Annotated in this window: 59 protein-coding genes and 1 pseudogene (1 of these 60 cut by a window edge); 31 read left to right on the forward strand and 29 right to left on the reverse strand. The window is 70.9% G+C overall.

Features of this window, described 5'->3' with window-relative positions; all coding sequences use genetic code 11:
* The 3 genes in view from CG723_RS18400 to CG723_RS18410 are tightly spaced (at most 40 nt apart) and all read left to right on the forward strand, a layout consistent with a single transcriptional unit that may run on beyond the window.
* On the forward strand, positions 1-302 hold the 3' portion of the coding sequence (locus tag CG723_RS18400; RefSeq protein ID WP_100594679.1) for an FAD-dependent oxidoreductase. The gene continues 1,240 nt to the left of window position 1, outside the view; 302 of the gene's 1,542 nt are visible here — the last part of the coding sequence; the start codon falls outside the window, past its left edge; its stop codon occupies positions 300-302.
* Between the two features lie 40 nt (positions 303-342).
* Positions 343-738, forward strand: coding sequence for a hypothetical protein (locus CG723_RS18405; RefSeq protein ID WP_159032479.1), 396 nt, complete (start codon positions 343-345; stop codon positions 736-738).
* A gap of 36 nt (positions 739-774) precedes the next feature.
* Complete coding sequence (locus CG723_RS18410; RefSeq protein ID WP_100594519.1) at positions 775-1,098, forward strand: plasmid stabilization protein; 324 nt, start codon at positions 775-777, stop codon at positions 1,096-1,098.
* Positions 1,099-1,116: 18 nt separating this feature from the next.
* Here CG723_RS18410 and CG723_RS46245 read toward each other — a convergent pair whose 3' ends face one another.
* A complete protein-coding gene (locus CG723_RS46245) occupies positions 1,117-1,272 on the reverse strand; it encodes a hypothetical protein (RefSeq protein WP_159032480.1) in 156 nt (51 codons plus the stop codon).
* Here CG723_RS46245 and CG723_RS18415 point away from each other — a divergent pair.
* Entirely contained in the window at positions 1,262-1,621 is a 360-nt protein-coding gene (locus tag CG723_RS18415; RefSeq protein WP_159032481.1) for a hypothetical protein, read from the forward strand. The two genes, CG723_RS46245 and CG723_RS18415, sit on opposite strands and share 11 nt — an antisense overlap.
* A gap of 50 nt (positions 1,622-1,671) precedes the next feature.
* Here CG723_RS18415 and CG723_RS18420 read toward each other — a convergent pair whose 3' ends face one another.
* A complete protein-coding gene (locus CG723_RS18420; RefSeq protein WP_442802566.1) occupies positions 1,672-2,316 on the reverse strand; it encodes a TetR family transcriptional regulator C-terminal domain-containing protein in 645 nt (214 codons plus the stop codon).
* Positions 2,317-2,386: 70 nt separating this feature from the next.
* Here CG723_RS18420 and CG723_RS18425 point away from each other — a divergent pair, with 70 nt between their 5' ends.
* Positions 2,387-3,835, forward strand: coding sequence for a purine-cytosine permease family protein (locus CG723_RS18425; RefSeq protein ID WP_100594522.1), 1,449 nt, complete (start codon positions 2,387-2,389; stop codon positions 3,833-3,835).
* Between the two features lie 48 nt (positions 3,836-3,883).
* Here the strand turns inward: CG723_RS18425 and CG723_RS18430 are convergent, their stop codons facing one another.
* From CG723_RS18430 to cynR, 3 genes are all read right to left on the reverse strand, one after another.
* Complete coding sequence (locus CG723_RS18430) at positions 3,884-5,545, reverse strand: FAD-dependent oxidoreductase (RefSeq protein ID WP_100594523.1); 1,662 nt, start codon at positions 5,543-5,545, stop codon at positions 3,884-3,886.
* A gap of 19 nt (positions 5,546-5,564) precedes the next feature.
* Positions 5,565-6,479, reverse strand: a complete 915-nt coding sequence (locus CG723_RS18435; RefSeq protein WP_100594524.1) for an AurF N-oxygenase family protein — start codon at positions 6,477-6,479, stop codon at positions 5,565-5,567.
* A 382-nt stretch (positions 6,480-6,861) separates the two neighbouring features.
* Positions 6,862-7,770: a transcriptional regulator CynR gene (gene cynR, locus CG723_RS18440; protein ID WP_100594525.1), complete on the reverse strand. Its 909-nt coding sequence runs from the start codon at positions 7,768-7,770 to the stop codon at positions 6,862-6,864.
* Between the two features lie 135 nt (positions 7,771-7,905).
* Here cynR and CG723_RS18445 point away from each other — a divergent pair, with 135 nt between their 5' ends.
* The 3 genes from CG723_RS18445 to CG723_RS18455 all read left to right on the forward strand — a co-directional run bounded on the left by CG723_RS18445 (position 7,906) and on the right by CG723_RS18455 (position 9,627).
* The gene (locus tag CG723_RS18445) at positions 7,906-8,505 is read left to right on the forward strand and encodes a carbonic anhydrase (protein ID WP_100594526.1); all 600 of its coding nucleotides are present in this window, start codon (positions 7,906-7,908) and stop codon (positions 8,503-8,505) included.
* Positions 8,506-8,604: 99 nt separating this feature from the next.
* Positions 8,605-9,075: a cyanase gene (cynS, locus tag CG723_RS18450; protein ID WP_100594527.1), complete on the forward strand. Its 471-nt coding sequence runs from the start codon at positions 8,605-8,607 to the stop codon at positions 9,073-9,075.
* A 54-nt stretch (positions 9,076-9,129) separates the two neighbouring features.
* Entirely contained in the window at positions 9,130-9,627 is a 498-nt protein-coding gene (locus CG723_RS18455) for a nucleoside deaminase (protein WP_100594528.1), read from the forward strand.
* Between the two features lie 18 nt (positions 9,628-9,645).
* Here CG723_RS18455 and CG723_RS18460 read toward each other — a convergent pair whose 3' ends face one another.
* Entirely contained in the window at positions 9,646-11,748 is a 2,103-nt protein-coding gene (locus CG723_RS18460) for an ATP-binding protein (RefSeq protein ID WP_100594529.1), read from the reverse strand.
* A 343-nt stretch (positions 11,749-12,091) separates the two neighbouring features.
* Between CG723_RS18460 and CG723_RS18465 the strand changes: the two genes are divergently transcribed.
* The 5 genes from CG723_RS18465 (at position 12,092) to CG723_RS18475 (ending at position 16,319) form a co-directional block, all read left to right on the forward strand.
* Positions 12,092-12,442 carry a VOC family protein gene (locus CG723_RS18465; protein WP_100594530.1) on the forward strand — a complete coding sequence of 117 codons (351 nt, stop codon included), beginning with the start codon at positions 12,092-12,094 and terminating at the stop codon, positions 12,440-12,442.
* Between the two features lie 162 nt (positions 12,443-12,604).
* Positions 12,605-14,995 (forward strand): ATP-binding cassette domain-containing protein, encoded by a 2,391-nt coding sequence (locus CG723_RS18470; RefSeq protein WP_100594531.1) that lies wholly within the window; start codon positions 12,605-12,607, stop codon positions 14,993-14,995.
* A gap of 71 nt (positions 14,996-15,066) precedes the next feature.
* Positions 15,067-15,198 carry a hypothetical protein gene (locus CG723_RS48675; RefSeq protein WP_267893704.1) on the forward strand — a complete coding sequence of 44 codons (132 nt, stop codon included), beginning with the start codon at positions 15,067-15,069 and terminating at the stop codon, positions 15,196-15,198.
* A 121-nt stretch (positions 15,199-15,319) separates the two neighbouring features.
* The gene (locus tag CG723_RS49250; protein ID WP_442802572.1) at positions 15,320-15,919 is read left to right on the forward strand and encodes a hypothetical protein; all 600 of its coding nucleotides are present in this window, start codon (positions 15,320-15,322) and stop codon (positions 15,917-15,919) included.
* Between the two features lie 208 nt (positions 15,920-16,127).
* On the forward strand, positions 16,128-16,319 hold the full coding sequence (locus tag CG723_RS18475; protein WP_100594532.1) for a CsbD family protein: 192 nt from the start codon (positions 16,128-16,130) through the stop codon (positions 16,317-16,319).
* A gap of 54 nt (positions 16,320-16,373) precedes the next feature.
* Here the strand turns inward: CG723_RS18475 and CG723_RS18480 are convergent, their stop codons facing one another.
* Both CG723_RS18480 and CG723_RS18485 read right to left on the reverse strand, forming a co-directional pair.
* On the reverse strand, positions 16,374-17,018 hold the full coding sequence (locus CG723_RS18480) for a formylglycine-generating enzyme family protein (RefSeq protein WP_100594680.1): 645 nt from the start codon (positions 17,016-17,018) through the stop codon (positions 16,374-16,376).
* A 68-nt stretch (positions 17,019-17,086) separates the two neighbouring features.
* Entirely contained in the window at positions 17,087-18,052 is a 966-nt protein-coding gene (locus CG723_RS18485) for an aldo/keto reductase (protein WP_100594533.1), read from the reverse strand.
* 206 nt (positions 18,053-18,258) lie between these two features.
* Here CG723_RS18485 and CG723_RS18490 point away from each other — a divergent pair, with 206 nt between their 5' ends.
* On the forward strand, positions 18,259-18,453 hold the full coding sequence (locus tag CG723_RS18490; protein WP_100594534.1) for a hypothetical protein: 195 nt from the start codon (positions 18,259-18,261) through the stop codon (positions 18,451-18,453).
* A gap of 91 nt (positions 18,454-18,544) precedes the next feature.
* On the opposite strand, the gene CG723_RS49255 is transcribed toward CG723_RS18490, so the two are convergent.
* Both CG723_RS49255 and CG723_RS47600 read right to left on the reverse strand, forming a co-directional pair.
* Positions 18,545-18,670, reverse strand: coding sequence for a potassium-transporting ATPase subunit C (locus CG723_RS49255; protein ID WP_442802567.1), 126 nt, complete (start codon positions 18,668-18,670; stop codon positions 18,545-18,547).
* A 62-nt stretch (positions 18,671-18,732) separates the two neighbouring features.
* Positions 18,733-19,146 (reverse strand): annotated as a pseudogene (locus CG723_RS47600) (potassium-transporting ATPase subunit B); the annotation flags it as partial.
* 370 nt (positions 19,147-19,516) lie between these two features.
* Between CG723_RS47600 and CG723_RS18505 the strand changes: the two are divergent.
* Positions 19,517-20,407, forward strand: a complete 891-nt coding sequence (locus CG723_RS18505; protein WP_100594535.1) for a glycoside hydrolase family 19 protein — start codon at positions 19,517-19,519, stop codon at positions 20,405-20,407.
* A gap of 463 nt (positions 20,408-20,870) precedes the next feature.
* A complete protein-coding gene (locus CG723_RS18510) occupies positions 20,871-21,644 on the forward strand; it encodes a hypothetical protein (RefSeq protein WP_234374375.1) in 774 nt (257 codons plus the stop codon).
* 49 nt (positions 21,645-21,693) lie between these two features.
* Here CG723_RS18510 and CG723_RS18515 read toward each other — a convergent pair whose 3' ends face one another.
* Complete coding sequence (locus CG723_RS18515) at positions 21,694-22,620, reverse strand: aminoglycoside phosphotransferase family protein (protein WP_100594536.1); 927 nt, start codon at positions 22,618-22,620, stop codon at positions 21,694-21,696.
* A 68-nt stretch (positions 22,621-22,688) separates the two neighbouring features.
* Complete coding sequence (locus CG723_RS18520) at positions 22,689-23,486, reverse strand: LysR family substrate-binding domain-containing protein (RefSeq protein WP_100594537.1); 798 nt, start codon at positions 23,484-23,486, stop codon at positions 22,689-22,691.
* 58 nt (positions 23,487-23,544) lie between these two features.
* Between CG723_RS18520 and CG723_RS18525 the strand changes: the two genes are divergently transcribed.
* Positions 23,545-23,949 carry a DUF5997 family protein gene (locus CG723_RS18525; RefSeq protein ID WP_100594538.1) on the forward strand — a complete coding sequence of 135 codons (405 nt, stop codon included), beginning with the start codon at positions 23,545-23,547 and terminating at the stop codon, positions 23,947-23,949.
* Between the two features lie 42 nt (positions 23,950-23,991).
* On the opposite strand, the gene CG723_RS18530 is transcribed toward CG723_RS18525, so the two are convergent.
* Positions 23,992-25,287 carry an alpha/beta hydrolase family protein gene (locus CG723_RS18530; protein ID WP_442802568.1) on the reverse strand — a complete coding sequence of 432 codons (1,296 nt, stop codon included), beginning with the start codon at positions 25,285-25,287 and terminating at the stop codon, positions 23,992-23,994.
* Between the two features lie 242 nt (positions 25,288-25,529).
* Between CG723_RS18530 and CG723_RS18535 the strand changes: the two genes are divergently transcribed.
* Together CG723_RS18535 and CG723_RS18540 are read left to right on the forward strand one after the other, a co-directional pair.
* Entirely contained in the window at positions 25,530-26,141 is a 612-nt protein-coding gene (locus tag CG723_RS18535) for an RNA polymerase sigma factor (RefSeq protein WP_100594539.1), read from the forward strand.
* The gene (locus CG723_RS18540; protein WP_100594540.1) at positions 26,138-27,211 is read left to right on the forward strand and encodes a CU044_5270 family protein; all 1,074 of its coding nucleotides are present in this window, start codon (positions 26,138-26,140) and stop codon (positions 27,209-27,211) included. Before CG723_RS18535 ends, CG723_RS18540 begins: the two co-directional genes overlap by 4 nt.
* Before the next feature lie 70 nt (positions 27,212-27,281).
* Here CG723_RS18540 and glsA read toward each other — a convergent pair whose 3' ends face one another.
* The 5 genes from glsA to CG723_RS18565 all read right to left on the reverse strand — a co-directional run bounded on the left by glsA (position 27,282) and on the right by CG723_RS18565 (position 33,284).
* Positions 27,282-29,066, reverse strand: coding sequence for a glutaminase A (gene glsA / locus CG723_RS18545; protein ID WP_159032482.1), 1,785 nt, complete (start codon positions 29,064-29,066; stop codon positions 27,282-27,284).
* Positions 29,067-29,136: 70 nt separating this feature from the next.
* Complete coding sequence (locus CG723_RS18550; RefSeq protein WP_100594542.1) at positions 29,137-29,952, reverse strand: ABC transporter permease; 816 nt, start codon at positions 29,950-29,952, stop codon at positions 29,137-29,139.
* Positions 29,953-30,043: 91 nt separating this feature from the next.
* The gene (locus tag CG723_RS18555) at positions 30,044-30,928 is read right to left on the reverse strand and encodes an ABC transporter permease (protein ID WP_100594543.1); all 885 of its coding nucleotides are present in this window, start codon (positions 30,926-30,928) and stop codon (positions 30,044-30,046) included.
* Between the two features lie 12 nt (positions 30,929-30,940).
* Positions 30,941-32,143 (reverse strand): ABC transporter substrate-binding protein, encoded by a 1,203-nt coding sequence (locus CG723_RS18560; RefSeq protein ID WP_100594544.1) that lies wholly within the window; start codon positions 32,141-32,143, stop codon positions 30,941-30,943.
* A gap of 106 nt (positions 32,144-32,249) precedes the next feature.
* The gene (locus CG723_RS18565) at positions 32,250-33,284 is read right to left on the reverse strand and encodes an ABC transporter ATP-binding protein (protein ID WP_100594545.1); all 1,035 of its coding nucleotides are present in this window, start codon (positions 33,282-33,284) and stop codon (positions 32,250-32,252) included.
* Between the two features lie 107 nt (positions 33,285-33,391).
* On the opposite strand from CG723_RS18565, the gene CG723_RS18570 reads away from it, so the two are divergent.
* Both CG723_RS18570 and CG723_RS18575 read left to right on the forward strand, forming a co-directional pair.
* A complete protein-coding gene (locus CG723_RS18570) occupies positions 33,392-34,216 on the forward strand; it encodes a FadR/GntR family transcriptional regulator (RefSeq protein WP_100594546.1) in 825 nt (274 codons plus the stop codon).
* A complete protein-coding gene (locus CG723_RS18575) occupies positions 34,170-34,976 on the forward strand; it encodes a cache domain-containing protein (protein ID WP_234374377.1) in 807 nt (268 codons plus the stop codon). Before CG723_RS18570 ends, CG723_RS18575 begins: the two co-directional genes overlap by 47 nt.
* Before the next feature lie 16 nt (positions 34,977-34,992).
* Here CG723_RS18575 and CG723_RS18580 read toward each other — a convergent pair whose 3' ends face one another.
* The 7 genes from CG723_RS18580 to CG723_RS18610 form a co-directional block, all read right to left on the reverse strand.
* Positions 34,993-35,562 (reverse strand): GNAT family N-acetyltransferase, encoded by a 570-nt coding sequence (locus CG723_RS18580; RefSeq protein ID WP_100594547.1) that lies wholly within the window; start codon positions 35,560-35,562, stop codon positions 34,993-34,995.
* Between the two features lie 52 nt (positions 35,563-35,614).
* Positions 35,615-36,454 carry an alpha/beta fold hydrolase gene (locus CG723_RS18585; protein WP_100594548.1) on the reverse strand — a complete coding sequence of 280 codons (840 nt, stop codon included), beginning with the start codon at positions 36,452-36,454 and terminating at the stop codon, positions 35,615-35,617.
* 70 nt (positions 36,455-36,524) lie between these two features.
* Positions 36,525-37,400, reverse strand: a complete 876-nt coding sequence (locus CG723_RS18590; RefSeq protein ID WP_100594549.1) for an alpha/beta fold hydrolase — start codon at positions 37,398-37,400, stop codon at positions 36,525-36,527.
* The gene (locus CG723_RS18595) at positions 37,397-38,359 is read right to left on the reverse strand and encodes an alpha/beta hydrolase (RefSeq protein WP_100594550.1); all 963 of its coding nucleotides are present in this window, start codon (positions 38,357-38,359) and stop codon (positions 37,397-37,399) included. The genes CG723_RS18590 and CG723_RS18595 overlap by 4 nt, the downstream gene beginning before the upstream one ends.
* Positions 38,360-38,497: 138 nt before the next feature.
* A complete protein-coding gene (locus CG723_RS18600; RefSeq protein ID WP_100594551.1) occupies positions 38,498-39,142 on the reverse strand; it encodes a TetR family transcriptional regulator in 645 nt (214 codons plus the stop codon).
* A gap of 87 nt (positions 39,143-39,229) precedes the next feature.
* A complete protein-coding gene (locus CG723_RS18605) occupies positions 39,230-39,877 on the reverse strand; it encodes a DUF1707 SHOCT-like domain-containing protein (RefSeq protein ID WP_234374378.1) in 648 nt (215 codons plus the stop codon).
* Between the two features lie 72 nt (positions 39,878-39,949).
* Positions 39,950-40,360 (reverse strand): RidA family protein, encoded by a 411-nt coding sequence (locus CG723_RS18610; protein WP_100594553.1) that lies wholly within the window; start codon positions 40,358-40,360, stop codon positions 39,950-39,952.
* Positions 40,361-40,536: 176 nt separating this feature from the next.
* Here CG723_RS18610 and CG723_RS18615 point away from each other — a divergent pair, with 176 nt between their 5' ends.
* The 3 genes from CG723_RS18615 (at position 40,537) to CG723_RS18625 (ending at position 44,018) form a co-directional block, all read left to right on the forward strand.
* Positions 40,537-43,035: a SpoIIE family protein phosphatase gene (locus tag CG723_RS18615; RefSeq protein ID WP_234374379.1), complete on the forward strand. Its 2,499-nt coding sequence runs from the start codon at positions 40,537-40,539 to the stop codon at positions 43,033-43,035.
* 112 nt (positions 43,036-43,147) lie between these two features.
* A complete protein-coding gene (locus CG723_RS18620; protein ID WP_100594554.1) occupies positions 43,148-43,603 on the forward strand; it encodes a GNAT family N-acetyltransferase in 456 nt (151 codons plus the stop codon).
* Between the two features lie 22 nt (positions 43,604-43,625).
* Positions 43,626-44,018: a TOBE domain-containing protein gene (locus tag CG723_RS18625; protein ID WP_100594555.1), complete on the forward strand. Its 393-nt coding sequence runs from the start codon at positions 43,626-43,628 to the stop codon at positions 44,016-44,018.
* A 185-nt stretch (positions 44,019-44,203) separates the two neighbouring features.
* On the opposite strand, the gene CG723_RS18630 is transcribed toward CG723_RS18625, so the two are convergent.
* Positions 44,204-44,674, reverse strand: coding sequence for a molybdopterin-dependent oxidoreductase (locus tag CG723_RS18630; RefSeq protein WP_100594556.1), 471 nt, complete (start codon positions 44,672-44,674; stop codon positions 44,204-44,206).
* A 147-nt stretch (positions 44,675-44,821) separates the two neighbouring features.
* On the opposite strand from CG723_RS18630, the gene CG723_RS18635 reads away from it, so the two are divergent.
* The 5 genes from CG723_RS18635 to CG723_RS18655 all read left to right on the forward strand — a co-directional run bounded on the left by CG723_RS18635 (position 44,822) and on the right by CG723_RS18655 (position 48,744).
* Positions 44,822-45,208 (forward strand): TOBE domain-containing protein, encoded by a 387-nt coding sequence (locus CG723_RS18635; RefSeq protein WP_199841808.1) that lies wholly within the window; start codon positions 44,822-44,824, stop codon positions 45,206-45,208.
* 71 nt (positions 45,209-45,279) lie between these two features.
* Positions 45,280-46,119, forward strand: coding sequence for a molybdate ABC transporter substrate-binding protein (modA, locus tag CG723_RS18640; protein ID WP_100594557.1), 840 nt, complete (start codon positions 45,280-45,282; stop codon positions 46,117-46,119).
* Entirely contained in the window at positions 46,116-46,997 is an 882-nt protein-coding gene (gene modB / locus CG723_RS18645; RefSeq protein ID WP_100594558.1) for a molybdate ABC transporter permease subunit, read from the forward strand. The genes modA and modB overlap by 4 nt, the downstream gene beginning before the upstream one ends.
* A 61-nt stretch (positions 46,998-47,058) precedes the next feature.
* A complete protein-coding gene (locus CG723_RS18650) occupies positions 47,059-48,150 on the forward strand; it encodes an ABC transporter ATP-binding protein (protein WP_100594559.1) in 1,092 nt (363 codons plus the stop codon).
* Positions 48,151-48,324: 174 nt separating this feature from the next.
* Positions 48,325-48,744 (forward strand): TOBE domain-containing protein, encoded by a 420-nt coding sequence (locus tag CG723_RS18655; RefSeq protein WP_100594560.1) that lies wholly within the window; start codon positions 48,325-48,327, stop codon positions 48,742-48,744.
* Between the two features lie 74 nt (positions 48,745-48,818).
* Here the strand turns inward: CG723_RS18655 and lpdA are convergent, their stop codons facing one another.
* The 3 genes from lpdA to CG723_RS18670 form a co-directional block, all read right to left on the reverse strand.
* Entirely contained in the window at positions 48,819-50,228 is a 1,410-nt protein-coding gene (lpdA, locus tag CG723_RS18660) for a dihydrolipoyl dehydrogenase (protein ID WP_100594561.1), read from the reverse strand.
* 163 nt (positions 50,229-50,391) lie between these two features.
* A complete protein-coding gene (locus CG723_RS18665; RefSeq protein ID WP_199841815.1) occupies positions 50,392-52,452 on the reverse strand; it encodes a restriction endonuclease in 2,061 nt (686 codons plus the stop codon).
* Positions 52,453-52,792: 340 nt separating this feature from the next.
* Entirely contained in the window at positions 52,793-53,257 is a 465-nt protein-coding gene (locus tag CG723_RS18670) for a hypothetical protein (RefSeq protein WP_100594563.1), read from the reverse strand.
* Position 53,258: 1 nt separating this feature from the next.
* Here CG723_RS18670 and CG723_RS18675 point away from each other — a divergent pair, with 1 nt between their 5' ends.
* Positions 53,259-53,510, forward strand: a complete 252-nt coding sequence (locus CG723_RS18675) for a peptidoglycan-binding domain-containing protein (protein WP_100594564.1) — start codon at positions 53,259-53,261, stop codon at positions 53,508-53,510.
* A gap of 51 nt (positions 53,511-53,561) precedes the next feature.
* Complete coding sequence (locus CG723_RS18680; protein ID WP_100594565.1) at positions 53,562-54,209, forward strand: CatB-related O-acetyltransferase; 648 nt, start codon at positions 53,562-53,564, stop codon at positions 54,207-54,209.
* Positions 54,210-54,423: the final 214 nt, after the last annotated feature.

The raw sequence follows: 54,423 nt of genomic DNA on the forward strand, positions 1-54,423 counted from the left end.
ACTCCGTCACCGAGATCCCGCCGGGATCGGGCGCGGTGGTGCGCGTCGACGGACACCGGTGCGCCGTCTACCGCGCCGAGGACGGCACGGTCCGCGCGGTCTCGGCGCGCTGTACACATCTGGGCTGCATCGTGGCGTTCAACGCGGCGGAGACGACGTGGGAGTGCCCGTGCCATGGCTCGCGCTTCGCCACGGACGGTTCGGTGCTTCAGGGGCCGGCCATGTGGCCACTGGCACCGGTGGAGCTGCCGGTTACATCGCCTGCGCCGGACGACGGGGAAGGAGGCCCGAGTGGGCCGTGACAGGACCACCCGTTTCCACCGAGAGATTACGGAGAACGACGTGAACGGAACATCAGCTTCGACAGCCTTCCCCGCGGAGGCCCCCTCGTCCCGGGACCTGGTGGAGGTCGTGCTCGGCGACTGCTCCGCGCCGGACGCCGACGCGGTCTTCCACCTCCTGGGCGACCACTTCGACTCCGACCGCGGCGAGGCCGTCCCCCACGGCAACGAGGGGCCGCGCCCCGCCGCGTGGACGGGCAACTTCCTCGTGGAGCACGCCCCCGCCGAGGTCTCCGGCGTAGCCCTTGCCGGAACGGTCACGGCCGACCTCCAGGGCTGCCCCGTGGCGGTGGAACGCCTCTGCCGGACCCTGGACGCGGCCTTCGCCGTCGAGAAGGTCGGCACCGTCGCCGGCGACCAGGAGGTCGAGGTCCAGCTCCGCCTCACCAACCCGTGACCACGCACATCCCCGGTCACTCAGGAGGAGGCCGCCATGCCCCGAGGGTCGAACGCCAAGCGGGAGCGCCAGTACGAGCACATCAAGGAGAGCGCCGAGGAGCGGGGAGAGAGCAGGAAGCGGGCCGAGGAGATCGCCGCCCGCACCGTCAACAAGGAGCGCGCCCGGGCCGGTGAGTCCCGTACGGCAAGCAGGAGTTCGACGCAGGACATGTCGTCCGGCAAGCGTGGCGGGCAGCGCTCGCACTCCGGCGCCGGGGGCCTCACGTACGACCAGCTGTACGCGGAGGCGCAGCGGCGCAACATCCACGGGCGGTCGTCCATGGACAAGGCGGAGCTCAAGAAGGCCCTCGGCGACTGAGCTGCGCCCGGGCCGGGCTCACTCCGCGGTGGCGACGGCCGCCTCCGGGGCGAGCGCCCGCCCGGGCCGGCTCTGCGGGCGCCCCACGCGGCGGGCGACGACCACGTCGAGGAGCGCCGGCGCGCCGCAGGACTCCCAGACCGTGACGGATGCGGTCTCCGAGGTGCGCCACATCCAGCCCGACCACCTGCACGTGTGCCACGACCCGTCACTGATGGACGCCTACGCCCGCAACCTGCGGGCGACCGGCCGGGAGGTCCCGGAGCCGGGCCCGTCGCCGGTGGGTACGGGCGGTTCCACCGACAGGGGCAACCTCACGCACGCCCTGCCCGCCATTCACCCGGCGATCGGGGTGCTGGGCGCCCAAGACATGCCGCGCACCCCGCAGTTCGCCGAGGAGGTCTCCGGCTCGGCCGGGGACGAGGCGGTACTGGACGGCGCACTGGCGATGGTCCGGACCGGCCTCGACCTGGCCATCGCCCCCGAGCGGCGCACCCGCTGCGTGGCGTCACGCCAGGGCTGACCTGCCCGGCGCGCTGGGCAGGTCGGGGCGTCGGGGGTGGCCGGGTTCAACTAGCGCGGGGCCGCCATCAGTTCGGCGAGCGTCCCGGCAGGGACGGCGAGTTCGCGTTCCGCGGTGGTGATCGCCATGGCTGTCACCGCTGGAGGGCGGTTGGTGCGTTCCGTGTTGGCGTGGACGCCGAGGCCGTCCAGGACCACGAGGATCTGGATGGCGGTCACCTCGGGGTCCTCGGTACGGAAGACCCCGGCCGCTACGCCGTCGCGGATGAGCTGGGTCAGACGTTCGCGCCACTGGGCCTCCTGGTGGCCGACGCGGTCGCACAGCCTGTCCCGGTAGCGGCTCAGGTGTCTGGCGTTGAGCCACAGCCGGCTCATGCCGTCGAAACGGTCCCCCGTGGTCAGGAGGAAGAAGCGGGCCAGGTCCTCCAGCGCCGCGCCCTCGGGCCGGTCGGCGGGAATCAGTTCGTCCAGCTCGGTCGCCGCCGCCACGCCGAAGGCCTCGGCGACGAGGTCCTCCGCGACCGGGAAGTAGTGGCTGATCAGGCCGGGGCGCACCGCGAGCTCGTCCGCGACCCGGCGCATCGTGATGCATTCGAGGCCCTCCGCGAGGGCGATCGCCGCCGCGGCGGCCACGATCTCGGCGCGGCGGGCCTCGGGATTCTTCCGCACGCGTTTCGGCGGAGTGCTTGACGGCACCCCCTGCTCACTATTGGATTCCTGACCAATAGACAAGTCGGCTCCCGTGCTCGCCTGTTCGGAGGACTGCATGGCTCCCACGATCCCAGACCCCACGACGCAAGCCGCCGCACCCCCCGCCGACCGGGCCGGGCGTGTGGAGGCGCACGGCATCGACTTCATCCCGGACGCCGAGCGGCACGGACGCGCCCGCGAGCTGTTCGCCGTGTGGGCGGCGCCCAACGTCAGCTATCTCAGCCTCGTGGTCGGCGGCGCCCTCATCCTGATGGGCCTCGGCCTCTGGCAGGCGCTGGGCGTGATCGCGGCGGGCAACCTGTGCTGGGTGCTGGTCGGCCTTGTCGCCGTGAGCGGTCCCGCGGCCGGCACCCCGAGCCAGGTGATCACGCGGGCGATGTTCGGCGTCCGGGGCAACCGGGCGAACATCGCCCTGACCGGCTGGTTCGTGTCCGTCTGCTATCTGGCCCTCAGCTGGGCCGCGGCCTCGCTCTCCGCCTTCAGCCTCGTCGACAAGGCCGGCTTCGAGCTCACGACGGGCGTCAAGGTCGTCGTCATCGTGGTGCTGGCCGCGGCGACGCTCGCCATCAGCGTGTACGGCCACGCCACCATCGTGAAGCTCTACCTGCCGTTCAGCCTGGCCCTGACCGCGGTCTTCGTCGTCCTGGCCGGCTACGTGCTCGGCCACGTCGACTGGGGCTACGCGCCCCCACACCCGCTCCACGGCACGGAGTTGTGGTCCGTGGTGATAGGCGGCATCACGCTCGTCGCCTCCGCGCCGCTCTCGTACAGCAACAGCGCCGACTTCGCGCGCTACCTGCCCCGCACCACTTCGCCCACAGCGATCGCCGGCTGGACCACCCTCGGCGCCTACGTGCCCAGCGTCCTGTTCACCTCACTCGGCGCCCTGGCAGGCACCGCGCTCGACATGTCCGACCCGCAGACCGCTCTCGAGGGCATCCTGCCGAGCTGGTTCAAGCCGGCCTTCCTGCTGGCCGTCATCCTCGGCGCGATCTGCAACAACGCCATGACCGCCTACAGTTCCGGCCTCGCCCTGCAGTCGATAGGCGTCCGGATCCGCAGGTCCCGCAGCGTCGCCCTCGACGGGGCCCTCGGCGTGGCGCTGACGCTGTACGCGCTGCTCGTCTCCAACTTCCTCGACACCGTGAACAACGTGCTCGAACTCATGGTGGCGCTGATGGGCCCGAGCATCGCGATCTACGCCACCGACATCCTGTGGCGCCGCAACCGCTACGACGGGAGGGAACTGACCGACGAGTCCCGAGGCAGCGCGTTCTGGTACTCGGGCGGTGTCAACTGGGCCGGCGTGACCGCCCTGGTGGTCGCCACCGCCGTCGCGTCCCAGTGCGTCAACACGCCGATGTACACCGGGCCGATCGCCCGGGCGGCGGGCGGCACGGACCTCTCCCTTCCGGTCGGGATCCTGGTCTCCGCGGCCGTCTACGTCGCCATGATGCGCTCGCGCCGTCCCGCCGCGGGCGGCCCCACACCCACCTCCGGATAGATCCCGGCCCGGCGCCGCCAACTGCCGCTCCGGGCCGCCCGGTTCACCTCACCGGAGCACGCGCCGACGCCTCGCGCTCGCCACCAGCTCGTCGACCGTGGCCAGTTTGACCCGTGGCCGGCCGGCCTCGCGGCCCCGCGCGGCCTCGGCCCGTTCGATCGCCGCGAGGCCCTTCGCGTCGAGGACGCGCCGGTTGCGGCGCCTGACCAGCCGGTGGAAGGCCTTGGGCGCGTGCGGTGGCGTCGGCAGCGCGCCGGAGACGGCGTCGGCCAGCAGCGTGGCGACCGTCTCGGCGGCGCAGGTGCGGTTGGCCCCGATTCCGCCGCTGGGGCCGCGCTTGATCCAGCCCACGACGTACGTTCCGGGCATGCCGGTGACGCGTCCGCCCTCGTGCGGAACGGTGCCGGTGGCCTCGTCGAAGGGGAGGCCGGAGAGCGGGCCTCCGCGGTAGCCGATCGCGCGCAGCACCATCCCGGCCGCGATCACCCGCTCCCCCGACACCCCGTCGGTGCGCACGGCTTCGATCTGTTCCGATCCGAGCAGCTCGACGGGCGAGCTGTGGAAGCGGAGGACGATGCGCCGCCCGGGCGGCGGTGCCACGTCCCCGTCGAAGCCGCCGCGGGGAACGCCCTTCAGGACGGCGGCCCTGTCCTTCGGACCGGCCTCGTCGATGGCCGCGGCGATACGGGGATCATGGTCGTCGACGAGCAGTTGCAGGCCCGGCACGTGCTTGAGCGCCAGCAGCTCCGGCGTGGTGTACGCCGCATCCTCGGGGCCACGGCGCCCGAGCAGGACCACTTCGCGTACGGAGCTTGCGCGCAGCGCCTTCAGCGCGTGGTCGGCGATGTCGGTGCGGGCGAGGGTGTCCGGGTCGGCGAGGAGGATGCGGGCGACGTCGAGGGCGACGTTGCCGTTGCCGACGACCACGACGCGTTCGGCGGAGAGGTCGATCGCTTCGTGCGCCACGTCCGGATGGGCGTTGTACCAGGCGACGAAGGTGCGGGCCGAGATGCTGCCGGTGAGGTCCTCGCCGGGTACGGACAGACGGCGGTCGGCTGCGGCCCCGACGGCGTAGACGACCGCGTCGTGGTGCTCGGCCAGCTCCTGGGCGGTGACGTCGTCACCCACTTCGAGGCCCAGGTGCATCCGTACCCGGTGATGGGTGTGGAACCTGGCAAAGGTCTCGCCGACCTTCTTGGTGGCCGGGTGGTCCGGCGCCACGCCGTATCGCACGAGGCCGCCGGCCACCGGCAGCCGGTCGATGAGGGTCACCTCGGCGTTGGTGTGCAGCAGCAGGTCCTGCACCGCGTACATCCCGGCCGGTCCGGTGCCGACGACGGCGATCCTGAGCGGCGCGAGGTCGGACGGCAGGACGCGCGGGAACGAAGGGCTGCCCCAGGCATGGAAGGTGGGGCCGTCCTCGACCGCGTCCGTGCCCGAATCCGTATGCCTGTCCCTGTGTTCGAAGTACGCGGCGTTGATCGCGGCGTACTCCTTCTGCTCCGGGGCGAGACGGTCCACCGGGAAGATCGCGTCGACCGGGCAGGCGTCGGCGCACGCGCCGCAGTCGATGCAGGACACCGGGTCGATGTGCAGCATCTCGGTGCTGCCGAACGCCCGCTCCTCGGGGGTGGGGTGAATGCAGTTGACCGGGCACACGGCGACACAGGTCGCGTCACTGCAGCAGGTCTGGGTGATGGCGTACGTCATGTCGTCAACTCACGTCGGTTCAGATGAGGTTGGCACGCTTGTAGAACGCCAGCGCCGGCCTGGTGAGCAGCCGTGCGGAGGCCAGGAACTCCATGAGGCCCGAGCAGCTCGCACGCATCATGGACTTGTGGTGCTCGTTGGCCCCGGCCTCGGCCACGGCGCGCTTCACGTCGAGCCCTGCGCTCTCGTAGACCTGCCGGCGGACCATGCTCGTCACGATGAAGTAGGACGCGGTCGCGACCAGGAAGGCGTTGATGTGGCGGCGCAGCCGGCCCGCACCGGCGAGGCGCTTGCGCGTCTGGTCGCGGGCGAACTTCATGTGCCGAGACTCCTCGACGACATGGATGTTGTTGATCGTGCGGACGAACGGCACGACCCGCTCGTCGCGCATCCAGTCGCGCTGCATGACGTCGAGGACTTCCTCGGCGACCAGGATCGCGACGTACGCCGTCTCCCCGAAGGCGAGCGTCTTGAACACGCGGCCGAGTTCGATGACGAACCGGTGCGGCCGGTAGGCAGGCGCCCCCAGCTTCTGCGCGCCGCGGGCGAACATGATCGAGTGGCGGCACTCCTCGGCGACCTCGGTGAGGGCCCACTGGAAGTCGGCCTTCGTCGGGTCCTTGGCGTACATGTCCCGCAGCACCATCTGCTGAAGGATCATCTCGAACCAGATGCCGGTGCTCGCCACCGAAGCGGCTTCCTGCCGGGTCAGTTCCTTGCGCTGTTCCTCGGTCAGCTCCGCCCAGTAGGCGGTGCCGTAGAGGGTGCTCCACTCCGGGCTCGCGCCGTGGAAGTCCTTGTCCAGCGGCGTCTCCCAGTCCACTTCGGTCGCCGGGTCGTACGCCAGCACGGCCGCCGATTCCAGCAGTCGTTGCGAGACGCCGCGCTCGTCGTGGAGTTCATGCGATTCCGGCCGAACAGTGCTGCTTGCCATGCTGCGGCTCCTTGGATCAGACGTGTGCGTTGTCCGTCGGTGTGTGTTGTCCGTCGGTGCGCTCCCTGTCGGTGCGCTGCCGTGTCCGTCGCCGTCCGTGTGTACACCCGGGGGTACGCGGGGCTGATCACGGATGCCACCGTGCGGGCGCGCACGCACGGGGCCACGGACCGCCACTCCGTCGCGCTGCCGTGGCCCGTCGGCGGGGCGCCGCCTGCCGGCTCCGCGAAGACACCAGGTCAGCACAGGTGGACGGGGGCTCTGCAGAGGCCACCCGCCCGCTTGTTAGACGGACCGTATAACAAGGGAGGTGCGTTGGCCTACCCCCGGGTAAGTAGCGGGGCGGCAGCCCGCACGCGCCTCCGCCGGCGCCTCAGCGCGGTCAGGCCTGCCGGTAGCCGCGGTCCTTGACCAGGTCGCGCGCGAGACGGGCGAACGCGCGCGCGGCCGCGCTCTCGTAGGCGCTCCCCCTGCGCAGGAGCACGGCGGTGCGGGTGGGCAGGGGCGGGTCGAGAGGGACGGGCCGAAGGTGCGGGTGGTCCTCGGCGATGGCGTCGGGGAGCACCGTGGCGAGCAGGCGTGAGCGGCGCACGATCTCGGTAAGTGCCAGGATGCTGTTGGCCTCGACGGCGACCGTCGGGTCGACGCGATACGCCGCAAGATAGTCGTCGATGTGACCCCGGGTCGCGAAATCACCGCTGAGCAGGGCTAGTTGACGGTCAGCGAGTTCGCGTACGGGCAGCGGACGGCCGCCCCGGAGCTCATCGTCGTCGGCACTCACGACGAGGCTCAGGTGTTCGGTGAACAGCGCTGTGGCGGCGATACCCGCCTGATGTGCCCCCTCGAAGGCGATCCCGAGGTCGAGTTCGTCGGCGAGCAGGCTCGCCTCGATGTGATCCTGCGTCATCTCCCGTACGTCGACGGTGATTCCGGGATGACGGCTGCGGAGCGTGTCCACGAGCGGGCCGATGAGGTAGACGGTGAACGTGGGCGTCATGGCGAGACGGAGGTGGCCCCGCGAGAGGTCCGCGACGTCGACAACGGCGCGGTCGGCGGCCGCGAGGTCCCGCAGTACACGCTTCGCGTAGAACACGTAGGCCTCGCCGGCGTCGGTGGGGCGCACCGTGCGGCCGCTGCGGTCCAGCAGCTGGGCGCCGACGACCCGCTCCATCTGTTTGATCTGCTGGGACAGGGTCGGCTGGGAGATGCGCAGCTCCTCAGCGGCACGGGTGAAGTTGCCGTGCTCGGCCACCGCGATCAGATAGCGGAGATGACGAAGTTCGGGACCCATACCCCGACTATAGGCGGAGAAATAGATGTCATCGATAGGAGTCATGGCCAGCGCGTCTTGGACGCTATAGCAGCTGGTCATGCATGGTGGATTTCGTCAGCCCGACGGGCCGGCAGTCACCGAAGGGAGTGACCCATGCACGATCTCTCGGACGGCCTCGCACGCTTCCGCCGCGACGTCTTTCCCGCGAAGGCAGGGCTCTTCGCCCACCTGGCCACGGCCCATCACCCGACGACGCTCTTCATCGGCTGCTCGGACGCCCGCGTGGTCCCCGAGCTGATCACGCAGAGCGAACCCGGCGAGCTGTTCGTCGTCCGCACCGCGGGCAACCTGGTCCCGGCCTACGCGTCGAACCCCGACGGCGTCGCCGCGAGCATCGAGTACGCCGTCGCCGTGCTCCACGTGAGCGACATCGTCGTCTGCGGCCACTCCGCCTGTGGGGCAATGACCGCCCTGGCCGAGGGGCACGACCTGAGCGCGGCGCCGGTCGTCTCCAGGTGGCTGCGGCACGCGGACGCCGCGCGGGCCCGGGCCGCCGCCGTCCAAGCCGCGTCGGGTCCCGGCAGGGTCGCCGCCCTGGTGCGGGCCAACGTGTCCGCACAACTGCAGAACCTGGCCACCCACCCCTCCGTGGCCCGCGCTCTGGCCGACGGAACGCTCACGCTGCACGGCTGGGTGTTCGACATCGCCACCGGAGCCGTCGAACCGGTCGACGCCACCGCGATCGCGGCCTGACCGCACCGACCAGAACCGAAGAACACAGAACCCGAACCCGGAATCCCGGACCTCGCACCCCGCACCCCGCACCCCGCACCCCGAAAGAGGAATGCCCCCATGCCGCACGCCCAGTTCGACCCCACCGCCCGCGAGACCCTCGCCGTCGCTGCCGTCGCCGCCAAGACCCGTAAGGACCTGACCTGGCAGCGGATCGCCGACGCCGCCGGGCTGTCGCCGGCCTTCGTCACCGCCGCCGTGCTCGGCCAGCACGCCCTGCCGAAGACGTCCGCCGAGGCCGTCGCGGAACTCCTCGGCCTGGACGAGGACGCGGCCCTGCTGCTGCAGACCATCCCGACGCGCGGCTCGATCCCCGGCGGCATTCCGACCGACCCGACCATCTACCGCTTCCACGAGATGCTCCAGGTCTACGGCACCACCCTCAAGGCGCTCGTCCACGAGCAGTTCGGCGACGGCATCATCAGCGCGATCAACTTCAAGCTCGACGTGAAGAAGGTCGCCGACCCCGAGGGCGGCGAGCGCGCCGTAATCACCCTCGACGGCAAGTACCTGCCCACGAAGCCTTTCTGAGTCTTCGTCAGCACCAATACCGCAGCCGGTCACGCAATCCCCCGGAGGACCTCCATGGACTTCGCCCAGCGCACCATCGACCTCGCCCGCCAGAACGTCGAAGAGGGCGGACGCCCCTTCGCCACCGTCATTGTCAGGGACGGCGAGATCCTCGCCGAGAGCCCCAACAGGGTGGCCCAGACCTCCGACCCCACCGCGCACGCGGAGATCCTCGCCATCCGCGACGCCTGCCGCAAGCTCGGCACCGAGCACCTGGTCGGCGCCACCATCTACGTACTCGCCCACCCCTGCCCGATGTGCCTGGGTTCGCTGTACTACTGCTCCCCCGACGAGGTCGTCTTCCTCACCACCCGCGACGCCTACGAGCCGCACTACGTCGACGACCGCAAGTACTTCGAACTCGACACCTTCTACGGCGAGTTCGCCAAGGACTACACCGAGCGGCGCCTGCCCATGCGCCACGAGCCGCGGGACAACGCCGTCGACGTGTACCGGCTGTGGCAGGAGCGCAACGGCGGCAGCCGCCGCGTCCCCGGTGCGCCGACGGCCTGACGCGGTCCCGCCGCCGACTCAGCCCAGGATGCCGCTCCCGACCTGTGCAGGAAGCGCCACTGCCGTACGCCCCCGTGGCACAGGCACCGTCGGCAGGCCGCTGCGGCTCCCCCGGTCGATGTCAGTGATCAGATCCCGCAGCGCGGCGCAGCCGTGCGGAGCCGGCAGCCGGCCGTCCAGGGCGGCGAGCGCGCGGTGTGCCCGCTGCCGGGCCCTGCCGGAGCGGCCGTCGCTGTGGTCGACGAACGCCTGGGCGTGGCGGGCGACGAGGCACGCCCAGGCGTCGCCGCTGATGCCGGGCTGGCTGAGGGCGCGGCGGGCGCTCCGGCGCGCCGCCCGTGGCGACCGCTCCGCCTGCGTCACAGCGAGAGCGGCCAGGCTCACTGCGGGCGGCAGTCCGCCGGGAGCGTGCGACGGGATCGTGCCTGCCGCCTCCTGGAACTGCTCGGCGGCCCGTTCGCGGTCGCCCCCGTGGAGCGCCAGCATGCCCTGTACGTGCGCGATCCGGCCGATCGTCGCGTCGTCCCCCGCCAGGACGGCGGCGGGCCACGCGTGCTGGAGCAGCTCGTTCGCTCCGCAAGGGTCGTCGTACGCCGTGAGCCAGGCCGCGAGGCACAGGCCGCGCGCGATCAGGAGGGTGTCCGAGCGGCACATCGGGAGCAGTCGCAGCAGATGGCGGCGCCCCTCGTCGGCTGCGTCGTAGACCGCCCACCAGAACCACAGGTTCAGTACGGACTCCAGGGCCGCCGCCGCGAGTTCGGGCTGCCGGGGCGCGTACTCCAGCATCGCCCTGAGCCCTTCGGCCTCGTCAAGGACGAGCCGTACGGCCTGTGGCTGGCTGCCGAGGCTCCACAGGCTCTCCGCGAGGGCGGCCACCCGGTGGAAGTGGATCGCGCGGCGCTCGGCGGCGACCTCGAACTCCCTTGCCTCACGCAGCCGTTCGCCGCCGAAGTCGTGGGCGGCGGGGGCCATCCGGTACCGCGGTTCGCGGATGCCGCCGGGGTCGCGGACCGGAGTCAGGACGCCGATCGCGGCGAGACGGGTCAGACATGCGGGCACCCGGGCCGGGGCCAGGCCGCCGCCGGCGCAGACGAACGCAGCCGTCGACTCGTCGAAGTCTCCGGCCAGAATGCTGGCGCGGGCCCACACGATCCGCTCATCGCGGTCGCACAGCACGTAGGCCGCGGCGACGGCGTCCCGCAGCGACCGGTGCCGAGGCGCGGCCATGTCCGGTGCGCTCAGCCAGCACTGGTGTTCCTCGAGCCGGGCCGCGACCTCCCCCACACTGCTCCTGGCGGCCTGCTCCGCAGCCAATTCGACCGCGAGCGGAAGGCCGCCCACGTATCGGCAGATGTCTGCCACCGAATTCAGCTCCGCATCGCCGGAGTCGAAGGCGGCGCCCGCCCGCGCCAGGAACCGCTCCAGGAACAGCTCCACGGCAGGCGCGGCCCGGTCGTCGTCGGCGGGCTCGGCGCTGAGCGGCGCGAGACGCAGCACGGCTTCGCCGCCCAGCCCGAGGGGCCGGCGCGCGGTCACGAGCACACGCAGCGACGGTACGAACTCCAGCAGTGTCTGCACCATGCCCACGCACTCGGCATGGACCGGATCGACGTCGTCGAGGAGGAGCAGCACGTCAGCGGCGCGCAGCCGCTCGGCGAGGGCTCCGGCACAGGCACCGGCACCGGCACCGGCCGCGCGGCGCCGCCCGTGGATCCCACCCGCCGCCTCCAGGACGGCCGCCGTCAGCGAGGCGGGCGCCTCCGGCCCGGCACCACCGGACCCGGCATCCTGCCCGCCCCCCGGCCAGCGGACGACCATGACGCGCGGCCCGGCCCCCTGCGCGCCGACGCCGGCGACGGCGTCCGAGGCGAGCCGGCCCTTGCCCACGCCGAGGACACGCTCCACCGACCCCCGCGCACCGAAGCCGGCGACCGCCTCCGCCGCGAGTCGGCTCTTGCCCACGCCGACCTCGCCGGCCACCGTCACCAGCCGATGGTTCTCCAGGAGGGTACGCAGGGCCTGCGACTCCACCTCCCGGCCCACCAGAGGACCGGGCACGTGGCCGCGGCCCTCCGCCGACGGCGCGCTGTCGCCGCCCTTGCGTGTCCACACGTCCGCCATGCTCCGCACATTCCTGCCCCTCGTCCGTCGGCAGTCACCGCCGTCCGTAGCCCGCGGCCACCCTGTGCAGAACCGTCACTGCACCCGCTCCACGGCAACCCCAACGCCTGAGCGGCCCCATGGTGTCGTCACCGGACGACGGTCCACTCGTCGCGCGGAACGCTCGAACCCGTGCCCGACTCCACGGAGGGACGGAGGGCCGCCGAAAGTGAGCAGTTTTGGAGAAGCGCCGCTCATGAGCCGCGCCTAGCCTGAACTCCGTGGACAGCGCCCCTCACGGCAGCTCTCCCGCCGTCCTGGAACCAGACGACGGCCGCCACACCCACCACCTTCAGGAGTGATCATGACCAGCTCTTCCACCCAGGGAATCAAGACCGTGCTGCACCCTGTCTCCGACCTGGAGAAGGCCAAGGCCGTGTACGTCGCCCTACTCGGCGCGGAGCCGACGGCCGACGCGCCCTACTACGTCGGCTTCGACGTCGAGGGCCAGCACATCGGGCTCGTGCCGGGCGGCGGGGGCATGACCTCGCCGGTGACGTACTGGCACGTACCGGATATCGCGGCCAAGCTGGCCGAGGTCACGGCCGCGGGTGCCGTGGTGAAGGAGGCGGCACACGACGTCGGCGGCGGCCGCCTCGTGGCCACGTTCACCGACCCCGACGGGAACGTCCTCGGGCTGCTCCAGGACCGTTGACGGGCGGCCCGGCCTGCCGGGCGCCGGGCAGAAGCTCATAAGCCAGGAGCTCAGGAGCTCAGGAACAGAAGAAGACCAGGCGGACGGCTCGAAGCTGGTTAGATCGAGCGGCGACGCCGACGGGGTCCGCGAGGGCGGTCCCGCGCAACAGATGGAGACACGATGAGCATGGCCAAGGGGACGCAGGCGCAGTCAGCTGCGCTGCACGCTGCCGACAGCCACGATCTGATCCGCGTGCACGGTGCGCGCGTGAACAACCTCAAGGACGTCAGCGTCGAGCTCCCGAAGCGCCGGCTGACGGTGTTCACCGGTGTCTCCGGCTCGGGCAAGAGTTCGCTGGTCTTCGGCACGATCGCCGCCGAGTCGCAGCGGATGATCAACGAGACGTACAGCACGTTCGTGCAGGGCTTCATGCCGACACTGGCCAGGCCCGAGGTCGACGTACTCGACGGTCTGACGACCGCGATCATCGTCGGCCAGGAGCGGATGGGCGGCGACGCCCGCTCCACGGTCGGCACGGCCACCGACGCCAACGCGATGCTGCGCATTCTCTTCAGCCGGCTCGGGAAGCCGCACATCGGCTCGGCGAAGGCGTTCTCCTTCAATGTCGCGTCGATCAGCGGCGCGGGTGCGGTCGCCATCGAGCGCGGCGGCGAGACGGTGAAGGAGCGGCGCAGCTTCAGCATCGTCGGCGGCATGTGTCCGCGCTGCGAGGGCCGGGGTTCGGTCACCGACTTCGACCTGACGGCGCTGTTCGACGACAGCAAGTCGCTCAACGAGGGTGCGCTCACCGTCCCCGGCTACAGCGTCGAGGGCTGGTACGGCCGTATCTACCGCGGCTGCGGCTTCTTCGACCCGGACAAGCCGATCCGTAAGTTCACCAAGAAGGAACTGCACGATCTGCTCCACCGGGAACCGACCAAGATCAAGGTCGACGGCATCAACCTGACGTACGAGGGTCTGATCCCGAAGATCCAGAAGTCGATGCTGTCGAAGGACATCGACTCGCTGCAGCCGCACATCCGCGCCTTCGTGGAGCGGGCGATGACGTTCACGTCCTGCCCGGACTGCGGCGGCACGCGGCTCAGCGAGGCGGCCCGGTCGTCGAAGATCAAGAAGATCAGCATCGCCGACGCCTGCTCGATGCAGATCAGCGACCTCGCCGAGTGGGTGCGGGCCCTGAAGGAGCCGTCGGTGGCGCCGCTGCTGAAGGCGCTCGGGGACACCCTCGACTCGTTCGTGGAGATCGGGCTCGGCTACCTCGGCCTCGACCGCCCGGCGGGCACGCTCTCCGGCGGTGAGGCGCAGCGCGTCAAGATGATCCGCCACCTCGGGTCGTCCCTGACCGATGTCACGTACGTCTTCGACGAGCCGACGATCGGGCTGCACCCGCACGACATCCAGCGGATGAACGACCTGCTGCTGCGCCTGCGGGACAAGGGCAACACGGTGCTCGTCGTCGAGCACAAGCCGGAGGCGATCGCGATCGCCGACCACGTCGTCGACCTCGGCCCGCGCGCGGGCACCGAGGGCGGCGAGGTGGTGTTCGAGGGCACGGTCGAGGGGCTGCGCGCCAGCGACACCCTCACCGGGCAGCACCTGGACGACCGCGCCTCCCTGAAGCCGACCGTACGGACGCCCACGGGGAAGCTGGGGGTGCGCGGCGCGGGCACCAACAATCTCCAGGACGTCGACGTCGACATCCCGCTCGGCGTACTGACCGTCGTCACCGGCGTCGCGGGTTCGGGCAAGAGCTCCCTGATCCACGGCTCGGTGGCCGGGCAGGACGGGGTGGTCACGGTCGACCAGGCCGCGATCCGCGGCTCGCGGCGCAGCAACCCGGCGACGTACACCGGACTGCTCGACCCGATCCGCAAGGCGTTCGCCAAGGCCAACGGTGTGAAGCCGGCGCTGTTCAGCGCGAACTCCGAGGGCGCCTGCCCCACCTGCAACGGCGCGGGCGTCATCTACACCGACCTGGCGATGATGGCCGGTGTCGCCTCCACCTGCGACGACTGCGAGGGCAAGCGGTTCCAGGCCTCGGTCCTCGACTACCACTTCGGCGGGCGCGACATCAGCGAGGTGCTTGCGATGCCGGTGGCCGAGGCCGAGCAGTTCTTCGGCGCGGGCGAGGCGCGCACACCGGCCGCGCAGAAGATCCTTCAGCGGATGGCCGACGTCGGGCTCGGCTACCTCACCCTCGGGCAGCCGCTCACCACGCTGTCCGGCGGTGAGCGCCAGCGGCTCAAGCTGGCGACGCACATGGCCGAGAAGGGCGGGGTCTACGTCCTCGACGAGCCGACGACCGGCCTTCACCTCGCGGACGTCGAGCAGTTGCTCGGGCTGCTCGACCGGCTCGTCGACTCCGGCAAGTCCGTCATCGTGATCGAGCACCACCAGGCGGTCATGGCCCACGCCGACTGGATCATCGACCTTGGCCCCGGCGCCGGTCACGACGGCGGACGGATCGTCTTCGAGGGCACCCCCGCCGAACTCGTCGCGGACCGCTCCACCCTCACCGGCGAGCACCTCGCGGCCTACGTGGGCGGCTGACCGGGGGGCGAGGGCGGGCAGTCCCTGGGCCGGACGCCAGTAAGTGGTGCTCATTCGACCCAGAGGACTGCATGAACCGCGTTCCCGATACGTCCCCCTCGTCGATCCGGGATCAACTGCTCGACGCCGCCCATGCGTTGGTGGCGGAGACCGGCTGGGCGAAGCTCCGGATGACGCACACATCGTCACTGCCGCGGGTGTGACCCGGGCGGTCGTGCACGAGCATTTCGGGTCGTTGGACGCGGTGGGCCAGTCACTCGTGTCGAGGGAGGCGGCCGGTTCCTTCTCGGCATCGCGGCCGAGCTGCGCAAGCACCCGGACGACCTGGGACGGGGCACCGCCGCGGGGGTCGGCTTCGCGCTGAGCCTCGCGGCGGACAACCCGGTGACGTCCGTCCTCACCAGCAACGTGGGCGAGGACCGCGTCCTTGTCGCCCACATCACGACGCGCTCGGAGCAGATTTTCGGCAGTACCTGCACCCTGATCGCCGACTACGCAGGGGAGGCCTGGCCGACGATCCCCGACGAGCGTCGGCGTCTCATGGTCGACGCCGTCGTCCGCATGGCCATCAGCCACATCGTCGCGCCCGCGCTGCCTCCGGAACGGACGGCGCGGGACATCGCCGACATCGCGGTTCACGTGGCGGCCTCGCGCGAGGGCTCCAACTCCCTCCGAAGCACGGCCAGTTCCGTGATGAGCCGGACAACGACTCGTCCGTCATCAGTCCACGGGACAGATCGAGCGCCGACTGGGTGCCCATGCCGTGTCCGTAGAGCACGAGCGGCATGCCGTGTCCGTAGAGCACGAGCGGCTCCGGGACGGTGCCAGGCGGAGAGCGGTTCGGCGAGGCCATCGCGGAGGTGTCGCGCTGGGACACGCCGGCCATGGACGAAGGGGCAGGCAGGTGCCGTTGGACCGGGTTGAGGACGTCTCTGACGCCCCGGCCGCCCGCATCGACCCGGACGCCCCGCGTGACAGTCCGAGCGATTCTGCGTCATGCGGACCGGACCCCGCCCCGGCCTGAGCTGCCCAGGAGCGCCGACTCTCACGGAGCGTAGTCGTCCGCCGCGCGGCTTCGGCGCCGCCGTTCTACGTTGGTCGAGCAAGAGCCGTACAAGACAAAGGAGTCGTAATGGCTGACAAGGGCGGCATGGACAAGGTCAAGGGCAAGGCCAAGGAGATGACCGGCAAGGCGACCGGTGATCGCCGCAAGGAGGCTGCGGGCCGCGCCGAGCAGGCGAAGGGCCAGGCCAAGAAGACAATGGGCGACGCCCACGACCGCGCCCGCGGAGTCCAGGACTCCCTGCACCGCGACGGCTCCTGACCAGAGCCTGAAAGGAGCCCCCGCGCATGTTGCGCGGGGGCTCCTCCCCTGCTGTCACACGGTGCGGGCCAGCCGGAACCCGAGGTCGTCGATCGCGAACGTCGGGTGGCTGCGGCGCCGCACCGAGGCCCCGCAGCCACGCTCCGACTCGGCCCAGCCACCGCCGCGGAAAATGCGGTAAGAGCCGTAGACCTCCTCGTCGTACAGGTCCCAGCACCACTCCCAGACGTTGCCCAGCATGTCGTGCAGCCCCCACGCGTTGGGGGCCTTGCAGCCGACATCGCGGACTCCGCCGCCGGAGTTTTCCGCGTACCAGGCGATGTCGTCGATCGCCCCGTACCGGTAGCCCTCCGTGCCCGCCTTGCAGGCGTACTGCCACTCGGCCTCCGTCGGCAGCCGGTAGCCGTCGGCGTTCCAGTCACAGGTCACCTCACCGCTGCCGGCGTCGCGGGTGTAGGCAGGTGTCAGCCCGGAGCGCGCGGAGATGACATTGCAGATGTCGATCGTGTCCAGCCAGCTGACGTTCGTCACCGGCGAAGCATCGCTCGTGGCGGGAGCCGGGGCCGCGCCGGTGGCGGAGCGGAGGAGACCCGCCGTCACGGGATGGCGGCCGAGCAGGAACGGGGCGATGTCCGCCGTCCAGCGCGTGCCGCGCCGGTCGTCCCGTAGGTCGACGGTGCCACCGGAGATGCTCACCATCCCGTTGGAGACGCTGTCCGGAACGGCGTCGTTCGCGGGGTGCACCTCGTGAAGCCTCTCTGTGGAGATCATCCGTAGAAGTTACGCTGCCAGCGGTGCCCGGCCAGGACGGCGAGTTGGTCCGCGGTCAGCGGCCGTCCGTCGCTCAGGGCAGTGTTGCGCTCGACGTTGCGTACGGTGCGCATGCCGGGGATGACGGTGGAGACTGCGGGCGAACTCAGCACGAAGCGCAGCGCGTTCTCGGCGATCTCGTCGGGCGCGATGCCCAGGTCGGCGACGATAGCGGCGACCTTCCGCTCGACCTGCGCCGGCCGGTCGTCACGGAAGTAGCGCGCCCGGAAGTCGCCCTCGGGGAACGTGGCACCGGCAGTGATCCGCCCCGTGAGCCCTCCCTCGTCCAGCGCCACGCGGACGATGACCCCGACGCCGTGTTCTTCGCAGGCGGGCAGCAGCGCGTCGGCGGGTGCCTGGTCGAAGATGTTGTAGATGACCTGCACGGTGTCGACGGCGCCGCTGCGCACGAGGGCGAGGGCGTTGTCCGGCTGGTGATCGTTGATCGAGACGCCGAACAGGCGGATCTTCCCCTCCTTCTTCAGCTCCTCGACCGTCTGCAGCCAGTCGCCCCGGCCCACCCACTCATCGCTCCAGACGTGGAACTGCACCACGTCGAAGTGGTCGAGGCCGCTGACCCGCAGGCTGGTCTCGACGCTCTCGCGTATGTGGGCGCCGGGGAACGCCTCGACGGGGTCGATGCCGTCGGGCGCGGGCCAGATCCTGTTCATCGGCGGGACCTTGGTCGCCACCAGTACCTCGTCGCCGGTCCGCTCGCGCACGACCCGGCCCACGATCCGCTCGCTCTCGCCGTAGCCACGGGCGGTGTCGATGAAGTTCACCCCGAGGTCGACGGCACGGTGCAGGGCGCGTACGGACTCGTCCTCGGTGGCGCCCACCCACCCGGACGCGCCGATGCCCCAGGCGCCGTAGCCGATCTCGGACACCGACATTCCGCTGCGGCCCAGCTCGCGGTAGCGCACTCTCAACCTCCACGTCGTGATTCTTCTCCCGGGCCACATCGAAGTCGGAGCGCCCGGAAGCGTTCCGACGATCCATACCCTCCTCAGGGTCGCTCGTCCCCCGATATGGACACTTTGCCTACGCAGGAAAGGTCACCGGTAGACTCGTTGGCTGATTCCTCCGGTGCCGGGGGCGTCGCCAGCCAAGGAAAGAGGGAAGTCTCGACGTGTGGGCCGCACAGCACGAAGCTCCGATCTACAGTCGGCTCATCCAGGAACGAGGCGACATCCCCGCCCAGGTCCGTGCCGTAGCCGAACAGACCCTGCGGGATCTGGAACGGGTGATGCCGGCGCCGCTGCCGCGCGCCATGCCGACGCAGCAGACGCCGGCGCTCAACAGCGGCGGGCAGGGCTCGCTCTAGCGCATAACGGAAGCCGGCGGCACGGGGAAAGTCTCCCGAGCCGCCGGCTTCCGTCTTGTTCCGTTCCCGATCAGCCTTGTTCCGTTCTCGATCAGCTCTTCGCGGCCAAGTCCTTGAGCGCGATGTTGAGTTCGAGGACGTTCACGCGGGGCTCGCCCACGAAGCCGGCGACCCGCCCGTCGGTGTGGGCCTCCACGAGCTGCTGCACCTGGTTCACCGGAAGGTGGTTCCGCTCCGCGACGCGGTGGATCTGGATCTTCGCGTACTGGGGGGGGAGACGTCCGGGTCGAGGCCGGAGCCGGAGGACGTGACGGTCTGGGCGGTGAAGGCGATCCATTCGGCGCCGGCCGGCTCGCCCTGGTGGCGTTCGCGCAGCCCGCACTTCTCCTTCGCGAGGACCACGATGGAGCGGCCCTCGGGGGTCTTGTCGGACAGCGAGGACAGCTGGGCGGCGTCGACGAGTTCGGCCGCGGTGACGCCCTTGACGGGCGCGAACTCGGCGGCCTGCCGGTTGCCGAGCGTGATCCTCCCCGTCTTGTCGAGCAGCAGGGTCGATACGTCACCGGCGGCCTCGACCGTCCTGCCGGACATGGCGAGGACGTTGTGCTGGACGAGGCGGTCCAGGCGGTCCATGCCCGCGGTGCCGATCGCGGAGAGCAGTGCGCCGATCGTCGTCGGGATGAGGCATGCGAGGAAACCCCCGTTCAGGACCGGGATCGCCCGCCCTTGACGCCTCCCATACGGCGGGGTGCGCGGCCTTGACGCATCCCATGCGCGTCTTCGCGCCAAGGTGACGTGGACCACCCCGGCGCGCCCGCGTTCCCGCAGTTCAGAAGCCCCTGGACTGTTCGTCGAGCGGTCCAGGGGCTTGCCTGTATCGCGAACATCCCGTTCCTTCGGTGCGGGCTGCTCCTCGGCCGAAGCCCAGGCCGAATCCCTGCCACCACGGCGGTCGCTTTTGGTCTAGACCTTGACAGGTTCAGACCAGGTTCGCTTGAGTGACCGACACCCCCCATGGCGGCGCCGGGATCCCCAACTCGCGCCGCGCCGAAGGAGCGTTGGCATGATCAAACGCGTCACGAGTCTTGTCGCCACCCTGGCCGCGGTCAGTGCCGTGGTCGTCATCGGCCCTGCCACCACGGCATCGGCGGCCGAGTGCGCCGCACCCTGGAACTCCTCGTCCGTCTACACCGGCGGCGGATCGGCCTCGTACAACGGGCACAACTGGAACGCCAAGTGGTGGACCCAGAACGAGACCCCCGGCACCTCCGACGTCTGGGCGGACCAGGGCGCCTGCGGCGGTGGCGGGACGAACCCCGGCGACCCCGATCCGTCCGGCTTCGTCGTCAGCGAGGCCCAGTTCAACCAGATGTTCCCGAACAGGAATCCGTTCTACACGTACAGCGGACTGACCGCCGCGCTCAGCGCCTACCCCGGCTTCGCGAACACCGGCAGCGACACGGTCAAGCGCCAGGAGGCCGCGGCGTTCCTGGCCAACGTCAACCATGAGACCGGCGGTCTGGTGTACATCGTCGAGCAGAACACCGCCAACTACCCGCACTACTGCGACACCAGCCAGCCCTACGGCTGCCCGGCGGGCACCGCCGCGTACTACGGCCGCGGCCCGATCCAGCTCAGCTGGAACTTCAACTACAAGGCCGCGGGCGACGCGCTCGGCATCGACCTCCTCCACAACCCGTACCTGGTGGAGCAGGACGCGGCCGTGGCCTGGAAGACGGGCCTTTGGTACTGGAACACGCAGAACGGCCCCGGCACCATGACGCCGCACAACGCCATGGTGAACGGCGCCGGCTTCGGCGAGACGATCCGCTCCATCAACGGCAGCCTGGAGTGCAACGGCGGCAACCCCGGCCAGGTCCAGAGCCGCATCGACCGGTACAAGGCGTTCGTCCAGATCCTGGGCACCACACCGGGCGACAACCTGAGCTGCTGACGCGCCACCGCGCATGACGCGACCCGCCGCCGGGCGGGCCTGGAATCCACCAGGTCCGCCCGGCGGAGTCGTCACGGGGCGTCCGGGCGACAGGAGACCGCATCAAGTGACCGGACAGAAAGGGAAGTTGGGCCGGCCGGGTTCACTGTTGAGCAGCTTGTCGACGTTCACCCGGAACCACTGGCCCCGGGGGCACCTTCCTGCCGAGCGCGGTGCTCCCGAGCCGGCTCTCGAACGCCTCGGCGTCCAGGACGGCGATGATCTCCAACCCGTCCACCCCGCTGATCCCGCCGCCCCGTCCATGGGGCGCAGCGCACTGCCGCCGCGACGGCCATCAGCCCGAAATGTACAATTTAATTGCGTTCACGAGCGAGCGTCCCGTCTGCGAGGTGACACCATGCAGTGGTGTGTGTCGAGGCATCGCAAGGCCGCACTGATCCCGGTGAGCGCTGCCGTCGCGTGCGTGACAGCTCTCGCGGGAGTTCCGGCGTTCGCGGACGACGGGGGCGACGCGTCGAAGCTGAGCGCGCAGCAGCTCGCGGACGACGCGAAGAAGGAACTGCTCGACGCGAAGTCCCTCCATATGCTCCTGAGGAGCAACTCCACGGGACCCGCCGACGCCCGGTCCCCCGCGGTCCTGGATCTCGTCCTGGACCAGAACGGCAACTGCGCCGGATCTCTGAAGATGGGCACGGGCGGCGCCAATGGCGGCACTGTCGAACTCGTCAAACGCGGCGACGAGTTGTGGATGAAGCCCGACACCACGTTCTGGAAGTCCCAGGTCGAGGGCGGCGCGGGGGAGCTCGCGGCCCAGGTCTTCAAAGGGCGCTATGTGCACGGCAATGCGAACGACGGCCTGCTCAAGAGCCTGGGCGACACTTGCGACTTGAACGCGTTCCAGGCCCAGGTGAACGGTGGCCCCACCGGTGCGCCCCCCGAGAAGCTGACGAAGGGCAAGCAGATCAAGGTGGACGGCACGAACGTCGTGCCGGTGAGTGGCAGGAACGACGGCAGCGACGTCGTCCTGTTCATCACCGCGAAGGACCCGCACCGGCTCGTGCGTGCCACCCAGAAGAGCGGCGACCTGAACACGACGATGACGCTCACGGACTACAACCGGCCCGTGCCGACCGCGACTCCGTCGAAGGAAGACTCGGTCGACGTGTCCAAGCTCCAGAACCTCTCCCCGAAGGCGACGCCGCCGCAGGCCGTGGCCCCAAATCGGGGCGTGTGGTGAACTGCCCGGCCTGCTGAGCGAGTTGAGCGCGCAGTCCTCGTGCAGGCCGTCAGTTGCCTGCACCGCCGAATCGGGCGTGGTCGGCCAGGACTTCGTCGATCACGCGGTGATTGGACGCGGCGCTTTCCGGGTCGGTACCGAGCGACTGGGACATGACCAACAGGGACTTCCACAGGGCCCAGCCGCGCGCTCGGGCCCATGTGCCGGCGTCCTGGGCGACCGTGCGGCGGAAGGCCTCGCGGCTGTCTCCGGAGAACGTGCACCAGGCGATCACCAGATCGCAGGCGGGGTCGCCGACGCCCGACGTGCCGAAGTCGATGACGGCCGTGAGTTTGCCGTCGGCGACGAGCAGGTTGCCCGTGGCGATGTCTCCGTGGAACCACACCGGCGTCCCCTGCCACCGCGCCGCGAGCGCGGCCTCCCACACGGCGGCCGCCCGGGACGTGTCGACATGGCCGTCGAGCGCCGCGAGGCAGCGCCGGGTCTCGTCGTCGTAATGGGTGAGCGACGCGCCCCGGTACCAGCTGTGTTTTCCGGCCGACGGTCCCCCGACGCCGTCGCAGCGTTGCAGCGCGAGGACGAACTCGGCCACCGAGACCGCGAACTGCGCCATGTCGTCGATGGGGCCGCGGGCCGCCGTCTCTCCGTCCAGCCAGCCGCGTACGGACCACGGGAAGGGGTATCCCTCGCCGGGCTCGCCCTTGGCCAGGACGGGCGGGACGGCTACGGGCAGTGACGGCGCGAGCCGTGGCAGCCACTCGTTCTCCTTGGCGACCGCGGGAACGTAGCCGGCGCCGGTGGGCAGGCGGGCCGTCATCGCGTCACCCAGGCGGTACGTCCTGTTGTCCCAGCCGTCGACCTCCACCGGTGTCACGGGGAGGCCGCTCCACTGGGGGAACTGCGCGGCGATCAAACGTTCCACGAGTGCGGCGGTGATTCCGGCACGGCCGTCGGAAGGACTCGGAGTCGAAGCCATTCAGGGATCATCACGCCCGGAAGACGTACGGGGCAACGGAATATCGGTGGCCGCGGCCCCTGTCGCTACTACGGCTTGCGGCGCGGCTTCCCGCGCTTGGGGCCGCCCTTGGAGCCGCCCTTTGCAGCGCCCTTCGGCCCGGGTTTGGCGCCGCCCTTGGCGCCGCCGCTCCGCGGGTTCCTACCGGCGGCCGGCTTCTGTCGCGCCGCCCCGCTCTTGTCGGTACGCGCGGCCTTGGCCTGCGGCGGGGTCGCCGTACGGCCGCGTGAGCTGTTGACCGTCCGCCCGCGGACGATGCCGATGAACTCCTCCACCAGGTCGGTGGTCTCGTCCTCCGGCCACGACAGCGCGACCTGGGACTCGGGGGCGTCGGTAACAGGTCGGTAGGTGAGGTCCTTGCGGTGGTGCAGGCGGGCGAGCGACTGCGGGACCATCAGCACACCGATCCCGGCGGCCACCAGCTCTACGGCGTCCGCCGTCGTCGCCGGGCGCTCGAACGCGGGCTCACCGGGAAGCTGCTCCCAGGCGAGGGTGTCGTCGAGGGGGTGCAGCACGGTCTCGTCGTCCAGATCCTCAAGGGACACCTCGTCGACCGCGGCCACGACGTGGTCCTTGGGGATCACCACGACGGTCGTCTCGACGTAGAGGGGGATCGCGCTGAGCACGGTCCGGTCCACCGGCAGCCGCACAAGGCCGGCGTCCGCCCCACGGTCTCGCAATACGTCGGATGCCTCGTCGGCGGGCGTCGCGACGAGGGTCAGCGGAACGCCGGGCAGCCGCTCGTTCCAGATCCGCACCCACTTGGTGGGCGTCACTCCCGGGACATACGCGAGCCGGAACGAAGGGGATACATCCGAGCCTGTCACTCCGCCAGGTTACCGGTCGTGGTCGGAGGTATCGCACACAGTCGATACCCTTGACACCATGACGTCGCACCAGACCACCCAGACCATGAAGCCCGCGACCGCGGCCAAGAAGCTGGGTGTGCACCTCGAGGCCACCCCCGCCGAGTTCCAGGAGGGTGTCGTCTCGCGCAGCGAGCTCAACGCGCTGCAGGCCGATCCGCCCGAGTGGCTCAAGGAGCTGCGGCTCAACGGCCCGCACCCCCGGCCCGTCGTCGCGTCCAAGCTCGGCATCTCCATCTCGGGTCTCGCCCGTGGCGGGATCACCGAGGCGCTCACCACGGAGCAGATCGAGGCACTGAAGACCGAGAGCCCCGAGTGGCTCCAGCAGGAGCGTGCCACCCAGGCTGCGGTCCGCAAGGAAGCCGTCCGTATCAAGGAGCGGAACGCTCAGCGCGCCGAGCAGTCCGGCGACCAGCGTTCCTGACCGCCCCACCTGACCGACCTCCCCGGCCTCACCTCGGACCTGTCAGGGCACGAATTCGATCTCGGGGAAGCGCAGGGACGGCCCGGACAGGAGACGGCTGTCCCGGCACCGCAGGTGAAGGTCGAAGAAGGCGCCCAGATAAGCCCGCTCGGCAGCGACAGCGCGGTGCGCGGTGATCGTGCCGATGGCATCGGTCATGGCGTCGACCACCTCGGGCGGAAGCGGAAGCGCTCTGTCCAGCTGTTGCATCAGCGGGGACAGGTCGGTGTAGGACTGGTGTCCGGACGCGCGCAGGCGCAGGCTCCGGCGCCAGCCACGCAGATGCGACCAGAACTCCTCCCAGGACGGGTCGTTCTCGCGTCCGTGGCTCGCGTTGCTCATCAGCAGGAAGGGCCGGTCGAGGCCCGTGGTGGCGACAGACCCGTTGATACTGCCGTCCAGGTCGGCGCCCGCCATGATGCGGTGATCCGCCGCCATGGCCTCCGCCGCCGTGTCCCCGCCGAGCGAGTGCCCGAACATGCCGGTCCGGCCCAGGTCGAGCGAGCCGCACAGGCCGTGTGGCAGCGGGCGGCCCTCGGCGTCGGGATTTCTCCCCGCGTTCAGGCGGGCCAGCTCGTCCAGCACGAACCTGGTGTCGTCCTGGCGGACCCGCAGCGCCTTCGCGATGTCGCCGTCGGTCGGCCGGGCCGGCTGCCGGCCCAGTTCGAGACGGCCTCCCGGGAACTCCACGATGTCGCTCTCGTGCGTGTGGTCGATGGTGACGACCGCATAGCCTCGACTGGCCAGGTCCTCGACCAGCGCGGTGCCGAGGGCGCGCTGCGCGCGGTATCCCGGGGCGAAGAGCACGACCGGCAGTCCATGGCCGGACACCTCGACGGCGGCGCCCGTGTACGCGTGCGTGAGCGGCAGATCCACGGTGTCCAGGGACGTGTGAAGCTGTTCGCTCACTTGCTGTTTGTACAACGCCGACGCCTTGGGCGGGAGCCAGGGAGCGCGTGCGCGGCCGTGCGTGGGGCGGGCCGGGTACCAGAGGCTCACCATCAGTTCCCGGGGCGAGTGTGTCGACCGGGACGACCGGGGCGAGGTCCACGGATCCTCGCGCGAGTGGTCGACCAGATGCAGCTGAGTCGTGCCGACAGTTGCCCGCCCAGCCGGTGCGGGCAGGGTCAACCGGACCCGGCCGATCGGGCGCGCGGCGACTCCTTGCCTACCGGCGGTGGCTGCGGCAGCCGTACGCGCATCTGCCGTAGCCGTCCCCGCCGTGGCCGCCGCGAGCGCGGCCGCACCCATCACCGACAGCACCGACCGCCGTGTCGGACGGTCCGTCATATCGCTCATGCGGCTCCCTCACCGGTAGTGGAACGTGGGGCGGATCAGTCATCGACACTGGCATCGCGGGCAGGACGGCGACAGGCCGTGAGCGCGATCTCAGGGTGCGGCCCGGGCCATCCCGGATCCCGCCTCCGGGATGGCCACCAGGGGTGCGTCCACCGCGAGTTGCTGGTGTGGCGCAGGTCACCGGAACGCGTGCTGGGGTGCGGAGAGGTACCGGATGTGAAGCGCGATGAGAAGGAGTGCGGATGCGTGGACGGATCCGGGCAGGGGACCGCGAGGCGTTCGCCGACCTCTATGAGGAGTACGCGCGGGCGATCTACAACCACGCCCTGCGTCTGACCGGCGACTGGTCGCTCGCCGAAGAGATCATGTCCGACACGTTCCTGACCGCGTGGGCGACCAGGGAGCGTCTCGACTCCGATGCCGACGCACCGCTCGGGCCCTGGCTCTACGGCATCGCGACCAACAAGGCGCACAACGCCCGGCGCGGTGTACGGCGCCGGCTGGCCTTCCTGGCCCGCCAGCCCGCCGCAGCCGACGTGGACGACTTCGCGGAGGAGACGGCCGGCCGTATCGACGACGCCCGCCAACTCGCCCGTATCCACGGCTCGTTGGCCAAGTTGCGGCGCCCCGAGCGGGACGTGATCGCCCTGTGTGTCTGGGCCGGGCTCGACTATGCGCAGGCGGCGGACGCGTTGGGCGTCCCCGTGGGCACGGTCCGCTCGCGGCTGTCCCGGGCGCGCGCCAAACTGCAGCAGCTGAGTCAGCACGAAACACCGGAACCGCGCCCCGGTCGCGGAGAGGTATCGAGTGAGGCCGCGTTCGCGGCCCTGCCCCTTCGGGAGGAAGCCCGATGAACGCAGCACACCCGTCCGGGAGTGACCGCAAAAAGGCCCAGGAGGTATCCCGGCTTCTGCCCGAGGCGCCCGAATGGGATCTGCCGCGGGGGCGACACCGCCACCACAAGGACATCCTGATGCAGCAGATCGACCGCCACCACGAGAGCGTCGCACCCACCAGTCCGCCGCGTCACCAGGAAAGCGTCACCGCCCGCCGACGCTTCCTGCGCCCCGCGGTGGCCGTGCCCGTAGCGGCTCTCGCTCTGACCGGCGCGCTGGCCGCCACCCTGACGTTCGTCGGCGACGACCACGGCGCGACGCCCGTAGCCCACGCACCGGCGGCCGACAGCGGAGCCACCGTCCTGCTGGACCAGATCGCCGACGCCTCGCTCAGGACGGACACCACACCGGTCAAGGACGGCCAGTACGTGTACGTACGCAGCACCGTCCGCTCGAACGAAGGCACGTTCGCCGGGCCGGTCGAACTCGGCGCCCCGCACCGGCGCGAGGCCTGGATGGCACAGACGTCCAAGCCGGTGAAGCGCCTCGGCACCATCATGGAAACCGGCAAGGGCGTTCCGATGTCGGGGCAGCGGCTCCCCTACGAGTCGGCCGACGCGCTTGCTCCCGGCCTCGACCGGCCGACGTACGCCTGGCTGGCCTCGCTGCCCACCGACCCGGACCGGCTCCTCGACGAGCTCTACACCGGGACCAGGGCCACGGGCCGCGAGTCCAGGGACCAGGCCGTCTTCGAGAGGATCGGGTCCCTCCTCGACGAGACGGTGATGCCGCCGAAGAACGCCGCGGCGCTCTACAAGGCCGTCGCGCGGATCCCCGGGATCAAGCGGATTCCCGACGCGGTCGACGCCGCGGGGCGCCACGGGGTCGGCATCGCCCGCCAGGACGCCAGGTCCGCGAGCCGCAGCGAGTGGATCTTCGACAGCGAGAGCCTCACCTACCTCGGCTCACGCTCGTATCTGGACAAGGACGGCAAGGGCATGAAGCCGGCGGGTACGAACGCGATCCTGCGCCGCACCGTCGTCGACAAGTCCGGCGCGATGCCCGCCGACACGACGGCCGACAGCTGACCGAAACGGCGGGGCGGATTCGGGCGCTCCGTCGCTCAACTCCCGCATGACTGCCGCGCCTTGGCGCGCTTCAGGCGCCCTCGGGCCGGTCCACCGTCTCCGCCCCGTCGAGCGGGCTGCGCTCCAGGAACGCGGCCGCCGCGGGGACGGCCGTGCGCAGCCGCAGCAGTCCGGCCGCGGTAAGGGTGCGGCACACCGAGTCCTCCTCGGCCATGACGCGCTCGCCGAGGCGGGCGTGGAAGTCCGCAGGGGTGAGGGCCGCGCCCGGCCCGGCGGACCAGGTGCGGCCCGCGGGTGTGGGCCGTGAGCTGTGGGCGCACACGGCCAGGCGCCCCGACTCCACGTACCAGAGGACCACGGGCTCCGCGCGGGGTGGCTCGACGGCCTGGCCCGCGGACAGGGACATGGTGCCGAAGCAGTCGAAGACGGCCTGCGCGGCCTGCTCGCCGGCCCTCCCGAACAGGTCGCTGTCCGTCAGGGGAACCGGCACGGAGGGGTCGAGTCCGAGGCCGGTCAGGAGTTCGTCCTCGCAGGATTCGATGGCGCGACCTAGGTCGGCGAACTCGTCCTTGGTGTGCGTCACGGGTCGGGCCGACGGGTCGGCGATCACCATGCGGATCCCGCGTTCGCGCAGGTCGTGGCCGAGGGCGCGCAGGAGGTCGGCCGCGACGGGTTCGATGCGGCCGACCCGGGCGAGGTCCAGAACGAACCAGCGGGCGGCCTTCGGGAGGTCGCGGGCCGCGCGCAGGGTCTGTTCGGCGGTGGCGAAGTCCAGGTCGCCCTGGAGGACGTGGACCCGGATGCGGTCGGGTCGTTCGTCGAGTGCGGCGCGCTGGTCGCGGGGGCGGTGGCGCAGCGAGCGCAGCGGACCCGGGTCGAGGGAGCGGGGTGGCAGGGGGCGTCCGCTGCTGCCGGTGGCGCGCATGAGGTGCAGCCCGAACTGCTCCGACAGGAGGTGGCAGGCGGCGATGGCGCGGACGCTGTTGCCCTTCTCGTCGAGGGGCGGGCTGAACACGCCGATGCCGAACTGGCCGGGCAGCGCCACGCCGATCCCGCCCGAGACGCCGCTCTTCGCCGGCAGGCCCACGCGCAGCATCCACTGCCCCGAGGCGTCGTACATCCCGCAGGTGGCCATGACGGCGAGCACATGCTGGGCATGGCGGGAGGCGACGACGCGCTCGCCGGTGAGCGGGTTCGTGCCGCCGCCGGCCAGCGTCGCGTGCATCACGGCGAGGTCGTCGCAGGTCACGAGCACGGAGCACTGTCGGAAGTAGACCGCGAGCTGCTCTTCCACGTCGCCGGTGAGCGATCCCGCGTTGTGCATGAGGTAGGCGAGGGCGCGGTTGCGGTCTCCGGTGGAGCGCTCGGATGCGAACACCGCTTCGTCGACGGTCAGGTCCCGGCCCGCGAAGGCTCCCAGTCCGGCCAGGATGCGGCCGATGCGCTCGTCGGGGTTCGCTCCCGCGACCAGTGAACTGGTCACGATGGCACCGGCGTTGACCATCGGGTTGGGCGGGCGTCCGGTGCCGGGTTCGAGGCGGATCGAGCTGAACCCCTCACCGCTCGGCTCGGCGCCCACGCGCGCCAGGACGTCCTCCAGGCCCTGGTCCGCGAGTGCGAGCGCGAAGACGAAGGGCTTGGACACGGACTGGACGGTGAACGGCACCTCACTGTCGCCGCAGCTGTAGACCTGCCCGTCGAGCGCGCACAGGCTCAGTCCGAACAGGTCGGGGTCGGCTCTGCTCAGCTCCGGGATGTACGAGGCCGGCTCGCCGTCGGTGAGGTCGCGCAGCCGGATGCGGACGCGGTCCAGGAGCGCGGCGAGCGGATCGTCCAGCGGCTTGTTGTGCCTCACACCGCAATCGAACACCACGGCCGGACGATGCGCCTTCCCAAGCGGGCAACGGGTGCCCGCGACGCCCGGGTCAGATCCGGCTCCCGGACGCGGTGTCCGAGGACAGACGCTGGGCGAGGTAGATCGGGATGACGGACAGCAGGACGAGGACGGCGGCGACGACGTTGACGACGGGGGCCTGCTGCGGGCGCGCCATGTTCGAGAAGATCCAGACGGGCAGTGTCTGGATGGCGGGTCCGGCGGTGAAGGTCGTCACGACGATCTCGTCGAAGGAGAGGGCGAAGGCGAGCAGCCCACCAGCCACCAGTGCGGAGCGCACCAGCGGGAACGTGATGTCGAGATACGTGCGGAAGCTGTGCGCCCCGAGATCCATCGCGGCCTCTTCGTACGACCCCGGCATGCGCCGCAGCCGGGCGATGACGTTGTTGAAGACCACCACGATGCAGAACGTGGCGTGGCCGACGATGACGGTGAACAGGCCGAGGCCGACGCCGAGCGGTTCGAGGACCGTGCGGAACGCGGTGTTGAGCGCGACGCCGGTGACGATACCGGGCAACGCGATCGGCAGGACGACGACGAAGGAGATGGCGTCGCGTCCGAAGAACCTGTAGCGCTGGCACGCGAAGGCGATGAGCGTGCCGAGGACGAGGGCGATGGCGGTCGCGCCGAGCCCTGCCTTGACCGACGTCCAGAGCGCGTCGCGGGCGCCGGAGCTGTGCCAGGCGTCGGCCCACCAGCCGAAGGTGAGCCCGGGCGGCGGCCAGCCCGAACTGCGGTCCGGGTTGAGGGAGTTGACGAGGACCAGGAGTAGGGGCACGTAGATCACCGCGAAGCCGAGCGCGGCGGCGATGCGCAGGGTGATGCGCGCGGGGCGGGAGAGATTCATCGGAGGGACCTTCGCTGTGCGTGATCCGGAGGGTCGGCGGGGGCGGGCGGCGGCCCGGGACGTCAGGGGCTTCAGAGGAGGGCTCCGGGCGTCACAGGCTGCTGAGGGCTCCTGTACGGCGTACCGCGAGCAGGTAGAGCACGATGATCACCACGGGCACGGTGCCGAGCGCGGCGGCGAGTGGCAGGTCGAGGGTGATGTTGGAGTAGATGAGGTTGCCGATCAGCTGGGTCTTGCCGCCGACGATCTGTACGGCGATGTAGTCGCCGAGGCTGAGCGAGAACGTGAAGACCGAGCCGGCCGCGACGGACGGAAGGATCATCGGCAGGACGACGGAGCGGAAGGTGCGGCCCGTGCGGGCGCCGAGGTCGGCGGAGGCGTCGAGGAGGCTGTCCGGGAGCTGTTCGAGTCCGGCGTGGATCGGCAGGATCATGTACGGCAGCCACAGATAGGTCAGGACGAGGACGGTGGCAGTGAGGCCGTAGCCCGGACCCTTGATGCCGAGCGGCCCCAACACCCAGTCCAGCAGGCCGCCTTGGGCGAGGATGAGCCGCCAGGCGTACGCCTTGACGAGGTAGCTGGCCCACAGCGGGGTGAGGATGGCGACGACGAGAAGGGGCCGCCACCGGGGGTTCGCGATGCGGGCCGTGTAGAACGCGATCGGGAACGCGACGAGCACGCACAGCGCGGTGACCGCGAGGGCGACGCCGACGCTGCGCAGGGCCACCTGCCGGTAGACGTCGGTGGTGAGGAGGGCGGTGAAATTGTCCGTGTTCCAGATCTTCACGACGTTCGAGGTGAAGGAGTCCGTGGTCCAGAACGCGGACAGGAACAGGACGGTGAGCGAGCCGAGATAGGCCAGGACGAGCCAGGCCAGTGGTGCGGAGAGCAGCAGGGACAGCTGTAGCCGGGGGCGGCGGTACAGGGCCCCGGCGAGCCGCCGGACGGGTCCGGCGGCAGGCGCGGTGTCGGTCATCGGCGGCAGGTCCTAGCCCTTGATCTCGGTCCAGGCCTGGACCCACTTGGCGTACGGGACGCACTTGGTGTCCGTGCGGCCGTCGATGCACTGGGCGATGGGCGTGGTCCAGAAGTGGACGTTCTTCCAGTAGGCCTCGTCGGCCGCGTGGTAGGTGGCGCAATGGTTCTTGTCGGCCGTCAGGTCACAGGCCTTCGCGTTGGCCGGCGCTTCGCCGAAGTACTCGGCGACCTGGGCGTTGGCCTTGGGCGAGATGATCCAGTCCATCCACTTGTAGGCGCAGTTGGGGTGCTTGGCCTTGGCGGAGAGCATCCACGTGTCGGACCAGCCGGTGGCGCCCTCCTTGGGCAGGACGCCCTTCACGGGGACCTTCTCCGCCTGGGCGGTGTTGAGGATCACCTGCCAGCTGGTGCCGACGACGGAGTCGCCGCTCTTGAACGCGGAGACCTCCTTGAGGTAGTCGCTCCAGTACTCGCCGACGTTGGAGTTCTGCGCCTTGAGCAGGGCGACCGCCGCGTCGAACTGCTTCTGGTCCAGGGCGTACGGGTCCTTGATTCCGAGGGACGGCTTGGACTTCATCAGGTACAGGGCGGCGTCCGCGAGGTAGATCGGCGAGTCGTACGCGGTGACCTTCCCCTTGTGGGCCGAGGCCTGGTCGAAGACCGCGGACCAGGAGTCGGGCGCCGGGGAGACCTTCTTGGTGTTGTACATCAGGAGGTTGGCGCCGCGGCCGTGCGGGATGCCGTAGGCGACACCCTTGACCGAGTTCCACTGCTGGTTCTTCAGTCCGGCGAAGACGTCCTTGTAGTTGGGCACCAGCTTGGTGTTCACGGGGGCCGCGTCACCCGAGGCGATCAGCCGCAGCGACGCGTCGCCGGACGCGGAGACCGCGTCGTACTGGCCGGTCTTCATCAGGTTGACCATCTCGTCGGACGTGCCCGCGGTCTTGGTGTTGACCTGGCAGCCGGTCTGCTTCTCGAAGTCGGTGACCCAGTCGACCTTCGGGTCGTTCGAGCCGTCCTCGGCGTAGCCGGCCCACGCGATCAGGTTGACCTGGCCCTCCGTCTTGCCGAGGGTTTTCTGCGCGGAGAGCTTCGGCGGGGTGAAGTCGCTGCCGCCGGGCGAGGATCCGGCGGTGTCCGAGGAACCGCAGGCGGAGGCGAGGAGCAGGGCGCCGAGCGCGGCCACCGCTCGGGATGTTCGGGTCAGTCGCACGGGGATCTCCACGGTGAGGGGACGGGCGGGCAGGCGATAACGGTCGTACGGGGGCTGCGGGGACGCGTGCGTGTGCGTGTGCGTCAGGAACGCGACGGGCCGGGGGTCAACTCGCCTCGGGCACCTGGAAGTTGTGCCGCCGGTGCCACTGGAGTCTGACCCGGGAGCCGCGCAGGGCGGCCACGTCCTCGGACGACGTCTCGAGGTTCTGCTGGAGGGCGGTGAGGCGGCCCCCGGCATCGAGGTCGACGAGGAACCGGGTCGCGTCGCCCAGATAGACGACCTCCGCGACGGTGCCGGTCGCGCTCGCGTGCTCCGGCTCGGCGGCGGCGGACTCCTTGAGCACATGGATCTTCTCCGGGCGGATGCTGTACGTCCCCCGGTCCCCCACGACCTGCTCCGCCGCGTCTCCGGACAGGAGATTCGAGGTGCCGACGAAGCCCGCGACGAAGGGGGTGGCGGGACGCTCGTATATCTGGGCCGGGGTGCCGACCTGCTCGACGCGGCCCTGGTTGAAGACCGCGATGCGGTCGCTCATCGTCAGCGCCTCCTCCTGGTCGTGCGTGACGAAGACGAACGTGATGCCGATCTCGCGCTGGATCGCCTTGAGTTCGACCTGCATCTGCTCGCGGAGCTTGAGGTCGAGGGCGCCCAGCGGCTCGTCGAGGAGCAGCACCTTCGGGCGGCCGACGAGGGCGCGAGCCAGGGCCACGCGCTGACGCTGGCCGCCGGACAGCTGGGAGGGCCGGCGCCCGCCGAACCCTTCGAGCTGCACGCTCGCCAGTGCCTCCCTGGCCCGCGCGAGGCGCTCGGCCTTGGGCACCTTGCGGACCTTGAGGCTGTAGGCGACGTTCTGCTCCAGGGTCATGTGCGGGAACAGGGCGTAGTCCTGGAACACGGTGTGCACGTCACGCTCGAAGGGGGCACGGCGGGTGACGTCGGCGCCCGCGAGCTCGATGGTTCCGGCGGTCGGGGCCTCGAAGCCCGCGATCATCCGGAGCACCGTGGTCTTGCCCGAGCCGGACGGCCCCAGCATCGAGAAGAACTCGCCGTCCGCGATCTCCAGGTCGACCCCGGCCACGGCCTCCGTCCTGCCGAAGGACTTGCGCAGGCTCTGCAGCCGGATGGCCATTCCCTCCATGGGCGGGAACCTTTCTGGTGCTGTCGGGAGTTGGCCGTAAACATATGAAGTCATAGTTCTAATTTCAAGGCCCCGCTAAGGTAAAGGCTGTGCCAAGTGGCAAGGTGGTGACCGTGAACCGAGACAAAACCGGCGTCCGAAGAGCCGTCTTCACACCCGTCGACACGCTTGCCCGTGTGGACGCCGTCGTGCGGCGGCTCGGTGACGCCATCGACCTCGGGCTGCTCGCCGACGGTGAGCAGCTGCCCGGCGAGAGCGACCTCGCCGCCCAGCTCGGCGTCTCCACCGTGACCCTGCGCGAGGCCCTCATGGCGCTGCGGCAGCGCGGCCTGGTCACCACCCGCAGAGGACGCGGCGGCGGCAGCTTCGTCACCGTCCCCGACGGCCCCGCCGAGGACCGGCTCCTCGCCCGCCTCGCCGACTGGAGCACCGAGGAACTGCGCGATCTCGCCGACCACTGGGCCGCCGTCTCCGGCGCCGCCGCCCGCCTCGCGGCCCGGCGCACGGAGCCCGCCGATCTGCGGCAACTGCAGAGGTCTTTGGGAGAGTTGATGGACGCCAAGGAATCGGGGGCCCGCAGCCGCATCTACGGTCGCTTCCATGTCGAGCTGGCCGCCGCCGCCCAGTCCGCCCGTCTGACCAGGGAAGAAGTCACTCTGCAGACCGAAGTCGGGGCGCTGCTGCGGCTGGTGCTGCACGACGACGACCTCCTCGCGGACGCCGCGGACCGTCACCGCGCCGTGATCTCGGCCGTGCATGATGGGGCGGACGACCGTGCCAGGGCCCTGGCTGAACAGTGCGTGCAGACCTCCATGGCGCGCCTGATCGAACTCCGCCTCGGCCCGGCAGGCGACGCGAGCGGTCCCCGCCCGAAGGAGGCCCCCGATGGGCAGCAACCCCCGTCCCGCACACGCCGGATCGGCGCTGCTTGACGACCTGTCGGCAGCCGACGCGGCCGCCCGCGTCCGAGACGCGCTCGAAGGGGTCTTCGACGCCGTCGGCGCCACCGCCGCGGACATCGAGTCGGTACTTTCCTCCGTCGCCGCCGAGGGCCGCCGCCCGGCCACGGACGACCTGACCGCGCTGCGCCCCGGACTGCACACCCGGCTCGACCGCTACGACCTGGTCTCGGGGATCGGCTTCGTCGCGGCGCCCGGTCTCCTCGACGACGTACCCGCGTGGCTGGAGTGGTGGCAGCGGACCGCGGACGGATCCGTGCAGCGGCTGCTGCTCGACCTGGATCCGCAGCGCTCCGCATACTCCGACTACACCCACTGGGACTGGTTCACACTGCCCCGCGACACCGGGCAGCGGGCGGTCGCGGGCCCCTACGTCGACTACCTCTGCTCCGACGAGTACAGCCTCACGCTGTCCGCGCCCGTGACGGTCGGGGGCCACTTCATGGGCGTGGCCGCCGCCGACGTCTACCTGCGGCGCTTCGAGTCCGTCGTCGTGCCGCTGCTCCAGCGCCTTCCGGGTCCCGCCCGCCTGGTGAACGCGCGCGGCCGCGTCGCCGCGTCGACGGACCCCCGCCATCTCGTCGGCTCCCTCACCAAGGGCCCCGACCTCGCGGCGGTACTGGCCGGACCGGCACAGGGCACGGACCACGACGAGCTGCGCCTGCTGCCGTGCGACGGCGTCCCGCTGATCCTGGCCACGACACCTCCGATGTCTGGGACCAGGCGGTCATAGACCTGCTCCGGCCCCCTCAGGCGTCACCCGGCGCACGCACCGCCGCCGCCGCGACTGCGCTGTACGCGCGACCGTCCACCACGTACTCGCCCAGGGGCCGCATACCGAAGCCGTCCACGTGCACGCGCCAGGAGGGCCGGTTCGTGGACTCGATGAACGCGACCACGGCGTCGGCCCGCGCCGCGGCCGCCTCGACAGCCATGGTGAACAGGCCACGCGCCACCCCGCGCCCCCGGTAGGCCGCGTCGACGACCACAGGGCCGTAGAGCAGCCAGCGCACCTCGCTCAGCGGCCGGCCCTCCCAGCGCAGCGTGTCCTGCGCGGCGAGCAGACCCACGACCGGTGGCGGCGGCGCGGGCAGTTCGTCGGGGCCGGAGAGGGCGAGGAGACCCGCCACCTTCCCGTCGTCGTCGGCGACCAGGAGCGTCCCGGCGGCGGCCATGCCGCGGAGTGCGGCGGCGTCGAAACCCCCTTGCACGAAGCCCTGCTCGTCCCGCTGCTGTTCCGTCAGGGCGTCGCGGTGATTGGCGGCGAAGAGCGCGGCCATGGCGGGAGCGTCGGCCTCGGTCGCCCAGCGATACATCATGGAACCGATCCTGACACGGCGGGCGCGGGCGGCACGGCACACATGGCGGCCGCTATCCCAGGAACGACGCCACCGTCTCCGTGAAGCGATCGGGGTCGTCGACCCACGGGAAGTGGCCCGCGCCGTCCTGGACGACCAGTTGGGCGCGCGGGAACAGCTCCGCGATGGCGGCGGCGACCCGGGGGAGCGGGCCGCCGTCCCGCTCCCCCGCCAGGACCAGGACCCGCGCGTCCCACCCGGCCAGGGCGGCGCGGGCCGCGGCGGGGTCGAAGGATCCGGGGGACGCGTAGACGTCCGCCGCCTCCTCGTTGGTCTGCTCGACCTCGCCGGCGGCGTGCGCCTCGGCGGCCGCGTCCCAGCGCCCGTAGAAGAACGGGACGGCCGCGTCGAAGTCCTCGTCGGTCGCGGTGCCGTCCCAGACGCGTCCGAGCGCGTCGCGTGCGGAGACGAACCAGGGTTCGTCCGCGCGCAGGTCCGCCGCTTCGAGCCGCTGATCCGTGGTGAAGTCGACACCGAGGGCGCGTGCGCGGGCGGTGACCATGGTGAGGGTGCGGACGCGCCGGGGGTACCTGGCCGCGTAGAGCAGCGCGAGGTCACCGGCCGCCGAGTGGGCGAGCAGATCGACGCTCTCCAGGCCGAGTTGGACGCGGAGAGCCTCGACGTCACCGACCTGCCGGTCGCAGCGGTACGTGGACGGGTCGGCCGGGACGTCGGAGTCGCCGGTGCCGCGCAGGTCCAGCAGGACAAGGCGGCGCCGCTTCGCAAGCCCGCCGAGGTCGCCGAGGTAGGCGGAGGCGCGCATGGGCCCGCCGGGCAGGCAGATCAACGGCTCACCCTCCCCCACGACGTGGTAGGCGAGCCGGGTGCCGTCGGGTGCGGTGAAGGCGGGCATGGCGTCATCCTCGGGTCCGCGCGCCGATCATGGCAAGCGGATTGGCCCCGGTGGGTGGGGTCGGGAGCCGCTAGCGCGGATCCGGGTCGGGTACGCGCGTGAACTTCCGTACAGCCGAGGCCAGTTCGGTCGGTTGGTCCAGGGGGATGAGGGTGTAGCTGTCCTCGATCTCGACCAGCCGCCCGTGCGGGAGGAGTTCGGCGAGGCGCCGGCCGTGGTCGACCGGCATCACGCGGTCGTCGCCCGCCCAGACGACGAGCGCGGGCCGGTCGAATGCCGGCAGGCGCTCCGCCGCCCTGAGCAGGATGCGCGTGTCGGCGAACACCGAGCGCAGCATCCGTACGGCATCTCGGCGGATCTCCGGCTGTGTGATGACCGGCCTCATCCACCGACCGGTCGCAGCGCCGCCCCGTTTCGTCAGCCACCCGAACGCGACCGGCAGCCGCCGTACCGCGCCGAGCCGCATCTGCTGCATGAACAGCCCGAACATCCGTGGCGGCAGCTTCCCCGCGAGAGCGAGCGTCCTGCCGGTCAGCCCCGGTGGAAGGTTGTCGAATGCCTCGCACGAGACGAGCACCACGCGCCCCACACGCTCGGCTGCGCCCTCGGAGATGACCAGTTGAACGAGCGCCCCGCCGGTGTCGTTGCCGACCAGGGTGACGTCGCGCAGGTCGAGCCTGTCGAGGAACTCGACCACGAGGCGGGCGACGCCGGGCAGCGACAGATCGGTGTCGTCGCGCATCGCACGGCGGTGTGCGCCGAGGGGCAGCGTCGGCGCCACGCACCGGTGCTCGCCGGACAGTTCCGCGATCGGCCCGTCCCAGAGCGAGGCGTCCATCATCAGGCCGTGCAGGAAGACGACGGTGGGGCCCTTGGTGTCCGCGTCCGCCTGTCCGCCCGTGTCCTCGTACTCGATGGTCCCTGCGGACAGTTCGATCTCCCTCATGACCGGCTCCGGACTGAAGGGTCAGCGGTCGCCGCGACACCATCGCCGACGGGTGCCTCATCGACCAAGTGGCGCTGCAAAAACGTGAGTTCGGCCTCAACCGCCGGCTCGTGCGCGTCCATGAAGGGTGCGTAGTGCCCTCCCGGCAGGTGAACCACCTCGGCCTGCGGCGCTCGCCGTGCCGCGGCGACGGCCGGCCCCGGCAGGGCCGACCGGTCCTGGTCGCACACGACGACCAGCAGGGGACACCGCGCCTTGGCAGCCTGCCGGCCAGGCCGGTAGAAGCTGAGGCTCAGCGCCGTGCGGGCGGCGACCTCCTGCTGCCACTGCGGGTAGCGGTTGCCGGGGTTGAGCGCCCGGTCTCCGTCGTTGCCGTCCGGCGTGGTGAGCACCGCCACGGTCCCGGGCGGACCAGCGAGCGGCATCAGCAAGGGACTGCGTCCGACGAGACCACCGGCGGCATCGAGCAGGCCCCTCACGGTGAGCCGGAGCATCCCCCACGGCGTCTGATACGTCATCGCCCTGCGCGACGCCTCGGGTCCGTCGGCCAGCGGCGTCTGAGCGATCGCCGCCGCCAACTGCGGTGCGCGCGCCGCCACTTCGAAGATGTGGCCGCCCGAAGCCGAGAAACCCCAGGCCGCGACCCGAGCGGGGTCGACCTCCGGCAGAGCGGCTGCGCACGCGATCGCGGCCCGCCAGTCGGCGAGTTGCTCCCTGATGTTCAGGATCTGGCGCGGCGCTCCCCCGCTTTCGCCGAGGCGCCGGTAGTCGAAGGCCAGGACGCTGAACCCGGCGGCGTGGAAGCGCACCGCGAACGGGTCGGTGCCCGGCTCCTTGGTCACCCCGCCGCCGGCCGCCATGACCACACACGCGCCGTTGGTCCCCGGGTAGTGCCACGCGGCACATTCGGTGCCGCCGCTGGGGAAACGGACTTTCTCCCGCTCCATGGACATCCGCATGACCGGCCTCCGAGTGGACCCGCGTGGATCCGAGTGGACGAGAAGCACCCTCAGCAAAAGTGAACCACGTGGTTCACAACCTGTCCACGGTCTCGCCCACGGGGTCCGGCAGGATTGGGGGCCGCCCAGGCGCCGCGGTCACGCCTCCGCCGTCTCCTCCCGCTCCAGCGCGCGGGCCAGCGCCTCGAACCCGGCTGCGACTCCCTCGGCGTCACCGCTGGTCCGCGCGTCCACCAGGAAGCCCCGGAGCGTGGCGAGGACCATCTCGGCGACCTCGAGCTTGCGACGGTCGGACCAGTGCCGGGGACAGACGGACAGCAGCGTGGGCAGATACTGCTGCGACGCCTCGCGGCCCAGCGCCGCATGGCGGTCCGGGTCGTACATCGCCAGCCCGATGGCCTGGTCGAGCACACGCGCCTCCTCCCCCACGAGGATCGGCCAGACCGCGCGCACCCAGTCCGCCAGCGTCCTGCGGTCGTGGCCCTCGGTGGCGGCGGCCAGCGCCTTCGCGATGCGCCGCTCGCGCAGCTGGACGATCGCCTGCGTGAGCAGGTCGTCGGCCCCGTCGAAGTGGTACAGCAACACCTTGTGCGTGGTGCCGGCCGCTCGCGCCGCGCGCCGGAGCGAGAAGTCCACGAGTCCGTTGACCGCGAGGTCTTCGGTGACAAGGGCGAGGAGTTCCCGCCGCCGGGCTTCGCCGCGCGGCGACCCGGCCGACCGCCGGTAGCCCGCCCGTCCTGGTGAGCCGTCGTCGGCAGGGGTGTTCACATCGGCGGCTTCCATGGCCGGTCCTCCTCGCGCAGCGAACGCTCGGGCCGACCCTAGCCTCCGGGGACGGACCATGATCCGTACGTCCCACCGGGGTCCCGGTCAGCGAGGGAGCGCCGCCACCGGTCGCGGGCGCCGCAGCAGCCACTGCCAGAAGCCGCGGCGGGGCGGCCTGGGCGGCCGTATGGTGACGCTGCCGCTGTCGACCTCACCCGTCATCCGGATGCGCAGGCGGACCGGCGTCGCGGGCTCGGGCCGCGCCTGATGGCGCACGCTGCCGCCGCGAACGGCCACATCGTCGACGTCGGCGACGACGTCCGGTGGCACCAGCAGCGTCACCGACCCGCTGCGCACCGCGACCTCGATCTCCAGGGTGGGCGCCGCTATGACGGCCTCGGTGAAGTCGAGCACGACGGAACCGCTCCTCGACTCGATCTCCAGACGCCTCGGGACCACCCAGCCGCCGTCCCGCTTCGCGCTCGCACTGTCGACGACGATCCGCGACACGTCTTTCGGGGTCGCGGCCGCGACCCCGGCGGCCCACGCGGGACCGGCGTCCGGCAGGTCGGCGAGCAGGGCCGCCAGCTCACCGTGGGTACGGGCCGTCAGCGCGGCCTCGAGCCGTTCGTCCAGCTCGTCCGCGGTCAGCCGGCCGTCACCGGCGGCGACGGTCAGCCGCTCAACGACCTGGTCGCGCTCCTCGTGCGACGCACGCAGTTCGCGGCGGTCTGGCAGCATTTCACCGGGCATGGACGCACTCTAGTGGCGTGGCCGCCGCCCATGGAACCGGCCCGTGCGGCCACCCGCGACCGGCCCGCCCCGTCAGGAGTCCAGTACCGCCGCGACGCCCTCGATCTCCACGAGCTGGTCGTGGTACCCGAGCACCGTGACCCCCATCAACGTACTGGGGACGTCATGGTCGCCGAACGCGTCGCGCACCACCTCCCACGCAGTCACCAGGTCCTCCTGGCGTGTGGACGCGACGAGGACGCGGGTGCTGATGACGTCGCCGAGCGTGGCGCCGGACTCGGTGAGCGCCGTCCGCATGTTCTCCACGGCCTTGGCCGCCTGTCCGGCGTAGTCGCCGACGGCCGCCGTCGAGCCGTCCTCGTTCAGCGGACAGGCCCCCGCGAGGAAGATCAGCCGCGCTTCGGCGGGCGCGGTGGCCGCGTAGGCGTACTCGGCGACGTCGGACAGCGAGGACGAGCGGATCAGCGAGACGGCGCGGGGCACGTGAATTCCCTTCGAAGCGGGTACGACGGGCGGTCATCCTCGCAAGGAACCTCGGCGGGCGCCCCGGATTTTCCCGGCGGCGGAGGCGTGCGGGTGGCGAACAGCTGCCGCCATCGTCACACGAGGTGAAGAATGGACGAGAGGGGGAAGCCACCTTCAGGACGGAGCGGGGCGCCGTGGGGACGAGCGAGCACAGCGATGCCACCGAGCAGCGTTCCGACGTGGCGGACGCCGCGCCGGTGCTGCTCGACCCGCACGGGGTGGTGTCCGGCTGGTCGGGCGGAGCCGGGCGGCTGCTGGGGTACGCGGCCGCCGAGGTCGTGGGCCGGAAGGTGGCCGAGCTGCTGCTGCCCGCGGACGCGGCCCGGGTTCCCGCGCTCAGCGAGCGATGCAGGAGGGGCGGCGGCTGGTCCGGGATCCTGACGGCGAGGCACCGCGACGGCCACTCGGTCACCCTGATGGTGCGCGTCGTCGAGGCGCAGCTCAGCCCGGGGTCCGAGCGCTGGATCGCGCTCGTGACGGACCTGACGGGGGCGCCGGGATGGAACATGAGTCGCTCCGTCCTCGAGCAGATGGCCACGCGCTCCCCCTTGGGGATCGCCATCGTGGACACGGATCTGCGGTACGTGTGGTCGAACGAGGCGCTGGAACAGTTCGGCGGCGGTCCGGCGCAGGACCGTATCGGTCGCAGGCTGGCGGACATCCAGCCCGGGCTCGACTCCGAGCGGCTCGAAGCGAAGATGCGCGAGGTCCTGGAGACGGGCGAAGCGATCGTGAGCTACGAGCAAGTGGGCCGCGTACAGTCCGAGCCGCACCGCCAGGTCGCCCACGCCATGTCGTTCTCGCCGCTCAGCGACGACAACGGGCACCCACTGGGCGTGTACTACACGGCGATGGACATCACCGACCGCTATCTGGCCCGGCAGCGGCTCGCCCTCCTGGACCGGGCAGGTGAGCACATCGGCCGGAGTCTGAACGTCCTGCAGACCGGGCAGGAACTGGCCGATGTGGCGGTGCCCGGCATCGCGGACTTCGTCGCCGTGGATCTGCTGGAGTCGGTGCTCGAAGGGGGCGAGCCGACGCCGGGGCCGCCGAGCGACTCCGAGATGGTGGTGCTGCGGCGCGCGGGCCACCGGTCAGTGCGGGACGGCGTCCCCGAGACCGTCGTCCGCATCGGCGAGACGGTCCACTATCACGCGGATTCACCCCCCGTCCGCGTCCTGACCAGCGGCGAGTCCTGGCACGAGGAGCAGGTCGGCCCCCGGGCCGAGGACTGGGCGGCGGCCCACACGGGCCGCCCGGCGGCCTCCCTCATGGAGCTCGGGCTGCACTCGATGATGATCGTGCCGATCCGCTCGCGCGGCATCACGATGGGCGTCACCAGCTTCTTCCGGCGGGACCGCCCCGACCCGTTCGACGCGGACGATCTGGCGCTCGCGGAGGAGTTCGTCGCCCGGGCCGCGATCTGCGTGGACAACGCCCGCCGCTACACACGCGAACGCGACGCCGCGCTGGTGCTTCAGCGGAGTCTGCTGCCGAGCCATCTGCCCGAGCAGAACGCGGTGGACGTCACCGCCTGCTACCGGCCCGCGGACGAGCTGACGGGCCTCGGCGGCGACTGGTTCGACGTCATCCCGCTGTCCGGCGCCCGGGTCGCCCTCGTCGTGGGCGACGTCCCCGGCCACGGCATCGACGGCGCCGCCGCCATGGGACGGCTGCGCACCGCGGTCCAGACGCTCGCGGATCTGGACCTCCCGCCGGAGGAGGTGCTGGCCCACCTTGACGACCTGGTCAGCAGGGGCGCGCGCGAGGACGACGCCCTCAGCGCGGTCCAGGCCGTGGGCTCCAGCTGTCTGTACGTGGTGTACGACCCGGTCAGCGGCCAGTGCGCCATGGCCAGCTCCGCGCATCCCCCGCCCGCGCTCGTGACCCCCGACGGCACGGTCTCCTTCCCCGACCTCCCGGTCGGGCCTGCGCTCGGCACGGGCGGTCTGCCCTTCGAGGCGGCCGAGTTCTCCCTCGCGGAAGGCACTGTGCTCGCGCTGCACACCGACGGACTGCTCGCCGTCGACCCACGGGAACCCGGCCGCGAGCCCGGCCTCGACGCGGGCAGGGAGCGCCTGCGCAATGCCCTGGAGCTGCGCGGCCCGTCCCTGGAGGGCCGCTGCGTGGCCGTCGTCGACGCGCTGGTGCCCGCGCGCCAGATCGACGATGTGGCCCTGCTGATGGCCCGCACCCACCGTCTCGGCGCCGGCCAGGTCGCGTCGTGGGATCTGGAGAGCGACCCGGCGGTCGTCGCCGAGGCACGCAAGAAGGTCACCCGGCAGCTGTCCGAATGGGGGCTCGACGAACTCGCCTACACCACGGAACTCGTCGTCAGCGAACTCGTCACCAACGCGATCCGGTACGCCTCCGGGCCGATCCGGCTGCGCCTGATCGTCGAACGGGCGCTGATCTGCGAGGTGTCCGACGCGGGCGCCAGCGCTCCGCATCTGCGCCACCCCCGCACCACCGACGAGGGCGGGCGCGGGCTGTTTCTCGTCTCCCAGTTCTCCCAGCGCTGGGGAGCGCGCTACACCCTCGAAGGGAAGATCATCTGGGCCGAACAGTCCCTCACCGACGAACCGGACACCGGGACCGGGACCGACGACCCGCCCGCGGAAACGACACGCTGAAGCAGCGCCGCGCCACCGCACCCCTCCAGGCCGGAAAGAAGTCGCCCGATCACCGACTGCCGGACGCCGATATGCAGTTGACGTTCGGCGATGCGCACGATTTCCTGCTGCGATGACTGATCTGCGCATTGAGAAGGTGCAGGGCGACGCCCTGATCGAAGACTGGCGTCACGTCCACAACCTGATCATCCCGGCCGACCCGCTGTCCCTCGACGACGTGCGCGAGCGGGTGGGGCGCAACCATCTGGAAATCGCCTATCTCGGCGACACCCTCGTGGGCTGCACGACGGTGCGCCCGCCGACGGACGACACCGCCACAGCCACAGTGATCGCCCGCGTCCTTCCCGACCACCGGCGGCAGGGCTTCGGCGAAGTGCTCTACCGGCACGGCCTGGAGCACGCGCGGACACTGGACGCCGCCGTCATCGAGACGGTGATCCTGGCGTCCAACGTGGCCGGGGTGCGGTTCGCGGAGAAGCACGGGTTCGTGGAAGTGGAGCGCTACGTGCTGCCGGAGGACCCCGCGCTGTGGTTCACGATGCGACTCGCCGAGGACGGGCTCACCTGAGTCTTCGTCTATCTTGACGCGTATGCAGTCCTACACGATCGGCCAGGCCGCGCGGCTACTCGGCGTGAGCCCGGACACCGCGCGCCGATGGGCCGATGCGGGCAGAGTGGCCACCCACCGTGACGCGGGTGGGCGGCGGCTCATCGACGGCAGGGACCTGGCCGCCCTCTCGGTCGAGGTCGCCAGGACCGGCGGCGAGGACGACATCTCGTACACCTCCGCGCGCAACGCCTTCCCCGGCATCGTCACTGCCGTGAAGCTGGGCGATGTGGCGGCCCAGGTGGAAATCCAGGCGGGCCCTCACCGGCTGGTGTCGCTGCTCACGCGTGAGGCCGTGGAGGAGCTGGGGCTTGAGGTCGGCGCGGAGGCCACCGCCCGCGTGAAGTCGACGAACGTGCACATCGACCGCACCTGACGTCTGCGGGCGGCGGCCGTCTCATCGGCCTCGGGCGTCACTGGTCGACCAAGCCTCAGGAGTCGCCGGCCGAAGGGGAGTAGGTGTGCGCGCCCGCCAACTGACCGCCGCGCAGGGCCCGGTCGACCGCGTACCGGCCGCCGGTATTCGCCCGGGTCCGGTGTGCCGGTGGCGCTCTCCCCCTGTCACGCCCACGACGTGTAGCGGCCGTCCACGCGGATCGCGTTGATGCCGCTGATGTGCCGCGCCCCGCAGCGGTCCTGGGGCAGGACGAGCTGGGGGCCGGCCCGGTCGAGGGGCGTGTCGTCGATGGTGACGGCGAGCAGGACGGGTGCCTGCCCGAAGTCCGGGTCGATCTCCGCCCAGGACAGCAGGGCGTGATGGCCGTCGGCTCCGCTCACCGCGATCAGGAACCGCAGGCGGTCCTTGCGCCGGGCTGGGTCGAAGCCGGGTCCCGCGTCGTGCAGGACGTCGTGCAGCAGCGGGCCGGCGAAGCTGTGCTCCTGGACGCCGCTGGTGGCGCACTCGAAGCTGACCCGGGCCGCGTGCTGCGGCCAGTCGAGCAGATCGGGCACCGTCAGCCGGGCCGGGCGCGCGACATCGCCGGTCAGGGCGAGCTCTGCCACCGGGCCGGCGGCCGTAAGGGATTGACGCACGGACTACCACCTCCCGCATGACCGTACCCGGGCCGCGGCCTGAGCACTCTCATACAAACGCACATGCTAACCCTGTCCGCACATGATCCAGCTCATGCGATGTGACAAGAGACTTACGCCTCGCATCTGCGGCAGTATGATCCGTGCATGCGCACCTACCGGATCGGGGAGGCGGCCGCCTTGATGGGCGTCAGCGCCGACACCCTTCGGCGCTGGGTCGACGGCGGGAAGCTGCATGCCGAGCGTGACGAGCTGGGCCGCCGGATCATCCCCGGGCCGGACCTGGCGTCCTTCGCCCGGGAGCTGCACCGCACCGAGCGGACGAACAACGGATCCTCGGCGCGCAACCGCCTTTCCGGCATCGTCACCGAGGTGATCCTCGGGGATGTGTCGGCGCAGGTGGAGATCCAGGCCGGACCCTTCCGGGTCGTGGCCATGGTCAGCCGGGAGTCGGCCGAGGAGATGGAGCTGGAACCCGGTGTGCCTGCCGTCGCCGTGATCAAATCGACCAACGTGGTCGTCGAAAGTCCTTGAAGTGTCCGCCGGACGCTTCGCGGAGAATCAGCCCGATTCTTCTCCAGAGAGCCCTAGGGAGTAACCCCGTGATGACCCGTTACGCGCGCCGGACCCGCCGGACCCTGCAGGTGGCCGGCGTAGGCGTCGCCGCGCTGCTGGCCCTGAGCGCCTGCTCCTCCGGCTCGGACTCGTCCTCCAAGAAGGACTCTTCCTCCTCGGCGTCCGCGGACTCCTCCAAGAAGCTCACGGGCACGGTGACCGTCTTCGCCGCCGCCTCGCTCAAGGAGAGCTTCACAACCCTGGGCAAGGACTTCGAGAAGGCGCACCCAGGCACGAAGGTGACGTTCAGCTTCGGCGGTAGCGACACCCTCGCCGCCAGCATCACCGGTGGCGCGCCGGCCGACGTGTTCGCCGCCGCCAGCCCCAAGACGATGGCGATCGTGACGGACAAGAAGGACGGGAAGGGCACAGCCACCGCCCCGTCGACGTTCGTGCGCAACCAGCTGGAGATCGCGACCCTGCCGGGCAACCCCGACAAGGTCGCCTCCCTCAAGGACCTCACCAAGTCCGACCTCAAGGTCGTGCTCTGCGACAAGACGGTGCCGTGTGGCGCCGCCGCACAGAAGGCGCTGGACGCCAGCAAGCTGAAGCTCACTCCGGCCTCGTACGAGCAGGACGTCAAGAGCGCCCTGACGAAGGTGGAGTTGAAGGAGGCCGACGCCGCCGTCGTCTACAAGACCGACGTGAAGGCCGCGGGCAACAAGGTCGAGGGCGTCGAGTTCCCCGAGTCCGCCGACGCCATCAACGACTACCCGATCGCTCTCCTGAAGGACGCGCCGAACGCCGAAGCGGCCAAGGAGTTCATCGCGCTCGTGCAGTCCCCCGAGGGCCAGAAGGTCCTGACGGCGGCAGGGTTCCTCAAGCCGTGACCGAGCTCGACAAGTCCGGGGCCGCGGCCGAGGTCCTCAGGGGTGGCGACACCCGTGGGGCCGGGCCGCGGCGTCGGCGTGCCCGGACCGGCGCCCGAGGACGCGGGGTGCCCCTCCCGCTTCTGCTGCCCGCCCTCGTCGGCCTCGCGTTTCTGCTGCTGCCCCTGATCGCCCTGCTCGTGCGGGCCCCTTGGCGCAGCCTGCCGGACCAGCTGACAAGTCCGGAGGTCTGGCAGGCGCTCCAGCTGTCGCTGATCTGCGCGACGGCGGCCACGGCGGTGAGCCTGGTCCTCGGGGTGCCGCTGGCCTGGCTGCTCGCGCGCACGGAATTCCCCGGGCGCGGCTTCGTCCGGGCCCTGGTGACGCTGCCGCTCGTACTGCCACCGGTGGTGGGCGGTGTGGCGCTGCTGCTGGCGCTCGGGCGCAACGGTGTCGTCGGGCAGCTGCTGGACTCGTGGTTCGGGATCACGCTGCCGTTCACCACGGCGGGGGTCGTGGTCGCGGAGTCGTTCGTGGCGATGCCGTTCCTCGTCATCTCCGTGGAGGGCACGCTGCGGGCTGCCGATCCGCGGTTCGAGGAAGCCGCCACGACGCTGGGCGCCTCCCGCTTCACGGCGTTCCGCAGGGTGACGCTGCCGCTGATCATGCCGGGCATCGCAGCGGGCGCTGTCCTCGCCTGGGCACGCGCGCTCGGCGAGTTCGGCGCGACCATCACCTTCGCGGGCAACTTCCCCGGCCGTACGCAGACCATGCCACTGGCCGTGTACCTGGCGCTCCAGAACGACCCGGCCGCCGCGATCGCCCTCAGCCTGGTGCTGCTCGCCGTGTCGATCGCGGTCCTCGCGGGACTGCGGGACCGCTGGATGACGGCCTCATGACCGGCCCCGCTCTCCCCCTCACGGTCCCCGCCGGACCGTCCGACCACCGGATGACCGCCCCATGACGCACATCGACCAGGCCACCGGTGGCGTCCCCGCCGACGACATCCGCGCCGAAGGCCTGGACGCCCACCTCGTCGTCGACCGCGGCACCTTCCGCCTCGACGTCGCCCTGAGCGTGGCCCCGGGCGACGTGGTCGCGCTCCTCGGACCGAACGGCGCCGGCAAGACCACCGCCCTGCGCGCCCTGGCGGGACTCACGCCTCTGACGGGTGGTCATCTGCACCTGGACGGCGCCGCGTTGGACCGTACGGCGACCGAATCCCGGCCGGTCGGCGTGGTCTTCCAGGACTACCTCCTCTTCCCCCACCTGAGCGCCCTGGACAACGTCGCCTTCGGCCCGCGCTGCCATGGCGTGCCCAAGGCCGAGGCGCGCGATCAGGCCGCGCAGTGGCTGGACCGCATGGGCCTCGCCGACCACCACGGCGCCAAGCCGCGCCGGCTGTCCGGCGGCCAGGCCCAGCGCGTGGCCCTGGCCCGCGCCCTGGCCACCCGCCCCCGGCTGCTGCTCCTCGACGAGCCGCTCGCCGCGCTCGACGCCCGCACCCGCCTCGACGTGCGCGCCCAACTCCGGCGCCACCTGGCCGAGTTCGAGGCCGTCGCGGTACTGGTCACGCACGACCCGCTGGACGCGATGGTGCTCGCCGACCGGCTCGTCGTCATAGAGGACGGGCACGTCGTCCAGGAGGGCGCCCCCGCCGACATCGCCCGTCGTCCTCGTACGGACTACATCGCCCAGCTGGTCGGCCTGAACCTCTACAAGGGGCAGGCCGACGGGCACGTGGTGCGGGTCGGCTCCGGGCCGGAGATCGCGACCAGCGAGGAGCTGTCGGGACCCGCCTTCGTGGCGTTCCCGCCGATCGCCGTGACCCTGTACCGGGACCGGCCCACCGGCACCAGCGCCCGGAACCTGTGGCACTGCCAGGTCGCCGGGCTCGAGACCCACGGGGATCAGATCCGCGCGGACCTCACGGGTGAACTCGAGCTCGCCGCCGACCTCACGACGGTCGCCGCCGCCGAGCTGAACCTGCACCCGGGCGCGCCGGTCTGGGCCACGGTCAAGGCGGCGCAGACGCACGCGTACCCCGCCTGACTCGGCGCCCCGGGAGCCCGTTACAGAGTCGGCGCCTCCGACCTGCCAGGCGCTCACACCCCATGCCTCGCAGATGCGACGGGCCTCACGCACAGCTGCACCCAACCCGACTACGGTGATGCCTACGCAGGCCTAAAACCTGACATTCCACACCATTTCTGTGAGGCGTTCCGCATGAGCCTGAGCATCCGCAATCAGCTTCCCGGCAGCGTTACCGGCATCACCGCCGGTGAGGCCATGGCGACAGTCACGGTCCGCCTCGACGGCGGCCAGGACATCACCGCGGCGATCACCCTGGATGCCGTCAAGGACCTCGGCCTCGCCGAGGGATCCGCCGTACGCGCCCTGGTCAAGTCCACGGAGGTCTCCCTCGCCACCGGCACGGTCGAGGGCCTGTCCATCCGCAACCAGCTCCCCGGGACGGTCGACGACGTCGTCGCGGGCGGTGCCATGGCCTCCGTCAAGGTCAGCATCCAGGGCGGCGAACTGACGTCCGCGATCACCAAGGACGCCGTCACCGACCTGGCCCTGGCCCCCGGCTCCTCGGTCGTGGCCCTGATCAAGTCGACCGAGGTCTCGCTCGCGACCGCGTGACGGCCGAGGGTTCACTGGTTACTTGACCGAGGAAACCCGGCCGGCCACCGGAGAGGCCGCCGCCCGGACGCACGTCACATGTTGATCATGTGTCCGGCCAGCCCGTGCACCGCCTCCTTCACGGCCTCGCCGAGCGTCGGGTGGGCGTGCACGTTGCGGGCCACCTCGTGGACGGTCAGGTCCCACTGCTGAGCCAGCGTCAACTCCGGGAGGAGTTCCGTGACTTCGGGGCCGATGAGGTGGGCACCGAGCAGTTCGCCGTACCGGTTGTCGCTGATGACCTTGACGAAGCCCGTCGGCTCACCGAGGCCGTGGGCCTTCCCGTTCGCGGAGAACGGGAACTTCGCCACCTTCACGTCGAAGCCGAGCTCGCGGGCCTGCGCCTCGGTCCAGCCGAAGCTGGCGATCTGCGGCTGGCAGTAGGTGGCGCGCGGGATCATGGTGAAGTCGACCTCCATGGTCTCCGCGCCGCCGATCGTCTCGGCGGCGATCACCGCCATGGCCTCCGCCGCGTGTGCCAGCATCAGCTTCGCGGTGACGTCGCCGATCGCGAAGAGGTGGGGCACGTTGGTGCGGCCGCGTCCGTCCACGTCGATCGCGCCGCGGTCGGTGAGCCGTACGCCGGTGTTCTCGAGCCCGTATCCGGTGGTCCGGGGCGCGAAGCCGATCGCCTGGAGGACCTTGTCGGCCTCGATCACGCGCTGCTGTCCGTCCTTGGAGACCGTGACGCGTACCTTGGCCGCCGGGTCGCTGTCGTCGATGGACTCCACCCGCGTCCCGGTGTGCACCTCGATGCCCAACTTCCGGTACTGTCGGGAGAGTTCCTTGGACACGTCGGCGTCCTCGGTCGGCACCATGCGGTCCAGGAACTCGACGACGGTCACCTTGACGCCGTAGTTGTGCAGGACGTAGGCGAACTCGACGCCGATCGCTCCGGCGCCCGCGATGACGATGGACTCGGGGAGCGTCTCGGAGAGGATCTGCTCCTCGTAGGTGACCACACGGTCGCTGAGGGCGGTGCCCGGCAGGAGGCGGGTGGTGGCGCCGGTCGCGATGATGCAGTTCTCGAAGGTGACGGTCTCGGTGCCGCCGGCCGTGAGGTCGATCCGGAGCGTGTGGTCGTCGGTGAACGTGCCACGCCCGTCGTACTCGGTGATGTCGTTCTTCTTCATCAGGTAGTGCACGCCCGCGACCCGGCCGTCGGCAACCTTGCGGCTGCGGCGGTAGGCCTCGCCGTAGTCGAAGCTGACCTGCCCGTCGACGTGGATGCCGAAGGTCGAGGCCTGCTGCGTGAAAATGTGCGCGAGTTCCGCGTTGCGCAGGAGCGCCTTGGACGGGATGCAGCCCACGTTCAGGCAGACACCTCCCCAGTACTTCTCCTCGACGACCGCCACGCGAAGGCCCAGCTGGGTGGCGCGCACGGCCGCGGTGTAGCCACCGGGCCCGGCGCCCAGGACGACGACGTCGTAGTGCGTGGTACTCATGGAGCGTTCCTGCCGTTTCGGTGAGACGCGAGTCTGGCGCTGACGTGCACGACGGTACGTCCGAGACCCGGACCCACGCACATCCGCAACGCCAGCGCCTCCCGGGTCACCGCGCCGTCACGCCCCTGGGCGAAGCTCAGTCCCGGCACGGGCCGCGCCTCGTCTACTCCACCTCGATGCCGAAGTCCTGAACCAGCTGCTCCAGGCCACCCGCGTAGCCCTTGCCGCCCATGACGAAGTCCCAGTTCCCGTTCGGTCTGCGGCGGAAGGAACCGAGCACCAAGGCGGTTTCGCCCGGGCGGCCGTCGGAGACCTCAAGCCGTCCCAGGTCGGCCAGCCTCGGGTCGAGCAGCCGGATGCAGGCGTCCGTGAAGCCGGAGAGATCGGCGTCCGGGTTCACCTCCGGGTCGATCGCGGCGACGAGTACGAACCGGTCGGCCTCATACGGCAACTCGTCGAAGGAGACGCAGATGGCGGCCTTGTCCGGTGCGGTCGGGGGCAGAACGCGTACGGAGCCGTCCGCCGTGTGCGGGTTGTTGTAGAAGACGAAGTGATCGTCACTGAGGATGCTGCTGCCACGGCAGACGAGAGCACACACATCCAGGGCGACGCCTCCGGTCCACGACATGCCCAGGATGTTGTAGTCGTCGGGCAGTCGAAAGTCCACAACCGTCGGAGTCGGCTGCGCTGCCGGGCGGCGGTTGCCATCGCCCAGGCGCCCTCGTAGGCCGTGCCGATGCAACAGGTCGACGAGTTCGCTGCCGGAGATCAGTTCCAGCGGCTTGCCGTTGGCGAAGGTGTGCGAGCCCGGGCCGAACCCTGATGTCGTCACGAGGACACCCTTGTTGGCGCCGGCGTCCTGCACGGTTCCGTACAAGTCGCGGACGGCGGTGGGTGGCACGGTGTTGCGGTAGCGCTTCACCTGCACGACGATTTTGCCGCCTCGGATGGGTGTCGGATCCAGAGCGTCGACATCCACCCCGCCGTCGTTCGAGCGTTGGGTGGTGACCGCCTGCATCCCCATGGCCCGGAAGAGCTCGGCGACGAGATCCTCGAAGGCGATCGGATCCATGTCGTACAGGTCGGGTTCCTCGTCGCTGCCATGCGTGACGACGCGGTTTCCGACCTCCTGCGGCCGGCGACCGGGCCGTACCGGCGTGAGCTGATCGGGGCGAGCGGAGAGCTGCCCGCGTAATGCGTCGGACAGGCAGCTGCCGGCGTCCACCTGGGCCAAGTACAGGTCGCGGAACGTTGCGCCCGACGTCATGACGGTTGCCAGGTAGATGTGGCCCGGACGGCCCGTCGTCGGGTCGTGCCCGTCCACGAACCCGTTCAAGGTCACCGCCTCGAGCGTGCCCATCTCGTCCGCGGAGAAGAGTTCGTGCAGAACGAGCAGCATGCACTGCGCGAGAACTTCCCGGTACAGAGCCCGACGTTGGCCTACTGGGCGGGACGTCTCCTTGTCCTGGTCCAACCCGGACATGTACCGAACGGACTTGACCTCGGGGACGACGGTGTAGGCGGGCAACTCCCAGTCCAGCACCAGCTGGCGAGCCGCCGAGTCGTACGCGGCTGCCACCTGACGCGGGAAGCCCTCCGGCCATGCGGTCGAGGCGTAAAGAGCGGCGGAGAAGTACTCGACCACGGAGTCGGGTTCGCGGCGCCTGACTGCTTCGGTCAGTTCTTCGACGCCTGCGTTGTGCCGGCGGACATCGGCCAGTTGGGCATCGGCCCACTGCTGGTACTCCCGCTGGTACGACGCCAGCTGTTGCTGCCGTTGGGCCTCCGCCGCCTGGGCCGACCGCCAGTCCCTCTCGAAATGCGCCCGAGCCTCGGCCTGCGCCTGGGCCCGCCGAGTGGCAGTCCACCCGCTCTGCGTTTGGTAGCGATTGAAGTCCGGCATGGGCACGGGCTGCGCCAAGGAGCCCGGAGCGAAGGGCTGGACCTCTTCAGGGCGCATGAGAGAGGGAGCCTTGAAAGGCGGAGCATGACAACCCGAGGCCAGAAGACCCTGCAGCGCCGCGACTTGAGCGTCCAGTTCCTCAGTTCGGCGCAGGGCCTCTGCCTGCCGGTACTCGCGGTGGTTCTGGATCGCTCGCCGTTGATAGGCACGTGCTTGCTGCGCTTCCTGCCTCTGCCGTCTGGCTTCGGCCTCCATCTGGCGCTGCTGCTGCCGCTGCATTTCAGCCCAGACGCCGACCGAGCCACTGGAGCGTCGACTCATGTGTTGCAGGCCCTCCCCAAGGCGCTCCGGTTGTCCCCACAACCAGTTGTAAAGGGACGACTGTATCGAGCGATACCCATTTCGCACATCCACTCGTCAAAGGCCGACCGCAGCGGGGCTCCATCGGTCAGGTGACGGTCGGGCAGGCATCACCGTCGGGCTTCACCTGATCACCGCATATGCTGTGGCCGCCCGGAGGAGGGGCCATTCACGTGAGTGCACAGCGATGCCCCTTGTGCGGGTCCGAACCGATTGCCGACCAGCAGCCGGCGTGCGGCTGCGCGACGTCCGCACCGGCGGTGCCGGCGAACCCGGTGTTCGGGCAGGTGACCCCGCCCGGTCAGTCCGCCGGGACGGTGGCCCGGGAGGATCTGCAGCTCTTCGAAGGGCCGGTCGGGGTCGGGCCGGCCGCCGAGGGCACGTCGGTCCGGACTTCGGAGCATGTCGTCGCCGCCGGTCGTGGTCGTCGGCCACCCGCGCGCCTCAGGCGCCGGTGGGTGATCGTCGGGACCGCGGCGTTGGGTGTCGGGGCGGCCGCCGTCATCGCCGTGGCGAGTGGCGTGTTCAGCTCCGGGACCGGCCCGAGCCGGACCGTGTCGGCGGCGGACGATTCCGCCGTGCCCGCGCCGTCCGGATCCGTCTCGTCGCGGTCGGCGGACCCTTCTCCCGAGAACGGCGGGGCGCGCGCGACCCGCTCCCCCAGCCCGTCGTCGGCGGCCTCCCAAACGGCGTCCAGCTCGGCGGCCGCACCCGCGTCCGCCTCGGCGAAATCCTCCTCCGCGACGCCCTCCGCGCCCGCACCCACGGTGTCTTCCGCCGCCGGCCCGGTGTCCGGCGCCCGAGTCCTGTCCACCGGCAGCCACGGCGGTCAGGTCAAAGACCTCCAACGACGGCTGACCCAAATCAACTTGTACACGGGGCCGACCGACGGCAGGTACTCGACCGATGTCGCGGACGCGGTCCACCGCTATCAGGCGGCCCGCGGCATCGACGAGGACGCCGGTGTGTACGGTCCCGAGACGCGGGCCGCGCTGGAGTCGGAGACCCGGCGCGGCTGAGAGCATGGCCGTCCGTCGTCGTCCCGTACCACGTGAGGAAGTTGACCCGTCATGTCGCTCGTGCCCGCCGATCCGACCGTGCTTCACCCGATGCCGGGGCAGTCGCGGGTCGTGCTGCTCAAGCCGCTTGTCACCTCGCCGCTGATCGAGGTCGGCGCGTTCTCGTACTACGACGATCCTGACGACCCGACCGCCTTCGAGACGCGCAATGTGCTGTACCACTACGGGCCGGAGAAGCTGGTCATCGGGAAGTTCTGCGCGCTGGGCGAGGGCGTGCGGTTCATCATGAACGGTGCCAACCACCGTATGGACGGCCCGTCGACGTTCCCCTTCCCCATCATGGGCGGCTCGTGGGCGGACCACTTCGATCTCATCAGCGGGCTGCCCGGCCGGGGTGACACGGTGGTCGGGAACGACGTGTGGTTCGGCTACCGCACCACGGTGATGCCCGGCGTACGCATCGGGCACGGGGCGATCATCGCCTCGGGTTCCGTGGTCGTCGACGACGTGCCCGACTACGGGATCGTCGGCGGCAACCCGGCGAAACTCATCCGCCGCCGTCACTCCGACGAGGACGTCGAGCGCCTGCTCTCCCTCGCGTGGTGGGACTGGCCCACCGAGCACCTCACCGAGCACGTGCGCACCGTCATGTCCGGCTCCGTCGACGCTCTGGAGGCCGTGGCCCCGAAGCCGCGGTGATCGGGACGGCGGGCATCGCTCCCAGCACCTCCTCTGTGCGCGCGCCCAGTTCGGGTGCCGGCGTGCGGAAGGCCGAGATCCAGAGGAACGGCATCGCCAAGGACCTGGCGCTTCTCGGCTGAACCGGGCCGTCGGCCTACCGGGCGGCCCCGCAGGCCACGGCGCCTGCGGGGCCGCTCGTTGCACTTGGTACACGCCAATGCCTTGACGCCAC

The sequence above is a fragment of the Streptomyces sp. CB01635 genome (assembly GCF_002803065.1).
Classification (GTDB): domain Bacteria; phylum Actinomycetota; class Actinomycetes; order Streptomycetales; family Streptomycetaceae; genus Streptomyces.

What these genes read in the sequence shown, in the direction of transcription:
- CG723_RS18410 (WP_100594519.1), top strand. Translation starts at nt 775, where the DNA reads ATGCCCCGAGGGTCGAACGCCAAGCGGGAGCGCCAGTACGAGCACATC.
- CG723_RS46245 (WP_159032480.1), bottom strand. Translation starts at nt 1,272, where the DNA reads ATGTGGCGCACCTCGGAGACCGCATCCGTCACGGTCTGGGAGTCCTGC.
- CG723_RS18425 (WP_100594522.1), top strand. Translation starts at nt 2,387, where the DNA reads ATGGCTCCCACGATCCCAGACCCCACGACGCAAGCCGCCGCACCCCCC.
- CG723_RS18430 (WP_100594523.1), bottom strand. Translation starts at nt 5,545, where the DNA reads ATGACGTACGCCATCACCCAGACCTGCTGCAGTGACGCGACCTGTGTC.
- CG723_RS18435 (WP_100594524.1), bottom strand. Translation starts at nt 6,479, where the DNA reads ATGGCAAGCAGCACTGTTCGGCCGGAATCGCATGAACTCCACGACGAG.
- cynR (WP_100594525.1), bottom strand. Translation starts at nt 7,770, where the DNA reads ATGGGTCCCGAACTTCGTCATCTCCGCTATCTGATCGCGGTGGCCGAG.
- CG723_RS18445 (WP_100594526.1), top strand. Translation starts at nt 7,906, where the DNA reads ATGCACGATCTCTCGGACGGCCTCGCACGCTTCCGCCGCGACGTCTTT.
- cynS (WP_100594527.1), top strand. Translation starts at nt 8,605, where the DNA reads ATGCCGCACGCCCAGTTCGACCCCACCGCCCGCGAGACCCTCGCCGTC.
- CG723_RS18455 (WP_100594528.1), top strand. Translation starts at nt 9,130, where the DNA reads ATGGACTTCGCCCAGCGCACCATCGACCTCGCCCGCCAGAACGTCGAA.
- CG723_RS18460 (WP_100594529.1), bottom strand. Translation starts at nt 11,748, where the DNA reads ATGGCGGACGTGTGGACACGCAAGGGCGGCGACAGCGCGCCGTCGGCG.
- CG723_RS18465 (WP_100594530.1), top strand. Translation starts at nt 12,092, where the DNA reads ATGACCAGCTCTTCCACCCAGGGAATCAAGACCGTGCTGCACCCTGTC.
- CG723_RS18470 (WP_100594531.1), top strand. Translation starts at nt 12,605, where the DNA reads ATGAGCATGGCCAAGGGGACGCAGGCGCAGTCAGCTGCGCTGCACGCT.
- CG723_RS48675 (WP_267893704.1), top strand. Translation starts at nt 15,067, where the DNA reads ATGAACCGCGTTCCCGATACGTCCCCCTCGTCGATCCGGGATCAACTG.
- CG723_RS18475 (WP_100594532.1), top strand. Translation starts at nt 16,128, where the DNA reads ATGGCTGACAAGGGCGGCATGGACAAGGTCAAGGGCAAGGCCAAGGAG.
- CG723_RS18480 (WP_100594680.1), bottom strand. Translation starts at nt 17,018, where the DNA reads ATGGTGAGCATCTCCGGTGGCACCGTCGACCTACGGGACGACCGGCGC.
- CG723_RS18505 (WP_100594535.1), top strand. Translation starts at nt 19,517, where the DNA reads ATGATCAAACGCGTCACGAGTCTTGTCGCCACCCTGGCCGCGGTCAGT.
- CG723_RS18515 (WP_100594536.1), bottom strand. Translation starts at nt 22,620, where the DNA reads ATGGCTTCGACTCCGAGTCCTTCCGACGGCCGTGCCGGAATCACCGCC.
- CG723_RS18525 (WP_100594538.1), top strand. Translation starts at nt 23,545, where the DNA reads ATGACGTCGCACCAGACCACCCAGACCATGAAGCCCGCGACCGCGGCC.
- CG723_RS18530 (WP_442802568.1), bottom strand. Translation starts at nt 25,287, where the DNA reads ATGAGCGATATGACGGACCGTCCGACACGGCGGTCGGTGCTGTCGGTG.
- CG723_RS18535 (WP_100594539.1), top strand. Translation starts at nt 25,530, where the DNA reads ATGCGTGGACGGATCCGGGCAGGGGACCGCGAGGCGTTCGCCGACCTC.
- CG723_RS18540 (WP_100594540.1), top strand. Translation starts at nt 26,138, where the DNA reads ATGAACGCAGCACACCCGTCCGGGAGTGACCGCAAAAAGGCCCAGGAG.
- CG723_RS18550 (WP_100594542.1), bottom strand. Translation starts at nt 29,952, where the DNA reads ATGAATCTCTCCCGCCCCGCGCGCATCACCCTGCGCATCGCCGCCGCG.
- CG723_RS18555 (WP_100594543.1), bottom strand. Translation starts at nt 30,928, where the DNA reads ATGACCGACACCGCGCCTGCCGCCGGACCCGTCCGGCGGCTCGCCGGG.
- CG723_RS18565 (WP_100594545.1), bottom strand. Translation starts at nt 33,284, where the DNA reads ATGGAGGGAATGGCCATCCGGCTGCAGAGCCTGCGCAAGTCCTTCGGC.
- CG723_RS18575 (WP_234374377.1), top strand. Translation starts at nt 34,170, where the DNA reads ATGGGCAGCAACCCCCGTCCCGCACACGCCGGATCGGCGCTGCTTGAC.
- CG723_RS18580 (WP_100594547.1), bottom strand. Translation starts at nt 35,562, where the DNA reads ATGATGTATCGCTGGGCGACCGAGGCCGACGCTCCCGCCATGGCCGCG.
- CG723_RS18585 (WP_100594548.1), bottom strand. Translation starts at nt 36,454, where the DNA reads ATGCCCGCCTTCACCGCACCCGACGGCACCCGGCTCGCCTACCACGTC.
- CG723_RS18590 (WP_100594549.1), bottom strand. Translation starts at nt 37,400, where the DNA reads ATGAGGGAGATCGAACTGTCCGCAGGGACCATCGAGTACGAGGACACG.
- CG723_RS18595 (WP_100594550.1), bottom strand. Translation starts at nt 38,359, where the DNA reads ATGCGGATGTCCATGGAGCGGGAGAAAGTCCGTTTCCCCAGCGGCGGC.
- CG723_RS18600 (WP_100594551.1), bottom strand. Translation starts at nt 39,142, where the DNA reads ATGGAAGCCGCCGATGTGAACACCCCTGCCGACGACGGCTCACCAGGA.
- CG723_RS18605 (WP_234374378.1), bottom strand. Translation starts at nt 39,877, where the DNA reads ATGCCCGGTGAAATGCTGCCAGACCGCCGCGAACTGCGTGCGTCGCAC.
- CG723_RS18620 (WP_100594554.1), top strand. Translation starts at nt 43,148, where the DNA reads ATGACTGATCTGCGCATTGAGAAGGTGCAGGGCGACGCCCTGATCGAA.
- CG723_RS18625 (WP_100594555.1), top strand. Translation starts at nt 43,626, where the DNA reads ATGCAGTCCTACACGATCGGCCAGGCCGCGCGGCTACTCGGCGTGAGC.
- CG723_RS18635 (WP_199841808.1), top strand. Translation starts at nt 44,822, where the DNA reads ATGCGCACCTACCGGATCGGGGAGGCGGCCGCCTTGATGGGCGTCAGC.
- modA (WP_100594557.1), top strand. Translation starts at nt 45,280, where the DNA reads ATGACCCGTTACGCGCGCCGGACCCGCCGGACCCTGCAGGTGGCCGGC.
- CG723_RS18650 (WP_100594559.1), top strand. Translation starts at nt 47,059, where the DNA reads ATGACGCACATCGACCAGGCCACCGGTGGCGTCCCCGCCGACGACATC.
- CG723_RS18655 (WP_100594560.1), top strand. Translation starts at nt 48,325, where the DNA reads ATGAGCCTGAGCATCCGCAATCAGCTTCCCGGCAGCGTTACCGGCATC.
- lpdA (WP_100594561.1), bottom strand. Translation starts at nt 50,228, where the DNA reads ATGAGTACCACGCACTACGACGTCGTCGTCCTGGGCGCCGGGCCCGGT.
- CG723_RS18665 (WP_199841815.1), bottom strand. Translation starts at nt 52,452, where the DNA reads ATGAGTCGACGCTCCAGTGGCTCGGTCGGCGTCTGGGCTGAAATGCAG.
- CG723_RS18680 (WP_100594565.1), top strand. Translation starts at nt 53,562, where the DNA reads ATGTCGCTCGTGCCCGCCGATCCGACCGTGCTTCACCCGATGCCGGGG.